The organism is Magnetospirillum sp. 15-1, assembly GCF_900184795.1.
Classification (GTDB): domain Bacteria; phylum Pseudomonadota; class Alphaproteobacteria; order Rhodospirillales; family Magnetospirillaceae; genus Phaeospirillum.
Genome location: NZ_FXXN01000013.1, coordinates 1 through 57,671, shown reverse-complemented (window position 1 = coordinate 57,671; position 57,671 = coordinate 1). Strand labels below are relative to the sequence as shown.

General features: G+C 64.4%; 37 protein-coding genes, 1 tRNA gene, 4 pseudogenes and 1 riboswitch (1 of these 43 running past the window's edge). Of the genes and pseudogenes, 28 read left to right on the top strand and 14 right to left on the bottom strand.

Annotated features, from left to right (window positions below; genetic code table 11):
* Together CP958_RS01690 and CP958_RS01685 are read right to left on the bottom strand one after the other, a co-directional pair.
* Positions 1-777 (bottom strand): IS630 family transposase gene (locus tag CP958_RS01690; protein ID WP_141400391.1). Its coding sequence is split into 2 segments (ribosomal slippage): positions 1-437 and positions 439-777, totalling 945 coding nucleotides; it reaches 169 nt to the left of the window's first position; the frame shifts between segments, so codons are not numbered across the junction.
* Positions 778-872: 95 nt separating this feature from the next.
* Entirely contained in the window at positions 873-2,195 is a 1,323-nt protein-coding gene (locus CP958_RS01685) for a GGDEF domain-containing response regulator (RefSeq protein ID WP_242442686.1), read from the bottom strand.
* Between the two features lie 182 nt (positions 2,196-2,377).
* Here CP958_RS01685 and CP958_RS01680 point away from each other — a divergent pair, with 182 nt between their 5' ends.
* Genes CP958_RS01680 through CP958_RS01665 form a run of 4 tightly spaced genes read left to right on the top strand, consistent with a single transcriptional unit; the run spans position 2,378 to position 6,027 of the window.
* Complete coding sequence (locus tag CP958_RS01680) at positions 2,378-3,007, top strand: penicillin-binding protein activator LpoB (RefSeq protein WP_096700284.1); 630 nt, start codon at positions 2,378-2,380, stop codon at positions 3,005-3,007.
* A gap of 10 nt (positions 3,008-3,017) precedes the next feature.
* Complete coding sequence (locus CP958_RS01675; RefSeq protein ID WP_096700283.1) at positions 3,018-4,424, top strand: hypothetical protein; 1,407 nt, start codon at positions 3,018-3,020, stop codon at positions 4,422-4,424.
* A complete protein-coding gene (locus CP958_RS01670) occupies positions 4,421-4,888 on the top strand; it encodes a hypothetical protein (protein WP_096700282.1) in 468 nt (155 codons plus the stop codon). Before CP958_RS01675 ends, CP958_RS01670 begins: the two co-directional genes overlap by 4 nt.
* A complete protein-coding gene (locus tag CP958_RS01665) occupies positions 4,885-6,027 on the top strand; it encodes a hypothetical protein (protein ID WP_096700281.1) in 1,143 nt (380 codons plus the stop codon). The genes CP958_RS01670 and CP958_RS01665 overlap by 4 nt, the downstream gene beginning before the upstream one ends.
* Before the next feature lie 47 nt (positions 6,028-6,074).
* On the opposite strand, the gene cbpB is transcribed toward CP958_RS01665, so the two are convergent.
* Positions 6,075-7,454 carry a peptide-modifying radical SAM enzyme CbpB gene (gene cbpB, locus CP958_RS01660; RefSeq protein ID WP_096700280.1) on the bottom strand — a complete coding sequence of 460 codons (1,380 nt, stop codon included), beginning with the start codon at positions 7,452-7,454 and terminating at the stop codon, positions 6,075-6,077.
* Positions 7,451-7,567: a modified peptide precursor CbpA gene (gene cbpA / locus CP958_RS01655; RefSeq protein ID WP_096700279.1), complete on the bottom strand. Its 117-nt coding sequence runs from the start codon at positions 7,565-7,567 to the stop codon at positions 7,451-7,453. Before cbpA ends, cbpB begins: the two co-directional genes overlap by 4 nt.
* Before the next feature lie 106 nt (positions 7,568-7,673).
* Positions 7,674-7,804, bottom strand: a riboswitch (cobalamin riboswitch).
* 116 nt (positions 7,805-7,920) lie between these two features.
* Here cbpA and argC point away from each other — a divergent pair.
* Genes argC through CP958_RS01630 form a run of 5 tightly spaced genes read left to right on the top strand, consistent with a single transcriptional unit; the run spans position 7,921 to position 15,116 of the window.
* Positions 7,921-8,964: an N-acetyl-gamma-glutamyl-phosphate reductase gene (argC, locus tag CP958_RS01650; protein ID WP_170958803.1), complete on the top strand. Its 1,044-nt coding sequence runs from the start codon at positions 7,921-7,923 to the stop codon at positions 8,962-8,964.
* A gap of 8 nt (positions 8,965-8,972) precedes the next feature.
* On the top strand, positions 8,973-9,491 hold the full coding sequence (locus CP958_RS01645; protein ID WP_096700277.1) for a gamma carbonic anhydrase family protein: 519 nt from the start codon (positions 8,973-8,975) through the stop codon (positions 9,489-9,491).
* A gap of 20 nt (positions 9,492-9,511) precedes the next feature.
* On the top strand, positions 9,512-11,044 hold the full coding sequence (locus CP958_RS01640; protein ID WP_096700276.1) for a hypothetical protein: 1,533 nt from the start codon (positions 9,512-9,514) through the stop codon (positions 11,042-11,044).
* Positions 11,041-12,450 (top strand): hypothetical protein, encoded by a 1,410-nt coding sequence (locus CP958_RS01635; RefSeq protein ID WP_096700275.1) that lies wholly within the window; start codon positions 11,041-11,043, stop codon positions 12,448-12,450. The genes CP958_RS01640 and CP958_RS01635 overlap by 4 nt, the downstream gene beginning before the upstream one ends.
* An 8-nt stretch (positions 12,451-12,458) precedes the next feature.
* Positions 12,459-15,116, top strand: a complete 2,658-nt coding sequence (locus CP958_RS01630) for an AsmA family protein (RefSeq protein WP_242442685.1) — start codon at positions 12,459-12,461, stop codon at positions 15,114-15,116.
* 132 nt (positions 15,117-15,248) lie between these two features.
* Here the strand turns inward: CP958_RS01630 and CP958_RS01625 are convergent, their stop codons facing one another.
* Positions 15,249-16,607 (bottom strand): TrpB-like pyridoxal phosphate-dependent enzyme, encoded by a 1,359-nt coding sequence (locus CP958_RS01625; protein WP_096700273.1) that lies wholly within the window; start codon positions 16,605-16,607, stop codon positions 15,249-15,251.
* A gap of 173 nt (positions 16,608-16,780) precedes the next feature.
* Between CP958_RS01625 and CP958_RS01620 the strand changes: the two genes are divergently transcribed.
* From CP958_RS01620 to CP958_RS01590, 6 genes and pseudogenes are all read left to right on the top strand, one after another.
* A tRNA-Lys gene (locus CP958_RS01620) sits at positions 16,781-16,856 on the top strand.
* 527 nt (positions 16,857-17,383) lie between these two features.
* Positions 17,384-17,994 (top strand): annotated as a pseudogene (locus CP958_RS01610) (IS5 family transposase); the annotation flags it as partial.
* Between the two features lie 246 nt (positions 17,995-18,240).
* A complete protein-coding gene (locus CP958_RS01605; protein ID WP_242442684.1) occupies positions 18,241-19,020 on the top strand; it encodes an ABC transporter permease in 780 nt (259 codons plus the stop codon).
* Between the two features lie 11 nt (positions 19,021-19,031).
* Complete coding sequence (gene asnB, locus CP958_RS01600) at positions 19,032-20,996, top strand: asparagine synthase (glutamine-hydrolyzing) (protein ID WP_096700270.1); 1,965 nt, start codon at positions 19,032-19,034, stop codon at positions 20,994-20,996.
* Positions 20,993-22,345: an ABC transporter ATP-binding protein gene (locus CP958_RS01595; protein ID WP_096700269.1), complete on the top strand. Its 1,353-nt coding sequence runs from the start codon at positions 20,993-20,995 to the stop codon at positions 22,343-22,345. Before asnB ends, CP958_RS01595 begins: the two co-directional genes overlap by 4 nt.
* The gene (locus CP958_RS01590) at positions 22,342-27,045 is read left to right on the top strand and encodes a class I SAM-dependent methyltransferase (RefSeq protein ID WP_096700268.1); all 4,704 of its coding nucleotides are present in this window, start codon (positions 22,342-22,344) and stop codon (positions 27,043-27,045) included. The genes CP958_RS01595 and CP958_RS01590 overlap by 4 nt, the downstream gene beginning before the upstream one ends.
* A 2-nt stretch (positions 27,046-27,047) precedes the next feature.
* Here the strand turns inward: CP958_RS01590 and CP958_RS01585 are convergent, their stop codons facing one another.
* A complete protein-coding gene (locus tag CP958_RS01585; protein WP_141400390.1) occupies positions 27,048-30,668 on the bottom strand; it encodes a glycosyltransferase in 3,621 nt (1,206 codons plus the stop codon).
* Between the two features lie 267 nt (positions 30,669-30,935).
* Here CP958_RS01585 and CP958_RS01580 point away from each other — a divergent pair, with 267 nt between their 5' ends.
* Genes CP958_RS01580 through CP958_RS01570 form a run of 3 tightly spaced genes read left to right on the top strand, consistent with a single transcriptional unit; the run spans position 30,936 to position 34,381 of the window.
* Entirely contained in the window at positions 30,936-31,646 is a 711-nt protein-coding gene (locus tag CP958_RS01580) for a methyltransferase domain-containing protein (RefSeq protein ID WP_197706331.1), read from the top strand.
* A gap of 50 nt (positions 31,647-31,696) precedes the next feature.
* Positions 31,697-32,557, top strand: a complete 861-nt coding sequence (locus tag CP958_RS01575) for a glycosyltransferase family 2 protein (RefSeq protein WP_096700320.1) — start codon at positions 31,697-31,699, stop codon at positions 32,555-32,557.
* A 21-nt stretch (positions 32,558-32,578) separates the two neighbouring features.
* Positions 32,579-34,381, top strand: coding sequence for an acyltransferase (locus CP958_RS01570; RefSeq protein ID WP_096700265.1), 1,803 nt, complete (start codon positions 32,579-32,581; stop codon positions 34,379-34,381).
* Here CP958_RS01570 and CP958_RS01565 read toward each other — a convergent pair.
* A complete protein-coding gene (locus CP958_RS01565; protein ID WP_096700264.1) occupies positions 34,368-35,957 on the bottom strand; it encodes an FAD-dependent monooxygenase in 1,590 nt (529 codons plus the stop codon). The genes CP958_RS01570 and CP958_RS01565 overlap by 14 nt on opposite strands.
* Before the next feature lie 2 nt (positions 35,958-35,959).
* Positions 35,960-37,261 carry an NAD(P)-dependent oxidoreductase gene (locus CP958_RS01560; protein WP_170958801.1) on the bottom strand — a complete coding sequence of 434 codons (1,302 nt, stop codon included), beginning with the start codon at positions 37,259-37,261 and terminating at the stop codon, positions 35,960-35,962.
* Between the two features lie 195 nt (positions 37,262-37,456).
* Between CP958_RS01560 and CP958_RS01555 the strand changes: the two genes are divergently transcribed.
* From CP958_RS01555 to CP958_RS01530, 6 genes are all read left to right on the top strand, one after another.
* Positions 37,457-38,590: an acyltransferase gene (locus CP958_RS01555; RefSeq protein ID WP_096700262.1), complete on the top strand. Its 1,134-nt coding sequence runs from the start codon at positions 37,457-37,459 to the stop codon at positions 38,588-38,590.
* Positions 38,591-38,639: 49 nt separating this feature from the next.
* Entirely contained in the window at positions 38,640-40,766 is a 2,127-nt protein-coding gene (locus CP958_RS01550) for a hypothetical protein (RefSeq protein ID WP_141400389.1), read from the top strand.
* A 35-nt stretch (positions 40,767-40,801) separates the two neighbouring features.
* Complete coding sequence (locus tag CP958_RS01545) at positions 40,802-41,320, top strand: hypothetical protein (RefSeq protein ID WP_141400388.1); 519 nt, start codon at positions 40,802-40,804, stop codon at positions 41,318-41,320.
* A gap of 27 nt (positions 41,321-41,347) precedes the next feature.
* Entirely contained in the window at positions 41,348-42,124 is a 777-nt protein-coding gene (rfbF, locus tag CP958_RS01540) for a glucose-1-phosphate cytidylyltransferase (protein ID WP_096700259.1), read from the top strand.
* Between the two features lie 42 nt (positions 42,125-42,166).
* The gene (locus CP958_RS01535) at positions 42,167-44,944 is read left to right on the top strand and encodes a sulfotransferase family 2 domain-containing protein (protein WP_096700258.1); all 2,778 of its coding nucleotides are present in this window, start codon (positions 42,167-42,169) and stop codon (positions 44,942-44,944) included.
* A gap of 121 nt (positions 44,945-45,065) precedes the next feature.
* Positions 45,066-47,840, top strand: a complete 2,775-nt coding sequence (locus CP958_RS01530) for a hypothetical protein (protein WP_141400387.1) — start codon at positions 45,066-45,068, stop codon at positions 47,838-47,840.
* 78 nt (positions 47,841-47,918) lie between these two features.
* Here CP958_RS01530 and CP958_RS01525 read toward each other — a convergent pair whose 3' ends face one another.
* Positions 47,919-48,920 (bottom strand): glycosyltransferase family 2 protein, encoded by a 1,002-nt coding sequence (locus CP958_RS01525; protein ID WP_170958800.1) that lies wholly within the window; start codon positions 48,918-48,920, stop codon positions 47,919-47,921.
* A gap of 135 nt (positions 48,921-49,055) precedes the next feature.
* On the opposite strand from CP958_RS01525, the gene rfbH reads away from it, so the two are divergent.
* Genes rfbH through CP958_RS01510 form a run of 3 tightly spaced genes read left to right on the top strand, consistent with a single transcriptional unit; the run spans position 49,056 to position 51,890 of the window.
* Positions 49,056-50,381 carry a lipopolysaccharide biosynthesis protein RfbH gene (gene rfbH / locus CP958_RS01520; protein WP_096700255.1) on the top strand — a complete coding sequence of 442 codons (1,326 nt, stop codon included), beginning with the start codon at positions 49,056-49,058 and terminating at the stop codon, positions 50,379-50,381.
* An 11-nt stretch (positions 50,382-50,392) separates the two neighbouring features.
* Positions 50,393-50,935 carry a dTDP-4-dehydrorhamnose 3,5-epimerase gene (gene rfbC, locus CP958_RS01515; protein WP_096700254.1) on the top strand — a complete coding sequence of 181 codons (543 nt, stop codon included), beginning with the start codon at positions 50,393-50,395 and terminating at the stop codon, positions 50,933-50,935.
* Between the two features lie 7 nt (positions 50,936-50,942).
* The gene (locus tag CP958_RS01510; RefSeq protein WP_096700253.1) at positions 50,943-51,890 is read left to right on the top strand and encodes an NAD(P)-dependent oxidoreductase; all 948 of its coding nucleotides are present in this window, start codon (positions 50,943-50,945) and stop codon (positions 51,888-51,890) included.
* Here CP958_RS01510 and CP958_RS01505 read toward each other — a convergent pair.
* The 5 genes and pseudogenes from CP958_RS01505 to CP958_RS01485 form a co-directional block, all read right to left on the bottom strand.
* Positions 51,868-52,608: an SDR family NAD(P)-dependent oxidoreductase gene (locus CP958_RS01505; protein WP_096700252.1), complete on the bottom strand. Its 741-nt coding sequence runs from the start codon at positions 52,606-52,608 to the stop codon at positions 51,868-51,870. The genes CP958_RS01510 and CP958_RS01505 overlap by 23 nt on opposite strands.
* A complete protein-coding gene (locus tag CP958_RS01500; RefSeq protein ID WP_141400385.1) occupies positions 52,605-53,921 on the bottom strand; it encodes an FAD-binding oxidoreductase in 1,317 nt (438 codons plus the stop codon). The genes CP958_RS01505 and CP958_RS01500 overlap by 4 nt, the downstream gene beginning before the upstream one ends.
* A 23-nt stretch (positions 53,922-53,944) precedes the next feature.
* Complete coding sequence (locus CP958_RS01495; protein WP_096700250.1) at positions 53,945-54,982, bottom strand: NAD(P)-dependent oxidoreductase; 1,038 nt, start codon at positions 54,980-54,982, stop codon at positions 53,945-53,947.
* Positions 54,983-55,062: 80 nt separating this feature from the next.
* Positions 55,063-55,998, bottom strand: a pseudogene (locus tag CP958_RS01490) (glycosyltransferase family 2 protein); the annotation flags it as partial.
* 19 nt (positions 55,999-56,017) lie between these two features.
* A pseudogene (locus tag CP958_RS01485) lies at positions 56,018-56,781 on the bottom strand (IS5 family transposase).
* 441 nt (positions 56,782-57,222) lie between these two features.
* On the opposite strand from CP958_RS01485, the pseudogene CP958_RS01480 reads away from it, so the two are divergent.
* A pseudogene (locus CP958_RS01480) lies at positions 57,223-57,671 on the top strand (transposase); the annotation flags it as partial.

Genomic DNA, 57,671 nt, shown 5'->3' with positions numbered 1-57,671 from the left:
GGACTGTAGGGCGGCAGGAAAAGCAGATGGGCACCGGCCTTGCGGATGGCTTGGCGTGCCGACTTTCCTTTGTGGCTTCCCAGATTATCGAGGATGACGACGTCACCGGGTTCCAGGGCCGGTGCCAAGGATTGCTCCACCCAGGCGGTGAAGGTCGCCCCATTGATGGGGCCGTCGAGGACCAGGGGAGCGATGATCCGGTCATGGCGCAGGCCCGCCAGGAAGGTCAGGGTTTTCCAGTGGCCGTGAGGAACCTTGGCGAGCAGGGTTTCTCCTCGAGGACACCACCCGTGTAGGCGCGTCATGTTGGTCTTGACCCAGGTCTCATCGATAAAGACCAGGCGCGAGGGATCAAGCTTGTGTTGATGGGTTTTCCAGCGATGGCGCAGCCGCGCTACCCTCGGCCCATCCTGTTCCTTGGCCATCAGCGTTTTTTTTGAAGCTCAAGCCCAAACCACGGACGAAGCGCCAGACGGTGTCGTGGGTGACGACAATCCCCCGCTCGGCCAGTTCCGCCGTCAGGGCCCGCATGGTCAGGTCCTTCTTCTCGGCCAGCCGGGATTGTATCCAATCGGCGGTCTCTCCGCTCAGAAGTGGGCGGCGATGCCCGCCCATCTTGCCGGGCTGAAGACCGCGCCCGGATCGCCACTTCTGGCCGATCCGAACCGCCGTAGCCACCGAAACCCCAAAGCGCTTCGCTGCCGAGCGTGTCGTCTCGCCTGAATTCAAGGCTGCGGCTATCCGCTGCCGAAGGTCTAGCGAAAGAGGTCCTGCCATTGCTGCTGGCCTCCTATCCAGCCAGCAGTTTGAATCACATTCTCGGCCCCAGGGGAATCCCAATTCCGATTCCGCTTAACTCAGACTGACTCTAGCTACTCGGCGGGTTCCACCCGGTTGCGGCCCATGGCCTTGGCACGGTAAAGGGCGGCGTCGGCGCGGCCCAGGCAGGCTTCCAGCCCCTCGCCCGCCCCCACCTTGCACTCGGCGACGCCGAAGCTGGCGCTCATGGTGAGGGGCTCGCCGCCGCTCACCGGCACCTGCAGCCCGGCCAGGCGGATACGCAGGCGCTCGGCCACCACCAGGGCGGGGTTCAGTGCGGTTTCGGGCAGGGCGATGGCGAATTCCTCGCCGCCCATGCGTCCGATGATGTCCTGATCGCGCAGCAGATCGCGGGCCATGACCACGAAGGCCTTCAGCGCCTCGTCGCCGGCGGCATGGCCGCGCGCATCGTTGATGTGCTTGAAATGGTCCAGATCGATCATCAGCAGCGACATGGGGCGGCCGTAACGGCCGGCCCGCTGGATTTCCGCCGCCGTGCTCTGCATGAAGTAGCGCCGATTGTAGGCTTCGGTAAGGAAATCCGTGGTGGCCAGTTGCACCAGTTCCTTCTGGACGCAGGCCCGCTCCAACGCCAGCCCGACCCGGCGGGCCAATTCGCGCACCAGTTCCCGCTCGGAGGTGGAGAAGGCCTCGTCACCCTCGGCGGGCGGCGTCTCGGTCCAGCATATCTCGATGCGCCCCGCCGGACGGCTGCCGGCGAAGACCTGAGCCTCCAGGCGATAGGCCGTCTCCACGAAGCCGGGCGTCTGGACGATGCCGCTGGGCAGCAGGCCGGGCAGGCAACTGAGGCGGACACAAATGGTTTCCGGCTTGAGCCAGGCCGAGGGCGCCCTGCCCACCACCTGCTCCAGCGCCACCTGCAACGGCAGCTCGGGCGATTCCAGGATGCGCGACACGCCGTACATGCAGTCGATCTGCCGCATGCGGCGTTCCAGCTGACGATTGGCCTCCAGCGCCGCGTCGCGGGCCTCGCGCACCAGGATCTCGGCGCGCTTCCTGTGAATGGCATAGCGGAACGACCGCGACAGGGAGGCGGCGTCGAGCTTGGCCTTGAGCAGGTAATCCTGGGCGCCCTGTTCCAGCGCCATCAGCGCCTGCTGGTCGTCATCGTGGTTGGTGAGCACCACCACCGCCAGCTCCGGCGCGGCGCCGCAGAAGCGGCGCACCGTCTCGTCCCCCACCGAATCCGGCAGGGTCAGGTCGAGGAAGATCACGTGGTAGCGCTTGCGCTGGATGAATTCCAGCGCCGAGGCCAGGGAGACGGCGTGGTCGACCTTGACGTTGGGAAGCTTTTCGAGTTCGGCGAGAGTCAACAGGGCCTGGGTCGGCGAATCCTCGACCAGCAGTGCGAACATGGTTTCCGACAAGGTAAGGCCATCCCCTCGAGCATCGGACTCTCTCGGGTCCGTTCCGACAATACTAGCTGCCCGCGCCGGTTTACGAAAGCGTGATGCGTGGTATCCATGAATGCCATATCATCGCCCCAATTCCGCGTGATTCTATTCAACGGTTCCCTGAGCCTTTAAGGACTTCCGCCATGCGCCGCCTGCCCGCCCTTGCTTCCGTCCTGTTCGCCGGACTGGCCCTTTCCGCCTGCCAGAGCGTGGACAACACCGCCGGAAGCCCCAGCGTCTACATCGATCCCGGCAGCGTCGGGCCGGTCAAGGGCGTCGGCATCGAGTCCCAGGACGTCATCGGCATGACCGATCAGATGATGCGCGACATGCTGTCCCAGCCCCGGCTGGCCAATGCCCAGGTGCCGCCCAGCGTCATCATCGATTCCGAGTACTTCTACAACGAGAGCTCGTCGCGCCTGAACAAGAACTCCATCACCGACCGGCTGCGGGTCGGCCTCAACCGCGCCGCCGCCGGCCGCATGCAGTTCGTCGGACGCAACTACGCCGACATGGTGACCAAGGAACGCGAACTGAAGCGCCAGGGCGTGGTGGACAAAGCCACCCTGCCCAATGCCCGCGCCCCCAAGGGCGGCGATTATCGCCTGGGCGGCCGCATCACCTCGCTGGATTCCCGCGACCCCAAGAGCGGCATGATGCAGCGCTACAACCAGATCGTCTTCGAGATGGTCGACCTGGAGACCTCGGAAATCGTCTGGAGCGGCATCTACGAGTTCGCCAAGGCCGCCCAGGACGACATCATCTATCGCTAGGATCACCCCCATGGCCGCCCGGCCTTTCTGGTTGAGCAGCTTGATCATCGCCGGACTGGTGTCGGGCTGCGTGACCACGCGCGAGCAGGAGACCAGCCCGGCGCCGTCGGTGGTCCACGCCTATCTGGACGACAAGCCGACCGAGCTGCGCCGCCATTTCTTCATCGCCCAGGCCCAGGGTGACCGCAACCGGGTGCTCAACGACATGCGCCTGGGGCTGGCCAGCTTTGCCCTGGGCCACGACCGCCTGGCCGAACAGTTGCTCGACGACGCGCTGTCGGGCATCGAGGCCGTCTACGCCGACAACGAGGAGGCCCGCCGGGCGCGCGGCCTGTGGGTCAAGGAAGCCATCAAGGACTTCAAGGGCGAGCCCTACGAACGGGTCATGGCCTATTACTATCGCGGCCTGCTGTACATGAAGGCCGGCGATTACGAGAATGCGCGGGCCAGCTTCAAGGGCGGCCTGCTGCAGGATGCCTTCGCCGAGGAGGAGCAGTACCGCGCCGATTTCGCCCTGATGCCGTTCCTGCAGGGCTGGGCCGCCCATTGCTCGGGCAACACGTCCCTGGCCGCCGAGGACTTCAAGGAGTTCCGCGCCATCAACAAGGATGCCCCCCTGCCCCGCGACAAGGACAATGTACTGGTGCTGGTGGAGACCGGCACCGCCCCGGTCAAGATTTCCGACGGGCCGCGCCTCAGGATCAAGCGCAGCGGCAGCACCGAGACGGCCCGCATCAGTTGGCCCGATCCCGACCACCCCAAGGACCCTGCCGACGCCAATGCCGTCCTGCTGGAGGACATCTTCCGTCAGGCCTCGACCCGGGGCGGCCGGCCGTTCGATTCCATCCTGGAAGGCAAGGCCGACTTCAAGGACACCGCCGATACGGTGGGCAACGTCGCCCTGGTCGGCGCGGTGCTGGCCGCCAAGGTGGCGACCGAGAGCGGCCCCCGGCGGCGCGAGACCAAGGAGCAGCGCGAAGCCCGCGAGCGGACCCAGGCCGGCGCCGCCATGGTGGGGGCCGGCCTCGCGGTGATCGGCGGGCTGTCCAAGCTGTTCGCCCACTCCATCGAGTCCCAGGCGGACACCCGCTATTGGGACAATCTTTCCGACCGGGTCCAGGGCCTGACCCTGGCCCTGCCCGACAAGGTCACCACGCTGTCCGTGGCGTTCCAGTCGCCGGGCGGCTCGTCGCTGGAAACGGTGGACGTCCCCATCCGGCGTGCCGGCAAGTGCGGTCTGGTCTGGGCACGGCACGGCTCGGCCGTTCCGCGCAATCCCCGCGCCCCCAACAGCGTTCCCCCCGACGTGATGGCCTCGCCCATCGTCATTCCCGCCGTGGAAGCCAGACCCGCGCCACAGGAAGCGAAAGCCCCTGCGGCGGACACGAATACCAAGTCCAAGGAGTCATCGCCATGAAGCGCCTGCTCGTTCCCGCCTTCGGCCTGCTGCTGCTCGGCGGCTGCGCCTCCCTGGACCCGGCCCCCCATTGCGACATGTCCCGCGTCGCCAGCCAGCGCGATCTGGTGGCCGGACCCGCCATGGTCGAGGACGAGAAATCGCCCTTGAAGGAAATGCCCATGAACTCGGTGAACATCACCGACCCCAACATCATCCGGAAGCTCTACGTGCGCTCCATCGCCGCACGGCGCACCGAGACGGGGACGGTGGAGGTGGTGGCCCAGGTGGTCAACTGCACCGACTTCCCGCAATCCGCCGAGGCCCGGACCCAGTTCTACGCCGCCGACGGAGCGGCGTCCGAGCCGGTCAGCGCCTGGCGCCGGATGCAATTCGCGCCGCGCACCTCCAACACCTACCGCGAGCTGTCGCTGGGCGACAAGACCGTGGACGGCTACATGATCGAGATGAGGGAAGGCAAATGATCACGCGCCTGCTGGCCGTTTCGGCCCTCGCCCTGCTGGTCCCGGTCATGGCCGAGGCCCAGACCGTCGGCGCCAAGGTGCCGCCCTACCAGCCGCCGGCCAAGGTGGCGCCCCCCGTCCGCGACGGCGGCGAGGCGCTCGACGCGGCCGCGGTCAGGCCCAACCCGTTCAAGCCCCAGGAAGACGTCATCGCGCGCTTCAAGGACGCCTATACTCAGGGCGGCCGGCCGCGCCTGGCCTTCTGGTGGAACCGGCAACTGTCGGATACCCTGGCCCAGTGGTATTCCGAGACCCGCACCGTCACCGCCGACAAGAGCCGCAACTCCACCGAGGGCGACCTCACCCTCAAGCAGTCGGGCGGTCGCCAGAGCGTCACCGAGACCCAACGCCGCGCCGGCGATCCGGCCGAGCGCCCGGCGCGCGGCGAGACCTGGGAATGGGAATTCCAGGACGGCTTCCTTGCCCCCTTCCTGCAGGCCGACGCCAGCGTGGTCGACCGCACCATGATCACCCGCATCATGGGAGCCGGCGCCGAGGAGATCGATCCCAAGACGGTGGAGGTCATGGCCATGCAGACCATGGCCGATGTGATGGTCGAGGTGCTGGTGGCCGATTCCACCCAGTCGAGCACCGGCTACGAGTTGCGCGCCCGCATCCTCGACGTCAAGTCGGGACGCATCCTGGCGGTGGTCAACAGCCGCTCGCTGAAAGAATGGCAGAAGACCGACAAGACGACGGCGTCGGCACGCGGCTTCGACCTGCCCGACGAGGATGACGACAGCTTCGGCCCCGAACGCGCCGACCAGCGCTACAAGGCCACCTCCAGCGGCTTCGAGCGCAAGCGCAAGCCGCCCAAGCTGGCGGTCATCGCCCACAACCTCGCCACCAACGTGATGAGCGCCATGCTGCCGCGCCTGGAGGGCGGAGCCATGCCGGCCACCAGGACCGACCCGACGATGCCGACGCCCCTCGCTCCGGCCCAGCCCGCCGGTCCGGCCGCCAAGCCGGTGCCCAACCAGAGCGCCGTACCGCTGCCCGACGTGGAGGCCAAGCCCCTGCCCGCCCCGGAAAAGGCGACCAAGGTGGAGGCAGGACCGGCGGGGGAAGAACCGCCCATGCCCAAGCCGACACGGGAGTAAAATAAACAGTCCCCCTCTCCTGGCGGACGGGAGAGGGGGACTTGCGTCTAGCAGCCGAAGGCGAAGGCGGTTTCGGTGCCGTCGTCCCAGCCGTCCCACATATAGTCCTCGGCGATGCCGTCGGCGATCAGGCGGAAGGCGTACTGGGCCTGATCCAGATAGAAGCCGCAATAGGCGCCGATCTGCTCCATGCCGCCATTGGCCTCGTGCGCCTCGGCCGGACAGGGCGAGCCGCAGAAATGCCGTACCGGACAGGTGGAGCAGGCCTTGATGTCCTCGACCTTGCGGCCCGTCACCAGCTTGAAGGCCGGGCTTTCCAGCACGTCCTCCACCTTGTCGGTGAACAGATTGCCGCCGGCGAAGGCCGGCAGGCCGATGAACTCCGAGCACGGGAACAGCGAGCCGTCGGGCGCCAGGGCGAAGAACGAGCGACCGCCGCCGCAGGGCGAGATGTCGCACATCAGCCGCCGGGCGGTGGGTGCCAGGATGGAGATCAGGATGTTGACGAAATTGGCCACCACCAGCTTGCGGCCGGTTTCCCGGTAAAGCTGATGGGTGCGGTCGAGCGCCGCCAGATAGGCCTTGGAAACCGCCTCGTCCTCGGCCCACGCCCCCTGTCCGCCCGGCTGGGTGCAGCGGACGACGTTGAGCATGCAGGCCGGAACCTCCTCGGCATGGAGGAATTCCACCATGTCGGTCAACTGCCCCAGATTCTCGCGATTCATGGTGCAGATGACATTGAAGCCGGCATAGCCCTTGAGGCGGCGGATGGCATCCACCGTGGAGTTGAACACGCCGTCGCCGGTCCAGCGCTTGCGGGAACGGTCGGCCACCTCGGCGACGGGAGCGTCGAGCGACAGGCCGATGCCGCAGCCCCGCGAGGTCAGGAACTCCACCGCCCGGTCGTCCAGCAGGGTGGCGTTGGTCTGCACCCCGAAGCGAAAGCGGTCGGAATAGGTGTCGATGGCCTCGAACATGGCGTCACGGTTGAGCAGTGGCTCGGCGCCGTGGAAGATGATCTGCGGCTTGCGGCCCTCGGGCACGGTGCGGGCGAAATATTCGTCCAGCCGGGCCATGGCTTCCAGCAGCTTATCGCGGCTCATATGCTCGCCGGTGCGCCGCATGGTCTGCGGGATGTAGCAGTACGAGCAATCCAGGTTGCAGCGTTCCGTCGGGTTGAAATAGACCGCCGAGGGCTTCAGGTGGAAGCGCAGCATGTCCATTTCGCGGGCGAAATCCTCGCGCTTGGCCCGCCAGTCGCGTTCCAGCGCGCCGTCGTCGAGGACGGTTTCCATCTCGTCCTTGCGCACCAGAGCCCAGAAGGCGTTGTCCGCGTCGATCAGGGCGGTGTAGTCGGCATGGCCGATCTCGAACCGCTGGAGGCCGTCGGGAAGACGGCCCCCAAGGATGGGGGCCGCCAGAGTCACCGCTTCACCTGCTTGTCCATCAGGACGTAATGGGACAGGCCGGTGCCCTCGGCATCGCAGGTCTTGCGGCTGGCGATGACGGTGGGACGGGGCTTGCTTTCAGTCTTGGTCATGGCGATTCCTTCGTATGCCAAAGGGGCTAACGGCCAAGACGCGGATGCGCCTTCGCCGAAACCCTTTACCATCGGATTTCGCCCCTCGTTCAACCATGTCCTACAGGTCTTCTGGCTCTCGGATCAGCCACGGAAACCACGCCTTCCCGGCGTTTCGCCAGTGGCTGGGCCCGAAGGCCCCGTGGTCCGTGTCCCCGATTACAGCGGCGGGACCGCCACGGAATTTCACCGTGTTCCGGGATGCAGGACGAACATGGCTCTACAATGCCGCAATGGAGACGTCAAGTTCGCGCGGTTGTCGCCCGGAAAATGGCCTGCTATCGTCCGCTCCCCATGTTCAAGGAAGTAGGGTCATCATGAAGGACGTTTCCGTCGCCATCCTGGGAGCCAGCGGCTATACCGGCGCCGAGCTTGTGCGCCTGCTGGCGCTGCATCCGGCCTTCAAGATCAAGGTGATGACCGGGGACCGCAAGGCCGGCCAGTCCATGGAATCGGTCTTTCCCCATCTGGGCGGCCTGAAGCTTCCCGATCTGGTCGCCATCGATCAGGTGGACTTCAAGGCCGTGGACGCGGTGTTCTGCTGCCTGCCTCACGGCACCACCCAGGAGGTGATCGCCGCCCTGCCCGCCTCGGTCAGGATCGTCGATCTGTCGGCCGACTTCCGGCTGTTCGACGTGGACACCTATGCTCAGTGGTACGGCCACGAGCACCGGGCTCCCGAATTGCAGAAGCAGGCGGTCTACGGCCTGACCGAACTGGCTCGCGACAAGGTGGCCAAGGCGCGGCTGGTGGCCAATCCCGGCTGCTATCCCACGTCGGTCCAGTTGCCGCTGATCCCGCTGCTCGAGGCCGGGCTGATCGAGGCCGCCGACATCGTCATCGACGCCAAGTCGGGCGTGTCGGGCGCCGGGCGCGCCGCCAAGGAGGCCAATCTCTACACCGAGGTGACCGAGGGCATGCACGCCTATGGCGTCGCCAGCCACCGGCACGCGCCGGAGATCGAGCAGGGACTGGCGCAAGCGGCGGGCACCCCGGTGCTGGTCAGCTTCACCCCCCACCTGATCCCCATGAGCCGGGGCATGCTGTCGACCATCTATGTCAAGACCAGGGGCGGCGCCAAGGCCGCCGACCTGCGCACCCGGCTGGCCAAGGCCTATGAGGGCGAGCCCTTCGTGCGGCTGGCGCCCGAGGGCGTGGTGCCCCACACGCGGCATGTGCGCGGCTCCAACCACTGCGTGATCAACGTGTTCGACGACCGGGTCCCCGGACGGATCATCATCACCTCGGTGATCGACAATCTGGTCAAGGGCGCGTCCGGTCAGGCGCTGCAGAACATGAACCTGATGTTCGGCCTGCCCGAGACCTTGGCGCTCGAACAGCAACCCATGTTCCCGTGAGGACAGCGATGAGCGGTAATATCCTTCCCTTTCAGGGCGTCAGCCCGACCATCGCCCCCGACGTGTTCGTCGCCCCCAATGCCGTGGTGATCGGCGACACGGTGATCGGCGCCGGCACCTCGGTGTGGTTCAACTGCGTCATCCGCGGCGACGTGCACGAGATTCGCATCGGCGAGCGCACCAACATCCAGGACGGCACCGTCGTCCACGTCACCGGCGGCAAGCTGGGCACCTATATCGGTTCGGACATCACCATCGGCCACGGCGCCATCCTGCACGCCTGCACCCTGGAAGACGCCTGCTTCGTCGGCATGGGCGCCGTGGTGCTGGACGGCGTGGTGGTGGAATCGGGCGCCATGGTGGCGGCGGGCGCGGTGGTGACGCCGGGCAAGCGCGTCCAGAGGGGCGAGTTGTGGGGCGGCAATCCGGCCAGGATGCTGCGCCGCCTCAGCGACGAGGAAATCGCCTTCTTCCCGGTCTCGGCCGGGAAGTATGTGGAACTGGCGGCCAAGTACTTCAAACCCTAAGCCTCGGAGGAGGCGGCGGCATGGCGAAAAAGGACAAACGCTCCAAGGGCGGTCTGATGACCACGCTGGCCCGGCCGCTGGCCGCCTTCGGACGGCTGATGGGGGGACGGTCCGCCGCCGCCGAGGAGGAGGAGATCGTCCTGCCCGCCGAGGCGGGCTCCTCGTCCCTGGTGGATGATTCCTTCACCCTGGCCCTGGAAGGCCTGCTGGCCGAGGATGACGGCCAGTACCAGACCAAGCTGCACCTGATCTCCCTGGTGGAGTTCCACGAGGCGGTGGGCGACAAGTGGAGCCGCATCGCCGAGAAGGTGATGCTGATCGCCGAGGGCGTCATCAATCTTCATCTGGGCGCCGGCAACGTCTTCGGCCGCAAGGGCTCGGACCTGTTCGTGCTGGTGTTCCGCAACACGCCGGCCGCCGAGGCGCGGCGCCGCGCCGTGCGCATCGCCCAGGAGCTGGGAACGCGGCTGGTGGGCAGCCAGTTCGCCGGCCACGACCGCCCCCTGGCCCTGGCGGCGGAGATTTCCTTAGGCGACGCCCTGACCGGGGACGGCGAACTGAACCTGGAAGCCCTGGCCGCCGCCGTGACCGAAACGCGGGCGGTGATCGCCGAGCAGGCTCCGGCCCGCGGCCCCATCGCCCCGGCCGACGATGCCGCCCCGCGGCGCGCCGTCGACCCTAAATGGGCCGCCATGGAACGGGCCGCGCGGGAAAACCGCGACCCGAACTGGCAGCCCGTCTCCGTGGAGCGCGCTCCGGCCGATATGGCGCCCGGACTGGACGCCACCCCGCCCCTGCCGGGCGATGCGGCCCTGTCCCTGGTCTGGCGGCCCACCTGGATGGAGGAGGGCGAGGTGATCGGCGCCTACCGCGCCCAGGTGCTGCGCGTCGACCAGCCGGGAGAGCCGGCCTACGAGGGCTCGCGCGCCTATCCCACCGCCGACGGAGAATCCATCCCCAAGCTCGACCGCTTCGTGGCCGGCGCGGCGGTGCGCGGCATCAAGGCGGCGATGGCCGACAGCGGTTCCGCCCGCATGGTGGTGCCGCTGCACTGGGGCTCGCTGGGCACCACGGCCCGCATGTCGGTCCTGGGTCCCTTCGCCGACATCCCCGAGGCGATCCGCACCCAAAACCTGATCATCGACCTGTTCGGCCTGCCGGCCAATCTGGCCCCGGTATCCCTGTCCGAGGCCGTCACCGCCATCCGTCCCCTGTGCCGCGAGATCATGATCCGCGTGCCGCTGACCGATCCGGCATTGAACCGCGCCGCCCTGGCCGGGGTTTCCATGGTCACCATCGATCTCGCCGAACTGCCCAACGCCGACAAGACCGATGACGAGCACCTGCTGGCCGCCCTGGAACGGCTGCGGCGCGAGGCGCGGGCCGCCGGTCTCGCGGTCTGTGTCTGGGGCGTCAGACGACGCCGGGTGGTGGTCGGCACCGTGCTGGGCGGTTTCGCCATGATGAACGGGCCGGGCCTGATGAAGGACCTGCCCCGCCCGGCCAAGGTCCTTCCCGCTCCCCGGTCGCGTTTCGCCGCCGGGCCGTCGTGACCGGCGGCAAAACCCGTTCGTCCCTGTCCACCCTGGCGATCATCGTCGTCATCGGCTGTGCCATGGGCTGGGCCATATTCCAGTGGCCGTGGGCCACGGACGCGGCCGGTGCCGCCCTGCTTGTCTATATCGCGCTGGAATGGTCCTCCATGTCCCAGGGCGGGCGCCGCATGCTGGCCGCCGCCCTGGCGGCCGCCGCGACCGCCGTCGTTTTCCTGCCCCAGGCCCTTCCGGTGCTGCGCCACGGTCTGGCCGAGTCCACCTTCATCATCGGGCTGTTCACCACGCTGGGCATGTTGCGGGACAGCGCCCAGAGTTCCCGGCTGATCCGCCGCTGCGGCGAGCAGATGGTGCACCAGCGTCCCGGCCACCGCTATGCCGCGCTCAGCCTGGGCAGCCACCTGATTTCCCTGGTGCTCAATTTCGGCGTGCTGCCCCTGTTGGGGATCATGATCACCAAGGGCAACACCCTGAAGGCGGCCGGCGGCGACGAAACCGTCAAGGATATCCGCAAGCGCCGCATGATGACCGCCGTCCTGCGCGGCTTCGCCATGATGACCGTGTGGTCGCCGCTGGCCGTGTCGTTCACGGTGATCCAGCAGGTGGTGCCGGATCTGGTGTGGTGGCACCTTCTGCCCCTGCAGGTCGTCCTATCCTTTATCCTGATGGGCTGGGGCTGGGCGCTGGACCGCATGGACTTCCCCCCCCATGCCAGCCGCCTGGCCCCCCACCGCCACCAGACCGACTTCGGACCCATCCTGAGCCTGAGCCTGCTGGTGACGGCCGTGGTGACCGGCGCCGTCGCCCTGGCCGAACTGCTGGGCGTCCGTCTGGTGGTGGGCGCCATGATCGTCGTGCCGCTTTCGGCCCTGGTCTGGCTGTATACCCAGCAATCGGGAACGGCCCCCCGCCGGCTGGCGCTGACCGCCCGGCTGTTCCTCCGCCGCCTGGGCGCCAGCCTACCCGGCTACCGCTCCGAGGTGGCCATGCTGGGCGGTGCCATGTTCCTGGGCACCGTGGTGGCGGCCTTCGTCACTCCCGAGGATACCGCGCGGGCCATCGCCCTGATCCCCCTGCCGCCCATCGTGCTGGCCGTGCTGCTGGCCTGGAGCGTGATGGTGGCGGCCCATCTGGGCATCTCGCAGCTGGTCACCATCACCCTGCTGGGCAATGCGCTGGGCAGCCTTTCGGCGGCCGGCATCGATCCGCTGGTCATGGCCAGCGGCATGCTGGGCGCCTGGGCGCTGTCCATCTGCACCACCCCGGTGGGCGCGGCGGTGATGTCGGTGGCGCGGGTGGCCGACGTGCCGGTCAAAGTCGTATCGCGCACCTGGAACCGCCGCTTCGTTCTGGTCGGAGCCCTGCTTCTGGGAGTATGGATGGTGATCCTGTCCCTGATCCTGTGAGGCCATCCTTGTCCCGCCTGCCGGTCAGCAAACCCGTCGCCATCACCGCCGCCGCCGTCGCCGCGGCCGGGCTGGCGCTTGTCCTGGCCGCTCCCGTCCTGATGGACGGCAACACCTGGCGTGGCCCCATCGAGGCGCAGGCTTCCGCCCTGCTCGGCCGCAAGGTCACCGTGGCCGGTCCCATCACCCTTCGCATTCTGCCCTCCCCCGCCGTGACCCTGGCGGCGGTGGCGGTGGAGAACACCGCCGCCCTGGACCGGGTGCGCCTGGGCCTGCCGCTCGGCGCCCTGCTGGCCGGCCGGCCCGAACTGTCGGACATCGTCATCGAAGGCGGCCGGGTCGGCCCCCTGGACGGCCTGACCCTGCGCGCCTCGGCCAGGGGAGAGAGCTTCAGCCTCAGCGGCAGCGGCCGGCTGTGGGGCAGGCCCGCCACCCTGGAGGCGGGCGGACGCCGCCCGAGCGGCGGCGAGATGGCGCCGCTGAAGGCCGCCTTGGCCCTGCCCTCCCTGGAAAGCACCGCCGGCTTCGAAGGCCGCTTCGGCAAGGGCGGCCTCGACGGCAAGGTCGAGGTGTCGCTGGCCTCCCTGTCCCGCGCCGCCGGATCGGGACAATTGCCCGACGCCCCCCTGTCCGCCCAGGCCGAATTGCGCCTGTCGCCCGACGAAGTGGTGATCTCCGACCTTGGCGTGATCCTGGGCGAGTCCACCGTCACCGGCAGCGTGGTGGCCAGCCTGACCGGCGCCCCCGCCTTGATGGACGTCACCCTGAGGGCCGACAGCTTCGATCTGGACGCGCGGCGTCCCGCCCCGGCCCAGCCCCAGACCCAGACCCAGACCCAGACCCAGACCCAGACCAAGGCTGCCGTGCCCGTCACGGTATCCGCCTCCGCCGCGTCGACGGCGCAGCAGCCGGTGCCGGCCGCCGCCCAGCCCTTCGAACTGCCGCACGATCTGGCCGCCAATCTGGACGTCGGCATCGGACGCCTGATATGGCGGGGCGAGACGGTCGGCAACATCCAGCTCAACGCCCTGCTCGACGGCCAGCGCCTGACCCTGTCCCAGGCCTCGGCCAAGCTGCCGGGCGGCGGATCGGTCAAGCTGACCGGCGCCCTGGTCACCCCCGAGGGCCGCCCGCGCTTCGAGGGCGATCTCAAGGCCGAAAGCCGCAACCTGCCGGCCCTGCGCTCCTGGCTGGGCCTGGGCGGCGGGGCAGCGCCCGCCAAGGGCAAGCTGGAGGGCAAGGTGCGGCTGGCCGACGACCGGCTGTCGCTCAATGCCCTGACCCTGGATTTGGACGAGCGCCGCATCACCGGCATGGTCAGCGCCGGACTGGCATGGCCGTTGCCGCTCAAGGCGGAACTCGGCCTGCCCGGACTGGCCTTGGGCTTCGACGGCAGCTTCGGGGCCGGCAAGGTGGAGGGCGGCGTGTCCCTGCGCGCCGCCGGCTTCGCCCAGGCCATCCGCGCCGTCAGCCCCGGTTATCGTCCGCGCGGCAACGGCGAACTGGCGGTCAGCGCCCGCCTCGACGGCAGGGACGGCCAGATCGCCTTCAACGACCTGCAGGCGCGGGCCGGCGAGGCGACCGTCAGCGGCAAGGCCAGCCTGTCCCTGGAGGGGCAGCCCAAGCTGACCGCCAGCCTGTCGGGCAATGCCATCGCCCTGGACCCGTTCCTGCCCGCCAAGGACAGGGCCGAGGCCGAGGAGCCCAAGCCGCGCCGCCGCACCGGTTACGCCGCCCCGCCCCCGCCGCCCGTCGTTCCGGCCGCCGTCTCCTCCGGCACCTCGTCGTGGTCGCGCACGCCTGTCGACCTGGGTTGGCTGCAGGCGCTGGACGCCGATCTCAGCCTGGACGCCAAGGCCATCAGCGTGTCCGGCTGGCGCCTCGATGAACCGCGTGTCCATGTGGGACTCGCCAAGGGCGTGGCCGATCTCGACCGCATCTCGGGCCGCCTGCTTGGTGGCGATCTGGCCGCCGCCGCCCGGGTGGCCGCCAATGCCCTGACCCTGTCGGCCACCCTGAAGGGCGCCGACCTCGCCCAGGTCAAGCCCGCCTCGGGCGGATTGCGGCTGGAGAAGGGGCGCATGGGGGCCGATCTGCGCCTTGCCGCCGCCGGCACCTCGCCCGCCGCCCTGGTGGCGTCCCTGGCCGGCAACGGCCGGGTGGAGGTGGCAGATGGCGAGGTCAGCGGCTTCGACCTCGCCGCCATGGATGCCCGTATGCGCAACATGGAAAATCTGGGCAGTCTGTTGGGTCTGGTCCAGGCCGGGCTGTCGGGGGGAAGCTCGCGCTTTTCCAGCCTGTCGGGCACCTTCGCCGCCGATAAGGGGCTGGTCGCCAGCCGCGACCTTGCCCTGGTGGCCGAGGGTGGCGGCGCCACCGGCATCGCCACCGTCGACCTGCCGCGTGAGACCATTTCGTCCAAGATCGCCTTCAAGCTGGCCGCCCCCGACGCCCCGGCGCTGGGGCTGCGGCTGGAGGGGCCGCTGGCCTCGCCGGTCAAGGCCGTCGACATCAACGACCTGCAGCGCTGGCTGGTGCAGAAGGGCCTGGGCAAGGCCCTGAATCCCAAGGGCGCCGGGGATACCCCCGACGCCCCCAGGAAACTCAAGGCCGGCGACGCGCTGCGCGGCCTGTTCTCCGCCTTCGGCAAGAAGAAGGCGGAGTAATTTCAACCCTCTCCAATGGGCTGCCGCCCACACCCGCTTGGGGCCGAGGGCCCCAAACCCCATTCATGAAATCAAAGGGGGGTTTGGGGCATCGCCTCAAATGGGTTCGGGCGATAGCCCGATGAATGGGAATCACCCCACGTTGGGCAGTTCCGCCAGGGCCGCTTCCAGATCGGCCTGGGCGTAGGTGTTGTCCTTCAGCTTGCCGGCGAAGAAGTCGGTATAGGCCTGCATGTCGAAATGGCCATGACCCGACAGGTTGAACAGGATGGTCTCGGCCTTGCCCTCCGCCTTGCAACGCAGCGCCTCGTCGATGGCGCCCTTCACCGCGTGCGAGGATTCCGGGGCCGGCACGATGCCCTCGGCGCGGGCGAACTGCACGGCCGCCGCGAAGCACTCGGTCTGGTGATAGGCGCGCGCCTCCATCAGGCCCAGTTCCTTGACGTGGCTGACCATGGGGGCCATGCCGTGGTAGCGCAGGCCGCCGGCATGCGAGCCCGGCGGCATGAAGGTGGCGCCCAGCGTGTGCATCTTAACCAGCGGGGTCAGCTTGCCGGTATCGCCGAAATCATAGGCATAAAGGCCCTTGGTCAGCGTCGGGCACGAGGCGGGCTCGACGCCGATGACGCGGGTCTTGCCGCCCTTGAGGTTCTCGCGGATATAGGGGAAGGCCAGCCCGGCGAAATTGGAGCCGCCGCCGGTGCAGGCGATGACCACATCAGGATGATCGTCGGCCATCTCCATCTGCATCATGGCTTCCTCGCCGATGATGGTCTGGTGCAGGCAGACGTGGTTCAAGACGCTGCCCAGCGCGTACTTGGTGTCGTCGCGGCTGGCCGCCACTTCCACCGCCTCGGAGATGGCGATGCCCAGCGAGCCGTTGGAATTGGGGTCCTTCTCCAGGATGGACCGCCCGGCATGGGTCAGGTTGGACGGGCTGGCGATGCACTTGGCGCCATAGGTCTCCATCAGCGCCCGGCGATAGGGCTTCTGCTCGTAGGAGACCTTGACCATGAACACCTCGACCTCCAGGCCGAACAGCGAGCCGGCGAAGGCCAGCGACGAGCCCCACTGGCCGGCGCCGGTCTCGGTGGCAAGGCGCTTGACGCCCTCCTGCTTGTTGTAGAAGGCCTGGGGCACCGAGGTGTTGGGCTTGTGGCTGCCGGCCGGGCTGACGCCCTCGTACTTGAAATAGATCCTGGCCGGCGTCCCCAGCGCCTTCTCCAGGCGCCGCGCCCGGATCAAGGGCGCCGGGCGCCACAGGCGATAGACTTCGCGCACCGGCTCGGGAATCTCCACCCAGCGTTCCTGCGTTACTTCCTGAGCGATCACCGCCATGGGGAAGATGGGCGCCAGATCGTCGGGACCGATGGGCTGGCCGGTGCCGGGATGCAAGGGCGGCGGGGCCGGCACGGCCAAGTCGGCATTGAGGTTGTACCAGGCCTTGGGCAGGCGGTCCTCGGACAGCAGGTACTTGGTGCTCTCGGTCATGACGGCGTTCCCTCTCCCCTTTCGGGATGTGATATTGCGGGAATGGTTTTACGCCTGGAACGCGCCGTTGCAAAGAGTGCGCGAGGAAGTGAATTTTCCGCTTGCGCAGGTCCGTCGTTCGACCTATAAAGCGGCCCTCCGGCGGGGGCTGCGGCCGAAACCGGAGACACTGAGGGCGTATAGCTCAGTTGGTAGAGCAGCTGACTCTTAATCAGCTGGCCGTAGGTTCGAGTCCTACTGCGCCCACCAAATTTACTAGGCGCCTCAACGCCTTAGCGAAGGCCCGGTCGAAAGACCGGGCCTTCTGCTTTTTCAGTCCCCCGCTATCCCCCATTTTGCTCCCCGGTGCTTCCCAGGAACCCCTCTCCTGCGCAACGGTCATGGTACGTTACGGCTATCCTGTTAAACTCGATTTAAAGGAAGCAACGAGGTCAGACATGGAACTGCTGTCCAAGTACGTCAAGGATGCTCGCTTCCTCGACAACGGCATGTTCAGGTTCACACAACCGGCTTCCCTGAACGATGCTGACGACGCACGGCCAGGACACAGGGAGGACAGGTTGCGTCTTCCAATCTCTACACCGCCGCCGACAAGTCCGGCGTGTTCCTCCTTCCGCTTCCGATCGAAGCGGCCGATTTTGACCGGGAATGGACCATAGTCCAGGGCGGTATCGAGGAGGCGCGCGAAAGCTGGATGGAGTTAGAGTTCAACTCGGCTGACGGCTGCTTCGTCTTACGCCCTCAGAACAACAAGCCCCATTGGTGGCACGGTTGGGCGATGGCGAGATCTTCCCGAGCGGTTCGGGCCGTATGACACGGTAAAGCGGCGCTATTACCGTTGGATCGAGCAAGGGGTGTTCGACCGGATATTTGAGGCTGTTTCGGTCAATCCGGACCTTGAATGGCTGATGATCGATGCGACGGTCATCCGAGCCAACGCGCAAGCAGCCGGGGCGCGGCAAAAAAGGGGGCCCAGGCTCTCGGGCGCTCCCGAGGCGGATTCGGAACAAAGCTCCACGCCGTAGTCGATGCGCTCGGACTGCCTGTGCGCTTCGAGCTTGGCCCCGGCCAGCAAAACGACATGGCCCCTGCCTGCGACCTGATCCGAGGATTGAAGGCGGGCCAAGTCCTCGCCGACCGCGCCTATGACGCGGACAGCCTCCATGACCTCATCCTCGACCAAGGTGGCGAGCCGGTTATTCCACCCCGCCGCCATCGCAACTACCAGCACGCCTATGATCGGATCGCCTACAAACACCGCTGGGGCATTGAAGGCTTCTTCGCAAAGCTCAAGCAGTGGCGGCGCATCGCAACTCGCTACGACAAGATCGCCGCCAACTTCTTGGGCTTCATCAAGCTCGCCAGCATCATGTTCTGGCTCAGATAATTAAATTGTCACTACAGCCTAGAATAAAGATCGGCACGGATAACATGCCTCCAAGTTCCTGCCCCCCCCTTAACCCGTGGCAGAACAATTTTTCGGACGTATCCGCCGGGTTTCATTGCAGTTGAAGCGAAGCCGTGGGGCGGATAACATCCGCTCACCTGCAACAAGCGGATTTCTGATAAAATGGTTCGGCACTCAGCCAAGGATAGAAAGTGGCACCACTCACCACCGCAAGAAGTTGCCCTGGTGCTTATCCGCCATTTCCGTCTGATCGTCCGGCTGGCCCGACGCCAGATTGAAGAGCAGCATCGAAGCTCGCTTTTGGGAATGCTATGGTCTTTGCTGACCCCGATCATCATGCTGGCCATCTACACCTTCGTCTTCACCGTAGTATTTCACGCGCGGTGGGAGGTGGACATTCCCGACCGCCCGGCCTTCGCCATGGTGCTGTATGTGGGCATCATCGTGGTCTCCATGGTCACCGAGTGCCTGACGCGGGCGCCAACCCTGCTGCTGAACAACCAGACCTACGTAAAAAATGTGGTCTTTCCCATCGAGATATTGCCCTGGGTGCAGATTTGCGTGGCGATCGCCAACGCCGGCTTCGCCCTGGTGGCGCTGACTGCCGCCCATCTGCTGACGCGGGGCGCACTACCGTTGACCGCATTGTGGCTGCCGGTGCTGCTGGCCCCCATGCTGTTGATGGTGGTCGGCGGGGGCTGGCTGCTGGCATCCATGGGCGTGTTCTTGCGCGACATCGGTCAGGTGGTGACCTTTTTCACCACCATGCTGCTGTTCGTGTCGCCGGTATTCTATCCCATTACCGCGCTGCCGCCCCGCTTGCAGGGCCTGATCTACCTGAACCCCGCGACCTTCCCCATCGAGCAGGCGCGCGCCGCTTTCCTGTTCGGTCAGCGGCCCGACTTCGTGGGACTGGCCATCTATACAGTCGTCGCATGGCTGGTGGCGTGGGGGGGATTACTGTGGTTCCAGAACACTCGCCGCGGCTTCGCCGACGTCATGTGAGGATCTGAGCCATGTGCGGCATCACCGGCTGGTTATCGTGGGGCCACCCGCCCGCCCCTGAGATTGTTGCGGCCATGAACGACCGCATCATCCATCGCGGTCCCAATGCGGGCGCAGTCGCGTCCCTGGGACCCGTGGTTCTGGGCCATCGCCGGCTGTCGGTCATCGACCTCTCAGACGCCGCCAATCAACCCATGACCGACAGCGACGGGCGGCTGACCATCGCGTTCAATGGCGAAATCTATAATTTCCGTGAATTGCGCGACCGTCTGGCGGTGCTGGGACACACCTTCCGCACCCAGAGCGACACCGAGGTGCTACTGGCCGCCTATCGGCAATGGGATTTGGACTTCCTGGAACACCTGAACGGCATGTTCGCCTTCGCCCTGTGGGATGCGCAGCACCGGCGGCTGGTGCTGGCCCGCGACCGGCTGGGGGAAAAGCCGCTATTCTACACCAGCGATGGCCAGGGCGGTCTGGTCTTCGCCTCCGAGATCAAGGCGCTACGGGCACACCCGGCTGTGGGCGCCCAGGTGGACCCGCGTGCCCTGGGCCAGTTCCTGTCGTTGAATTACACGCTCACCGATTCCTGCCTGCTGGCCGGCGTTTCCAAGCTGCCGCCCGCCCATTACATGGTGGTGGAAGCAGGAACCGCCCCGCGCATCTTCCGCTATTGGGATCTGGCCGCCCATTTCCGCGACAAGGGCCGTCATACCAGCGAGCGGCGCGCCACCGAGGAATTGCTGGCCCTGCTGGACGATTCCGTGCGGTTGCGCATGGTCTCGGATGTGCCATTGGGGGCTTTCCTGTCGGGCGGCATCGATTCGTCCAGTATCGTCGCCGCCATGGCGCGCCACAACCGGGCCGATCTGGTCCACACCTTCAGCATCGGCTTTTCCGAAGCCAGTTTCAGCGAGGTTCCCAAGGCCCGCGCCATGGCCGCCACGCTGGGCGTATCCCACCACGACCGCATCGTGGATGTGGACATGGCCCGCGACCTGCAGCGCATCGTCCATTTCGGCGACGAGCCCATGGCCGATTCCTCGCTGATCCCGATCTACTATCTGGCCGCCTTCGCCCGCGAAAAGGTGACCGTGGCCCTGTCCGGCGACGGCGGCGACGAAATCCTGGCGGGCTATGAAACCTATGCCGCCGACCGCATCCGCCATTTGAGCGGCTGGGTTCCCGCCATGTTCAGCCGCACCGCACTGCGCATGATGGACCGGCTGTGGCGGCCCAGCCTGGGCAAGGTCAGCCTGGACTACAAGCTTCGCCGTTTCCTCAAGGGCCACGCCTTGCCGCCCGATCAGGCGCATTATTTCTGGCGCGGCATTTTCGACGATGACGAGAAGGCCGCCCTGATCGCCGCCGACCGCAGCCAAGCCGTGCTGGCCGACAATCCCTATGACGGATTCGCCGCCCATGCGGACGAACTGGCCGGTTGCCATTACCTGGACCGCGCCATGTATGTGGACATCAAGACCTGGCTGCCCGAGGACATCCTGGTCAAAGTGGACCGCGCCACCATGGCCCATGCGCTAGAATCCCGTGCCCCCTTCCTTGACCACCGATTGGTAGAATTCGCCGCGTCGCTGCCGGTGGAATGGAAGATGAAGGGGTTCCGCAAAAAGCATTTGCTCAAGGAAAGCCAGCGTGGCCGCCTGCCCGATGCGACGCTGGATCAACGCAAGGAAGGCTTCAACGCGCCGGTGTCCCATTGGCTGCTGGGTGGGCTGAAGGAATTGTCGGCGGATATTACCCATGGCGCCGTCTTGGGTCAGTGGGTCCGCCCCGAGGCAGTGGACCGGCTGTGGGCCGACCACCATTCCGGGCGCCGCGACAACGGCCTGCGGTTGTTCGGTCTGACCTGCCTGGGCCTGTGGCTTGAAGAAGTCCGCCACCCGGCCACCGTTGCCAATACCCCGGTGCCCCTACTAAACCAAGCGTCACCCGATTGCAGAGCCCAACCTTCATGACCTCCGAGATCGTTATTTCCGGCAAGAATTTGGGAAAGTGCTATGCCATCTTCCCCAATCCCTTTGCACGTCTGAAGCAAATGCTGGTCAGGGGGCGACGTCGCTATTTCAAGGAATACTGGGCACTGGAGGGTGTGGATATCGAGGTCCGACGGGGCGATGCGGTGGGGATCATCGGGCGCAACGGGTCGGGGAAATCCACCCTGCTTCAAATCATCGCCGGCCTGCTGACCCCCACCACGGGCGAGGTGGAGATCAACGGCCACATCGCCGCCATGCTGCGTCTGGGCGCCGGCTTCAACCCCGAATTCACCGGACGCGAGAACATCGGCTTGGCCGCCTCGGTGCTGGGACTGACCAATGCCCAAGTAAAGGAACGCACCCCGGCCATCATCGAATTCGCCGGCATCGGCGACTTTATCGACCAGCCGGTGCGCACCTATTCCAGCGGCATGCACGCCCGGTTGGCCTTCGCCATCTCGGCCCACGTGGACGCCGATATCCTGATCATCGATGAAGTATTGTCGGTGGGGGACGCCGCCTTCGTACAGAAATGCATGCGTTTCATCCACAAATTCCGCCAACAGCACACCTTGCTGTTCGTGTCCCACGACGTGAACGCGGTGCTGAACTTATGCAACAAGGCACTGTGGATCGATTGCGGCAGCGTGCGCGCCTGGGGCGATGCCAAGGACGTATGCCATCAATATCAGGCATCGCTGACCAACGAACTGGATGACAGCGCCCGCTTCCATATCGGCGGCCACCGCAAGCAGTTGCCTCCGGCGGAGGCCCAGCAGGATTTTCGCGCCGAAAGCCTGCGCGGATCACAGGTGCCGACCCGCATCGAAGTGTTCGATTTCGACCCCGACGCCCCGTGGTTCGGACAGCGCGGCGCCACCATCGAACATGTCGGCCTGCTCGACACCGATGGCAACCGCCCCAGCCTTCTGCATGGCGGCGAAACCCTGGCGCTTGAGGTCACCTGCCGGGCGGAACGCGACCTGGAAAGCCCCATCGTCGGCTTCTATATCAAGGACCGCCTGGGCCAGCCCCTGTTCGGCGACAACACCTATATGGTTTACCGCGACACTCCGGCGCGCCAACGGGCCGGACAAATATTCAAGGCCCGTTTCCGCTTTCAGATGCCCTATCTGGCGGCCGGCGATTACGCGGTGCTGGCCGCCATCGCCGATGGCACCCAGCAAGTTCACGTTCAGCATCACTGGATCGACGAAGCCCTGTTCTTCCGCGTCTCGCACACCCATGTGGCGCGCGGCCTGATCGGGCTTCCCATGCTGGGCATCGACATTATCTCCGACACCGCGACCGAGGCAGCGCACCCATGATGAAGGCCGCCAACCTGTTCGTCCCCGCCATGCTGGAGGAACCCGGCCGGATCGTCGAGCCGACCTCGTGGGTCAGTCACATCCCCTTCGCATTCTGGCTGGTGCGCGCGCTGAGTCCCCGGCTGATCGTGGAATTGGGCACCCATACGGGCAATTCCTATTTCTCCCTGTGCCAGGCGGTGCGCGACAACCAACTCAGCACCGCCTGCTTCGCGGTGGATACCTGGACCGGCGACAGCCATGCCGGCACGTATGGTGAAGAAATCTTCCAGTCGGTCGCCGACCATAACGACGCCCATTTCGGCGCCTTTTCCACCCTGATCCGCAGCACCTTCGACGACGCCTTGGGCCATTTCCGGGACGGCAGCGTCGATTTGCTGCACATCGACGGGTTCCACACCGCCGAGGCGGTGGCCCACGATTTCTCGTCCTGGCTGCCCAAGATCAGCCCGCGCGGCGTGGTCATCATGCATGACATCAACGTGCGCGAACGCGATTTCGGCGCGTGGCGTATCTGGGAGGAATTGCGCGAACGCTATCCGTCGCTGGAGTTCCTGCACGGCCACGGCCTTGGCGTGCTGGCGGTGGGCGGTGAAATTGCGCCCGAGATACGCCGGCTGCTGGATTGCAGCGGCGACACGGAAACCCTGGCGCACGTGCGGAAATTGTTCTCGCGCCTTGGCCAGTCCCTGCTTGAACGCCACACCTCGCAGAATTCCCGCAAGCAGTTGAGTGAGCGCGTCCGTGTGCTGGAGATCGAGGAAAAGCGAAAGCACGCTCACATCGCCGAACTGCATGCCTTCATCGCAAATCTGCGTACCCAGCGCGATGAAAACACCAAACGCATTGGCGAACTGGAAAACGCCGTCGCCACCCTGTCCGCCAACGAAACCGAACTGGCCGATTTGAAGGCAAATCTGGACCGGCTTCGCACGGAAAACGCAGCGCTGGCTGGTCGTTTGCCCGAACTGACGGAAAAATTACGGGAAGCCGAGGACGGTTTCACCCGCAGCCGCGAGACCGTCAAGGCGCTGTCCGCCTCGCTGGTCGAAAAGTCCCGCGTGCTGGCCGAGAGCGAAAGCCGTCTGCGGGCGCACGATCACGACGCGCAGCGCCTGACCCAGCTGGCCGACGCGGTGGCCCAAGCGGAAAATCTCGCCGAAGTTCAGCAACGCCAACTGGCCCAACTGGCCGAATCGCGCAACCAGTTGCTGCAACGGGTGTGCGAACTGGATGACGCCCGCACGGCGGCCGCTCAGCGGGTTGCCGCCTATGCCCAGGCCTTGGCGGTGGCGCGCCAGGACCGCACCCATTTCGAAATGGCGGTCGATCAGTTCGAACACGGCTTCCGCGCCCTGGTGGGCTCGTCACGCTGGCGCATGGGCAACCGGCTGGGCGAATTGAAGCGCGTCCTGAGCCGTCAGCCCAAACAGCCCTTGGCGACGGATTTCCTGGAAACCCTGCTGCGCGACATCCGCCAATGGTGCCAGCACCCGCTGCCCCAGCCCGAAGCCATGACCGCATTTGCGGCACCGGCAGGGGTAACGGCGGCGGCGGCCAATGTGGGCAGCACCGATTGCACCGCGCTTGCCGCCCTGGAAACCGCCCCGCCGGTGACCGTGGTGGTGCCCGTCTATAATGCGCCCGACGACGTGGCCGCATGCCTGGATTCCCTGATCCGCAACACCACAGTTCGCGCCCAATTGCTGATCATCGACGATGCCAGCCCCGACCCGCGTATTGCGCCATTGCTGGCCGCCCATGCCCACCGGCCCAACGTGCGCATCCTGCGCAACTCGGAAAATTTGGGCTTTACCGGCACGGTCAACCGCGCGCTTGGCGAAACCACCGGCGACGTGGTTCTGCTGAACAGCGACACCGAGGTCACGCCGCGCTGGCTGGATAATCTGCGCCTGACCGCCTATTCCCAGGCGGACGTGGGCACGGTGACGGCGGTTTCCGACAATGCCGGCGCGTTCTCGTTCCCCGTCCCCGGCGAGGTCAACACCTATCCCCTGTGCCTGGACCCGGATTCCGCCGGACGGGCGTTGTTCCAGGGGGCGGCGTTCTTCCGCCCCGAAGTGCCCACCGGCAACGGCTTCTGCCTGTACATCAAGCGGCAAGTGGTGGATCGCATCGGCCTGTTCGACCGCGAGGCCTTCCCGCGCGGCTATGGCGAAGAGAATGATTACTGCCTGCGGGCGCTGAATGCCGGCTTCCGCCACCTCATCGACGAATCCGCGCTGGTGTTCCATCGCGAAGGGCGCAGCTTCGGCGAATCGCGCCAGCGTTTGATGGAGGAAGGCGCCAAGGCCCTGCTGGCCCGGTATCCCGAATATCCCTACGTGGTGGCCGACGCCTTCGGCGGCAGCCGCCTGCGCCAGACCCGCGCCCATGTGAGCGAACTGTTCAAAACCGCCGCCACCGCCGGCCAGCGGCCACGGCCGCGCGTGCTGTCCGTATTCCCCCGGGTGGGCGGCGGCATGGAACACAGCGCCCGCGACATCGCCGCCGGCCTGTCGGACTCGTACGAGCATCTGCTGCTGACCTCGGATGGACGGGGGCTGCAAGTGCATTGCGGGTCCACCGGCGCCCTGCTGGAGGAATGCACCCTTCCCGAAACCATGCAAGATTGCCGCGTTCCCAACGGCGCCTTCGCCGGCTTCGTCAGCGGCGTGATCCTGCGCTATGGCGTCGAGCTGGTGCACCTGCACCATCTGTTGCACATGTCGGTCTCGCTGGTGCGGGTGGTGCGCGCCCTGTCGGTGCCCCTGGTGGTCAATGTGCACGACTTCTTCATGGTGTGCCCGACCATCAATCTGCTGGATGCGGAAAACCGCCATTGCGGCGGCGATTGCGCCAACGGCCAAGGCGCATGCCCGGTGCCTTTGCCGGCCTATGCCCGAGTGCCCGGCCTGCGCGGCGGCTGGGTGGCATCGTGGCGGCAACGACTGGCCGAGGTGCTGGAAGCCGCCGCCATCATCGCAGCACCGTCCGCCTCGGTGGTGGAGTTGCACCGCAAGGCGTTCCCCCAGATCGCCGCTGAAAAGTGGGCGGTGATCCCCCATGGCCGCGACCTGCGCCGGGTCCAGGGACTGACCGCCGCGCCGTCGACCGATGGGCCGGTGCGCATTCTGATCCCCGGCATCCTGGTCCGCCATAAGGGCGCCAGCTTCGTGCAGCGCCTGCGGGAATTGGACAAGGCTGGCCGGTTCGAATTCCATTTCGCCGGTTCGGTGCCGGCGGAGCTGGCCCAGACCGGCATCGACCACGGCCCGTATCAGGCCGAACATTTCGCCGATCTGGTGCGCAAAATCCGCCCGTCGGTCATCGGACTGTTCAGCATCTGCCCGGAAACCTGGAGCCACGTCCTGACCGAATCCTGGTCGTGCGGCGTGCCGGTGGTCACCCTGGATTTGGGTGCCCAGGCCGAACGGGTCCGCGCCAATGGCGGCGGCTGGGTTCTGCCCCTCGATCCCGACAAGGCCTATAAGGCCCTGACCGCCATCCTGGCTACCCCCGCCGACCACGCCGCCCGCCTGGACGAAGTGGCGGCCATGCGCCTGCCGTCGCGGGCGGACATGGCAAAGGGCTATGATGCCGCCTTCCGCACCGCCCGCACCGGTGGCCGCGCCTTCGCCGCGCCGTCTGACGCACGCCCATTGCGAGTGGGCATGGTGGTCCAGGCCACGGGCGACGATCCCATCGCCTGCGCCCATCTGCGGCTGCTGCGCCCGCTGGAGCACCCGGCGGTGCGCGACGACCTTGTGCCAATGGTTCATTCCGCCGCCACCCTGGCGGCGGCGGGCGAAAGCGACGTCATGGTCGTGCAGCGCGCGCCCCTGTCGCTGGAGGACACCCGGCACCTGATCGCCATGGCTGCCGACCGCAAGGTGCCGCTGGTCCTGGACGTGGATGACGATCTGACCGCCCTGGGCAAGGATCACCCCGAGCACGCCGCCTATGGCGAAGCCGCCAAGGCCATGGAGGAACTGGCCAAGGCGGCGAACATCATCGTCGCCAGCACGCCCGTCCTGGCCGACACCTTTGGCCGCTGGCCGGACAAGGTGCGGGTGCTTGCCAACGCGCTGGACGAATCCCTGTGGTTCGCGGGCAACCACGCCCCGGCCCGGACCGAACGCGGGCACGTGGCCCTGCTGTATGCCGGCACCGCCACCCACGGCGCCGACCTTGCCCTGCTGCGTCCGGCCCTGGACATGGCGCGACAGGAAACCGGCCTGGACATCCGTCTGTCGGTGATCGGCGGCGAGCCGACCGGCGCCGGCCAGGATTGGTACGAGCGCGTGGACGTTCCGCTGTCCATGGTCAGCTATCCGGCCTTTGCCCGCTGGATGCGCGCCAATGCCGCAGCCTGGGACATTGGTTTGGCCCCACTGGTGGACACGCCGTTCAACCGCGCCAAGAGCGCGCTCAAGTATCTGGAATATTCCGCCCTTGGCCTGGCCGGAGCCTACGCCGCCCTGCCGCCCTACGAAGGTGTGGTGCAGGACGGCGTCAATGGCTTGCTGGTCGGCCCCAGCGCCGAAGCATGGGGAGCTGCCGTCGCCCGCCTTGCCAAGGATGCGGATTTACGCCGCACCATGGCAAACGCGGCCTTCGCCGACGTATCGCGCAGTCACGTGATGCGTGGTCAGTCCCTGCGCCTGCGCGATATCCTGCGGGAAGCGGTATCAGGCTGACGTCAGACCTGCCCCACCACCCGGTCCCAGAAGGCGCGCCGGGTGGTAGACTGGGACGATAGGGTGTGGTGCGACAGCAATTCCTGACGCGCCGCGTCATGCAGGCTGCGGCGCAGACCGGCATCCACAACCAGATTACGAAGAGCGTCGTACCAGCCGTCGTCGGGCACCAGCAGGCCGGTCACGCCGTGGCGCACCACGCCGTTATACGGGGTAAAGTCCGAGCAGGCGACCGCCGCCCCCACCGCCGTATAATCCAAATATTTCAGGTGGCTTTTATAGCGGTTGAAATAGGTGGCCGTCAGCGGGGCGATGCCCACATGCCACGGCCCCTGACTTTTCAGCCATTCGACGAACTGGGGATAGGACGCCGAGGCGCGGGCGGGGGCGTTCAGGCGCCGCAGCCAGGGCGGGGTTGACCGCATCACGCCGATCACGTCGATCTGCAAACGATCCGGCCCGAATTCCGCCGCCAGACGTTCCAGCGCCGGCGCCACCAGCCCAAAGTCCCCTTCATGGGTCACCGTGCCCATATACAGCATGCGCACCGGGCCATGATCGGGCGGCGCCACGGGCGGCTGGTCCAATCCCCACAATTCCACGTCCAGGGCATTGGCGACGAGTTCGACCGAACCGCTCCACCCCCGCAAGCGTTCAGCCAAGGGCGGCGTGGACACGGTCACCACATCGGCGTTGCACACCAGTTGGAAGGCGCCGCCCAACCGGTCGCCATAGCTGGCGTGATCGGCTTCGGCGCTGGAATGGACATCGAACAGGGCATCGTCGATGTCATAGACGATCCTTATGCCATGGCGGCGGCAATGGGCGATGGCCTTGCGCGCCAGTTCGGCCTGACGGATGGCGGTGCGCTGGGTGAACACCACATGGGCGACGAAATTGGGGATTTCGTCTTCATCCACGAAATGCACATCCATGTGGTCTTGCTGGTTGCGCAGGGGCAGCAATCCACGGATATAGCCGCACGGATCGGGCAAATTGCCCAGCATGCCGGCGGCCAGCGGAACATGGGTTTCAAGCACCGCCATCACCGAAATCCGCCCCGGACGGCGCAAATCGCGGACCTCTTGCCGCTGCGTTGCGGGCAGCAGATAGCAATGATAGAACGCCGCCTCCCGCGCCGGCTGGCCCTGCGGCGGCATGGGCGGACGGTTGTGGCGCACAGCATGGGCGACGGCCTCAAAGCGCTCCAACATCCGCTCGGCGCTTTGGTCCCACGCCGCCAGCCATGTCCATTGCCGTCCCGCCAGACGCTCGGGGAACGCCCCTAAAGCCGGAGCCACCACCGGCAACCCGGCGGCCAAGGCGGCACTGAGGGTGTAGCTGTAGGTCTCGGGGCAGCGCGAGGGGAACCACACCACATGGGGCGACAGTTCGGCCAGCAGGGCGGGCAACGCGCTTTCCTCATAGGCTCCGGTGGCGCGGAAATTGGCCTCGTCAGTGCCCGGCATGGGCACCACGGAATGACCGATCAGCACGATGTCCACGGCAGCGCCCCGTTCCCGCGCCAGGGTGGCCAATTCCGCCACCGCCCGGCTGCCCTTGTGGGGCGCCAGCGTTCCCAAAACCGCCACCCGCAACGGCTCGCCCTCGGCCAACGCAGGCACGGCAAGCGGAGCGGCGGGCGGCTCGCCCAGGGTGGCGTGGGGCGCAACGGTCACGTTGCACAGATGGGGGAAGTATTCCTTCAGGCGGACGGCAAGGTCGCGGCTGGGACAGATCACCCGTTCCGCCATTTCCAGCAGCCAAGCGTGCCGGCGGCGCCAGGTGAAGACGTCGGTGGCGGCCATGTGCCAACGCTCGGCCACACAGGCGTTGCACTCGCCATAGGTCCTGTCGCCGCAGAAATTGCCCTGCGCGTCCGTCATCAGCAATTGCGGACAGACCACCGTGTGATCATGCACGGTCACGTCCAGCGGAACGCCCAATTGCAGGATGAAACGGCGCAGTTCGGGGCCGAAGCCCAGCACGTGATGGACATGCACCCGTTGCAGGCCCGCCGAATGAAGGAACTCGGTCAGCAGGCGGGCGTCGGCGCGCAGGTCGCCGCGGAAGCTCAGCCCCTCGCCGTCATTGGCGGCGGCCAGCGTGACCATGGTGCCGCTGCCGCCCCTGCCGCAGGGCGACATCACCATGAAGTGGGCGTCACGGCCGAAGGCGGCAACCAGATCACTGATATGACGCGCGGTTCCGCCGCCCAGGGCATGGCCCACCAGCAGGATCACCGGCTTGCCGGACGCAGCGAAACGCCGCGCGGTCACCGCGCCGCGATAGCCGCAGGCCTTATCCTCGGCCAGGAAATGACGGGCCGCATCCGGCAGTTGGGCAAGGGCCAACGGAGCCGCCGCGCCCCCATCGCCGCAATGGACAAAGGTGTCCAGCGCCAGCCGATGCCGCCACCCGGCCTCGCCGGTCAGGCGCAGCACGTCATCAAGGCCCTCTGGCCGGCCTTGCAGCGACTGCAGGCAATCACGGCGGATATAGGTGCAGGCCCCGGTGAGACCCGCCGGATAATCCAGCCCCGTCCCCTGGTTGGCGGTCTGGCAGGCATGGTCGATGGTCTCCAGGCTTTCGCCACCGGGCAGCACGGCGCACCCATGCCAGGTCGGATATGCGCCCAGCCCCGGGCGGTTCGACAAGGTGGTGGCGCTGCCCACGTCGAACGACACGTAAGCTTGGTTGGCCAGCTTGTCCAACCAACCCGGCGCCACCCGCACCCCATCGTCCAGAATGACGAGGTCGCGCCCTGCGGAAACGGTCAGCACACGCGCAAGCGCACGGCCGGGGGCGACCAGCACCGCAACGTCCGGGCGCTTGATGCCCAACTGCCGCAGATAAGTTGCGGTTTCGGCATCGGACGCCTCGGCAACCAGCATCAGATCGAACGGCACGCGGGTGGGGACCGCGAGCACACTATCGACGCATGCCGCCAGCCGTGCCCGACCAGCCCGCACCAATACCGCCACCTGGACCCGTGAGGGCGCGGGCGTCCTGCTGTGCTCCGTTTCGGCCTTGCCCAGATAATCCTTGATCTGATGATCGGCCCTGATGGGCAGCCCCGCCGGCCAGCCCAGCCGCAGCCAGTGGGCCTGCGGGCTTAGGCCGCCCAGATCACCCACCCGGTCGGCATAGAAGCGCGCGTCGAAATCCCCATTGGGCGCCAAACCGGCATCGGCCCCGAAATTCACGAAATGGCGGAAGGCGCCCCCCGGATAGGTCGCCGCCTCGGGACAATGACCGCAATAGAAGGCAGTGTCGAACAGCGGATGAAACGGCCGGTTCTCGGCGGCGCCGTGAAGCAGGAAATGCCCAAGGGGCGGGGTCCCGGCGGCGGCCACGTCGGGGTTGCAGCCAAGATAATGGGCGACGCTGAAATAAGGCGACGGGTCGATGCCCAGGGCGCAGCCCCGCTCGATCCAATGGATCAGGGCTGGCCGGCCATCGGTCACAGCCTCGGGGCAGCGCTCCATATACCATGAAGGATTGAAAAACAGCGACGACGCCCGGTTCTCGAAGATGCCGTGATACAGGAAGTGGGCAACCGGCTCGACGCCGACGACATCGGTATTCACCTCAAGATAGAACTCAGCGTCCAAGTAGGACACCACGCCCGCTCCCCATTGCGGCGAAGACAAAGACGGCGCCGACGCGCGGCGTCCGTGAAATATCAACCGTCCCAGACCCACAAAACCACTCCCGTACCTTTGGCGCCCACTTACAGGCCAAAGGAACCCCACCCAATTCAACCACCTATAGCCCTCGCCGCCGTACAAAGGCAATAGGGTGGCCAACCCATCTCAGCTATTTCTAGCTTGACATATTTGGCGGACTTTCCTGATATCGCCCCGGAAATGAGCGGAGGTGGTGAAAACGTGTCTGGATCGCAGAAAACACCGCCGCAAGGCATCCAACGCAGCCAAATCGCCGCCATGTATTTGGACGGAAGCGGTATCGAGGTCGGCGCCCTTCACAACCCTTTGGCCGTCCCCAGTCAGGCCAAGGTGCGGTATGTGGACCGCATGCCCAAAGAGCAGTTGTACGAGCAATACCCCGAACTGCGTGCGCTTCCCCTGGTGGACGTGGACATTGTCGATGACGGCGAGCGCCTGACCACCCTGGCGCCGCAATCCCAGGACTTCATCATCGCCAACCATTTCCTGGAGCATTGCCAGGACCCCATCGGCACGCTGAAGAATTTCGTGCGTGTGCTGAAGGTGGGCGGGGTGGTGTATGCCGCTTTGCCGGACATGCGTTTCACGTTCGACGACAATCGGCCGCCGACCACCCTGGACCACATTATCCGCGACCACGAAGAAGGCCCCGGCCAAAGCCGCGAGACCCATTTCGACGAATGGGCGCGCTATGTGGACTCTCATTTCGGGCGCCACTACCCGGACGAAGCCACCATCGCCGCCCGCGCCAAGGTGTTGTCGGACCAGGATTACAGCATCCACTTTCACTGCTGGGGTCCCAGCGGAATGCTGGAATTCCTGCAATACGTGGTCAGCACCATGCCGCTGCAACTGGAAATCTTCGTTCAGTTGAACAAGGAAGCGATCTTTATTCTGCGGCGCATTTCTTAATCGCCAGCCGCCTGAGCGGCCCTGCCCTATTGCTCCACAAGGACGCGTCCATGGTCTCCGTCGTCATTCCTGCCTATAACGAGAACAACGCCATTGCGGCGACCGTGCAACAGGTCGCGGAAACCCTGAAGACGTGCTGCGGCGAGAATTACGAAGTCATCGTCGTGGATGACGGCTCGTCCGACGATACCGGCGCGGTTGCCATGGAGGCCGGCGCCCGGGTGGTCCGTCATCCCCATAATGTCGGCTACGGCAAGGCGTTGAAAAGCGGCATCGGCGCTGCGGAATACGACACCATCGTCATCACCGACGCCGACGGCACCTATCCCATCGACCACATTCCCGTGCTGCTGGAAAAGTTCTCCGAGGGCTTCGACATGGTGGTGGGCGCCCGCACCGGCGACCATTACAAGGAATCGGCGCTGAAATGGCCCATGCGCCTGCTGCTGCGCTTCCTGGTGGAATGGACCGCGGGCCGGCGCATCCCCGACATCAATTCGGGATTGCGGGTGTTTTCCAAATCGGCGGTGACCGGCTATTTCAGCCATCTGTGCGATACGTTCAGCTTCACCACCTCGCTGACGCTGGCCTATATGATGACCGGGCGCTTCGTCACCTATTTGCCCATTCCGTACGCCAAGCGCATCGGCAAGACCAAGGTGCGGCTGTGGCGCGATTCCCTGCGCACGCTGCAATTCATCGTCCAGGCCATCACCTACTACAACCCGCTGAAAATCTATCTGCTGATGGCGCTGCTGTGCTCGCTGATCTCAGTCGTGGCGTTCATGGGCGGTCTAGCGTTCCATTTGGCAACAGCCTTCCTGCTGTGCGTCGGCGCCATGCTGGTGGGCATCCTGGTATTCGCCCTTGGCCTGCTGGCGGACCTGCTGCGCCAGATCATGGCTAAATAAAACTTGCCGGGACGCCCGCTTATGAAGACACGCATAATTTCCTTTCTGGCGGGGCTGACTGGCTGGTGCCGCATGGGCGCGCTTGCCCTGGCCATCACTGCGTCCATTACCTCGGCGTATTGCCTGTATTGGAGCGTCCACACCCTGCGGCACAGCGTTCCCCCAGGAATCGACCTTTGGGTGAAACTGGATATGGATCGCTTGCCGACCCATGTGGACGGCTACATAAACAGGAACTGGGCCGACCCCAGAGTCGCGCGGATGGAAGGAAACGGGGCGTACTATCTGCGCGGCATCCCGGAAGACATCAACTTCTTGAGAATCGATTTCGGCGACTTCCTCAATGCCGGAAAAGGCCCGCCCGTGCAGATACGGGAATTGCGCCTGATGTTCACCGTTGCCTCGTCTGCGGTGGAAAACGCGGGCCTGCCGCTTCACGTCATCGACCTGCTGACGGCACCATCAATCGCGTTCAATTTGGTGGAACACCGCGCCGACGGAACTCATTGGACCAACGGCAACGGCTCTTACGCCATTATCATTCCCCCCTCGCTTTCGGCAGTCCACACCATTGCCTCAAGCGAACGGTATATGATCGCCACCGTTAGAACGGCATTGTTTGCCGTATTATCCGTTATGGTCTTTTTGGCTTCGTTTTCCACAACGATGATACTCACATGGTTCCGTGAAAAGGCGCCGCAGGGATGGCTGGAGCGACTTATCGGCGGCAGTCGAGGCAGCGAAACGCCCGAACTCGATGGCGTGCGGGGAATGGCTGCCCTCATTGTGGTTTTTGGGCACTTCATGATTTTCAGCCGCCCCGTCAATGACTTTATGGGCCCATTCGCGAAGCAGGGGGTTTGGCTATTTTTCATCCTCAGCAGCTATCTACTTGCGACCATTTTGTCATCGCAGCTTAATAGCGGTAATTACAAGGCGGTAATTGCGTCTTATTTCTCGAAGCGAGTCTGCCGCATATTTCCAATGTATATTGCCACTCTCTTCACGCTGCTATGTATTCCGGCATTTGAGAGGTTTATGTTTGCCGCGAGTGGATTCTCCTTTATCGACCACGTAACCTTGCGCTGGCCGAAGGGTGTCTTCTGGTCAATTTCAGCCGAGTTTGAATATTACTTTATCTTACCGCTAATAGTAGTTGCTTGCGGCGCGATGAAAGAGAAACATCGGCCCAAATTAATCATGGCTGTAGTTGCGGCTGCGATCGCAGATGCGGTTTACCTGTACGCAAACATGAACCCAGGCTGGTCACAGCACCCCCATTTTTATGTTTACCTGCCTATATTCCTTTTCGGAACGGCGCTTGGGCTGGGCAAAGTGTGCGTTGATAACGGGGTTCTTCCCCAACCATCCCCTCGGACTGCCCTTCGCTGCCTGCTTACCGGCTTGGTGTTGCTGGCCATTGATTTCCAGCCCATCCGGTCGCTGCTGCAGCCTGTATTGGGAAATCTAGACCAGATATTTGCCCAATCATCGACGGCAGGTGCTGCCTGGGCTTTAATCATGGTCGGCATAGTGTGGGGGCCGCAAAGGTTGTCGGAACCATTTCGCTGGAAGGGACTGCGCTATGTGGGCGTAGTAAGCTACAGCGTATACATGACCCATATCCTTGTGTTTTCCGTCCTGGCACCTCTCACTCTTCCGAGTGTTGGATTTGCCGCGTCGCTAGTCATTTTCATTGCCGGAATTCTGGCCCTAAGCGGTTTGACTTATGTGGTCATTGAGGCGCCATTCATTCGCCTAGCCCATATTGGCGGGCGGACGGCAACGCGAACCAAGGCCAGCCAGCCCCTCACCTGCCCGTAGAGGCCAGTTGCCGTCCCAGCACCTGGCCGATCCGATGGGCATTGGCCATCATGGTGAAGGTGTGGCTTTTTGCCGAAAGCGGCCCCATGACCGACGAGTCGGCGGCCACCACGCCCGGCACGCCCCGCACCGCGCCATGGGCGTCGGCCAGACCGGCTAGGGCCAGCGAGGCGCCGTAGTGGATTTCCGCGCCGGGCTGATACGCCTTGGCCGAACCCGGCAGAACGAACGCCCCAAGACGGCGGAGATCGCGGCCCAGCCCGGCAACCACACGGGCCATGGAAGCCGGGAAATCCGCCCGCCAGCCGCCTTGGATTTCCAGGCGATCCCCCTGCCCGTCACGCCGCAGGCACAGGCGGTTGTCGCTGAAACAGCCCGGCAGATAGACCAGCCCCACCATCAAGGCCGGCAGCAATCCGCGCATCAACTCGGCCCCGCCGCGGCGCGACAACGGCATGTGAGCCATGAATTCCGGCGCGGCCATGGCGTCGCCGCCGTAAAGCAAGCCGAAGGCGTGACCGCCCGCTTTGTCCCCCAGCGGATAGCGCAACGCCAACTGGGCCATGCCGAAAGCCCGCTCGGGCAAAGGCGCGCCCAGTCGGCGGGGCAGCACCGCAGCCAAGGCGAAGGCCGGCGAATTATGGATGGTGATGGGGCGGTCCACCATGTCCAGGGCCGACAGCACCAGCCGGGTGGTGGGCAACGCCCCCGCCGCCAGGACCACCCGGCGGGCCTGGAAGCGCAAAGACTGCCCGTCCGTACCGGTGGCGACCAGTGCGGCACCGCCGGACGTCCCTTCCACCCGCTCCACCAGCGCGCCGTCGCGCAGGCGGAAATTGCCGTGCGTCAGAAGATCGGCAAGGTCGTGCAGGCTGCTGTAAACGGCGCCCTTGGGGCAGCCCCACATGCAGGCATCGTCCAAATCGCAAGGCTGACGCCCGCCATGGGCGGCAGACAGCACCGCCGTGCGGGAACGGCCAAGGCGAAGGCCAAGGCCCGCGCCGCGCTTCCCATAGGCGGCCAGCAAAGCTTCGGCCACCGGCGACAGCGGCAGCGGCGGCAGCAGCGGCAGGCCCTCGCCCAGATAGGCGCCCATGTCGTCATCCAGCGTCCCGCTGATGCCCATGCGCCCGGCCACCGCCTGATAGGATGGTGCCAGATCTGCCAGCGTCATGGGCCAGCCGGCAAGCTCATCCGCGCCGTAAGCCCCCGCCGCAGCCCCCCAGAAATTGGACAGGCCGCCACGGGCCAGGATACCGATGGCCGTGAAATCGCGGGCCTGCAGGCGGTTGCCACGGTGATAATTGCCAAGAAAGTCGCGGTCGGGGATCAGCCGCAATTTGGGCGATACATCCGTCATGTCGCGCAGGCCGCGCAGATCGTCGCCCAGAAGATGGCGCCATGTGTCGGGCGCGCCCCGGCGCAAATCCGCCAGGGCCGGGCGGGTGGGGTCACCCGCCGGTAACAGGCCGCTGGCGGCCTCGACCATCAGAACCGACAGGCCCGCTTCCACCAGCGGACGGGCCACGGACACTCCAGCCGGCCCGCTGCCGACAATGATGACATCCGCGTCCATGGTCAACGCCACCACAGCCGCGTCGCCAACAGGCGAATGGGCATGGACATCCCCTCAACCGCCGCCGTGCGCACCAGGCCAACCAAAGCCGCCGACCTGCCCTGCCCCTCGTAATCATAGCAACCGCCCTGGGCGGGCCGCTCGGTATCCGCCAGCAGGGCGGCCATGTGCAGGCGCAGGCGAGCCCGCTCCACCGCCTTGTTGCCGGTCACAGCCAAGGGGTCCAACAGACGCATGAGGGCGGGCAGGCGCAGCACCGGCCCGGGCAAGGCCAGGGGCATCCGGTCACCGCTTTGCAGAACGGCCCGCACATAGCGCCGCATCATTCCGGCAGAGGGCCGGCGCCCCGCCACATAGGCAAGCAGGCACGCCGCCTCGGCCAGCAGCATGCGGCGCATCGGCATCTCGGCAGCCAAACCGTCCGCCAGCGGACGCAGGCTCAGCCCCAATTCGGCCAGCGCATCGGCACTGGGCACATAGGTGATGCCGGCCAAACCGTAGACCCGTTCCTTATCCACCTTGGGCAGGAACGGGATACGGGAAAGCACGTCCAGCGCCACCAGGACCAGGGACAACGGCAGCGGCACCACCGCCAGCGGCCGGCCATAGACCTTGGCGGCCACCAGCTTGAGGAACCCGCCGAACGTCACCGGCACAGCATCGGCCAGGGGATAGATTTTGCGGCCCGGCTGGTCCAGTTCCGCCATGCGCAACAGCCCCTCGCACAGATCGTCGATGTGCACGGGCTGCACCTCGCGATGGGGCGAGATCATGGGGATCACCGGCGCCAGGGTGGCGATGCGGCACAGGGTTCCCCACATGGCCTTTTTCGGCCCGCCATACACCATGCCGATGCGGGCCGCCAATTCACCCGGACGGGTCAAAAGCGCCTCGATCCGCGCCTTGACCCGGCCATAGCGGTTCAGGGCATCGGGCCGCGCCGACGCGGTCGAAGCGAATACGAACCGATCCGCACCGGCATCCCGTGCCGCCACCAGCAGGCGTTCGGTGGCCTGGGGATTGATGTCGTCGGAATCACCGGCGCCCCCCGTCCAATCATGGGCCAGATGCAGGACCGCCCGCGCCGGTCCCGCCGCGTCGAAGGCCTGAAAGGCAATGGCCGGCGGTTCTTCGCCCAACGACCACCGCACATGGCGCACATGCTGCGAAGCGGCCCCGGCAGTGCGGCCCAGAACGGTCACCGACCACCCCCGCGCCAGAGCGCCCTTAAGCAGCCAGGCGCCGATATATCCGGTGGCTCCGGTGATGACGATGTGCATGGCGATGACTTGGCCCCTTCGCATTCCAATCCACCAGTACATACCCGCGCCAATGCCCACGATCCACCGCGAATATCGGCGGAGCGGCTGGACTGAACGGGTCTGCGATGATAGAAAGCCGCACGGTTTTGCCAACGGCGAGTTGCTCTCAATTTGGGGCATCGTCATTGATGGATACACCAATATTCGCGGCTTTTGTTATTTCGGGGGGAATAGCCGGTGCGGGAACAGCGGGTAGATGCGATCGACGGCCTGCGCGGCTTAGCGGCTCTATTCGTCGCTCTGTTTCATTACCAGGAATGGTTCGTGGGAGCACGAAACGTTCACTGGGGAAATATTTGTACGGATTTGTCTTTCGTATTAAGCGGCTTCATCCTCACGATGAAATATGAGTCCGGGCTCCATTCAAAAGCCATATCATCGACGAAATTCTTGATTAACAGAATATCGCGCCTTTGGCCCCTGCATGCATTTGCACTTTTTCTGTTAGTTGCAGAGGAATACGTTTTCTGGATTTACTACAAGCGGTTTCACATTCTTTCTGCTGCCGATGATGCGACAAATTTCTTCTACAGTTTGGCGATGGTCCATAATTGGGGATTTGTCGTGCTCCCCACCTGGAGCAAACCGTCATGGTCCATATCGACCGAATTCGCGGTAAATATTGTTTGGATACTGGCAATCGTTCGGCTTCGCTGGACCCCAGCAATCGCAAGCGCCGTCGTCATCATCTCGGCAGCCGCACTGGCCTCGCGCTCCCCTACGCTGAACAGCACGGTCATGCAAAGCTGGTGGGGGCCGATCAATCCGGGATTGCTTCGGACGACCTTGGGCTTTGCCTTTGGGTGCCTCGTCTTTTGGGGCCGGCAGCATAGTTTCCAGATCAAACATCCGGGCTGGATTGCAGCGGCGAGTGCGGGGCTCACGGTCCTGGGATTGGTGTTTTACAACTCCATCTCGGCGTTCGGCGCCGACTATGTCTTCGTCCTGCTGCTGTTCCCGGCACTGACCTACTTTGCCGCCGACCCGCGATTGACCTATTCCCGCGTTCTCTCATGCTCGCCCATGCGGTGGCTCGGGCGGATTTCCTATTCCGTCTATCTGCTGCACCTGCCGCTCGCCAATGCCATGGCGCTCAGCATTGTGTGGGGCTGGGGCTATCCCTCGGTTCCCATGCGGGGCTTCATCTGGCTGGCGCTGGTGCTGGGCATGTCCACACTGACCTATCGCTGGATCGAACAGCCCGGCATCAGGCTGATGCGCCTGGGCTTCAAGCGGATGGCAACCACGGTTCCGGCATGGCTGCCCTGGGGGACAAGGCCGGCATTGGCCCGGCCGCAGGAACCGTCCTGACGGGTTTTTACCTTTCCGCAGCCGTCTTCATCGCATGATTGCAGACAGAATGAACGTATCGCCTTCGACGCTCCCTTACCGCCGCTTCGCCCTGTCGTTGCTGGCCCTGGCCGTGCTTGGTCTTGCCCTGATCGGGCTGCAGGTTTCCATCGCCACGTGGCCGGTTCGGATTGCGCTGGAAGCCGATGTGGACATGCCGCGCGCCGCCCAGCGGATGAACGCCTATTACAATTTCGACTACAGCCATCCGGTCACCCGCCCCCTGTCCATGGGCGGAGGCAGCGCGACGCTGACGTTCGAAGGAGTGCCGAAGCAATTGCGTTACCTGCGCCTTGACCTGGGCACCCAGGCGGGCGTGACCGTCACGGTCAAGCAACTTCGTTTCGTGGCCCTGTCCAGTTGGCTGCCCGAGGGCAGGCGCGTCATCAAGACGGTGTCGGCGGCGGAATTTTCGAAGTGGCGCGCGAACGATTTGATGGTGCAGAATCCCGGCCTCTTCCTCGTCACTGGCCGCGATCCTCATCTTTGGATCGTCCATGATTTCGAACTCTCAGCCGGCCTTCCCGATTCCGGTCCGCCCACCGTGCAGACCATCCTGTTCTGGCTGTTGGTGCCCGCGACGGCGGCGGCCGCGCTGATCGCTCTGTCCGCACTGGTGCCGCTGCTGCGCCAAGGACGCCGGTCGGCAGGAAATGTCGCCCTGATGGGCGTTGCGGCAAGCTGCGCCGCGGCAACGTTCCTGACCAGCTTTCCCGGCCACTGGAACTTCGACGAATATTTTTCGCTCAGCGAACTTTACCGCCACGCGCTCAGCGATATCCAGCCGCCCCTGCATTCGGTGGCCTGGCATGCGCTTATCCGCCTTACCGCCGCATTGGGCGCGCCGCCTATATGGCAATTGGCGTCCATGCTGGTGGTGCAGACCCTGATCACCTGGGCGGCGCTTGGCTACATCGCCCTGCAATTCCGCAGCCGGCTGCTGGGCGCGGCCATGCTGGTCACCCTGACCGTATTGCCCAGCACGGCGGCCTATATGGGCCATATCGGCAAGGACACCCAGCACGCCGTCGCCCTGATCGTCGGACTGGCGCTGATCCTGGCCGCACGCAAGCACCGGTCGCGGGCGGCATTGGGCGCGGCCCTGGCTGCGCTGTGGTACAGTTGGGCCATCCGCTCCAACGCCCCGCCATCGGTTATGCCGCTGCTGTTCGCCTGGGGTGCCGTGGCGGTGTCGTGGCGCTTCCCGGAGGCTCCACGCCGCAAGGCGCTGGGCATGTCCGCCGCATTGGCCGCAGGCCTTTCGGTCGTTTTGCTGGCGGTAACCAGTCTGTTCAACAGTGCCGCCATCGACCGGCAATGCTGCGCCGGCCATGCCGGCTATCTGACGCCCTTGCATGATCTGATGGGCATGTCCCATCAATTGAAGACCATGCTGGTGCCCGAATATCTGGTGTCCGATCCGCCCTACACGCTTGACGACATCGAGCGTTATTACCTGCCCAGCAACAACCTTAATCTGGCCAAAATGAAGACCATCGCGCCCCCCCTTCAGGGGCCGCTGATGCACGATTGGCTTACGGCCATCGCCACCTATCCCGGAACGTGGATCGAGCACCGGGTGGTCGTGCTGCTGCAGTTCCTGGGATTGTCCAACGAACCCAATCCGCTGGCCGTTTTCCTGGGCTCGTATTTCCCGCCGGCGGGGCGCGAGATTCCATCCGGTCCCGCCTTCGCCACGCTGATGCAGGGACTCGACGACGTTCCACCGGCTTTGGACGCATTGCGCGCCAAGGTGATCAACACTCTGATCTCACTGCGCAACACCGTGTTCTTCCGCCCCTGGCTGTTCGCGGCCCTGTCGCTGGCGCTGCTGCCGCTGTTACGCCTGCCCACACGCAACCGCCTGTTCAGCGGCACGCTGATGGCGGGGTCGGCACTGTATTTCGCGCCATACCTGTTGCTGGTGAACACTTCCAGTTTCCGCTATGTGCTGTGCTGCTGCATCGCGGTGATCGTGGCCGGCGCCATGGCCGTGGATGACGCCATTGCCGCCGGCCCCGAAGTGGATGGCGCCGCCCGCAAGGCCGCCTTACGCCGGGCCATGGGCGCCGCAATTATTCTGTTGCTGGTGGGGGCGGCGCTCAACGCGTTCATCCCGCCACTTTACATGTACTGACGGAGGGGCAATTGAACATCATTCGCCGTCCCGCCATGACCGTCGTCATCGCGTTGATAATTGCCGATCTGGGCCTACTGGCCCTTGGCCGCATGGACATTTCCCTGCCGATTGCCGCCAACGTGCCGGCAACGCCGCCGCCCGCCGGAGTCACACCGGCGCCGCGCCCGGCAACCGTGGAACCGCCGCTGGTGCAGCCGGGCGAGGCGAGGACCGCCAAAGGACTTACTGGCTGGGTGGATGTGGTCAATGTGGGAGCCGGCGTGGCATCGGTAATCGGCTGGGCGGTGGATCACCAAAGCAAGGGACCAGCGGCAGCCGTGGCCGCCTATGCCGATGGCCGGCGGCTGGCCTGGGCCCGTCCGGCGCTTCGACGCCAAGACGTGGCGGACGCGCTGCATGTTCCCTCCATGGCCGAAAGCGGATATATCCTGGAGCTGACCTTGCCACAGCCAGGAGGATTGCAGCCGGTGGTTCACATCGTCGCATTCGATGGCACCGGCGGTCACGCCGAGCTTTCCTACAGCGCGGCCTATCCATTCAAGGCCAAATAGGCGCCTGCGTTTATCAGGAGGGGTAAAGTGAAAGTTGTCATCCTGGCCGGAGGCCTTGGAACCCGCCTGGGCGAAGAGACCGTCAATATACCTAAGCCGATGGTCGAGATCGGCGGGCGCCCGATCCTGTGGCACATCATGAAGATCTATTCCAGCTTCGGCTTCAACGAGTTCGTGGTTGCCCTGGGCTATAAGGCCGAAGTGGTGAAGCGGTATTTCATGAACTACCACCTCATCACGTCGGACTGCACGGTGGATGTGGGCGCCGGCACCATGCACCTGTTGGATTCCCCCCAGCAAAAGCGCGACGATTGGGTGATCCACCTGATCGACACTGGGCTGAACACCCAGACCGGCGGCCGCCTGAAGCGGCTTGAGCCCCTGCTGCGGGACGAACCGTTCATGCTGACCTATGGCGACGGCGTGTCCAATGTGCACATCCCGTCGCTGATCGAACGCCATCATCAGGCGGGCCGCATGGCCACCATCACCGCCGTGCGCCCGCCGGCCCGCTTCGGCGGCGTGCTGTTCGACGGCAACATGGTTTCCGAATTCACCGAAAAGCCCCAGGCCGGCGAAGGCTGGGTCAATGGCGGCTTCATGGTCATGACCCCCGACATCTTCCAGTTCATCGACGGCGACGACGACCCGCTGGAGGTCAAGCTGCTGGAAACCCTTGCCAACAACCGCCAGCTTGCCGCCTACAAGCATGACGATTTTTGGCAGTGCATGGACACCGTGCGGGACAAGCAGTTCCTTGAACGTCTGTGGAATTCGCCCAATCCCCCGTGGAGGAAATGGTAGGCACTGCATACCCAGGCCCCTCTTTGGAAGCAGCCCCATACCATGTTTGACGTTCTTCCGTTACGGCCCGAACCGGCGGGTCTGGTCTATTTCAATCATATTCCGAAGACCGCCGGCACGTCGTTCCATTTCGTCCTGGACAATCTGTATCCGGGCCGGCATTGCCCGGCCCGCCACTGGTCCACGCTGATGTCCATCGGTGCGGAAGAACGTGCCCGCTTCGCCGCGTTCTCGGGCCATTACGACCCGTTATTCCTGGCTGCGTTCCCGCGCCGCCCCACCCATTTCCTGGCTTTCTTGCGCGAACCAACCGAACGGATCGTTTCGGAATACCGCTATAATCTGCAACGCAACACCTCGATCCACCATCTAGCGGTAACCATGACGCTGGAGGAATACGGGACGTGGTTCGGTGGACCGCTGCGCAACCGCCAAGCCCACGACATCCTGGCCGCAATCAGCGGCAAGCCGGTGGACGTGAACGACCGCGATCTGGGGCGCAAGGCCGCCGCCGCGCTGAAACATTATAATTTCATCGGCGTCACCGAAGCCTTCGACGAAGGCGTCGAGATGCTGCTGACCCAAATGGGCCTGCCCGCGCCCAAGGCCGTGCCGCGCGTCAACACCACCGAACATGGCCGCGCCGGCCCCAGTGCCGAGGTCGAGGCCTTATGCCGGGAATGGTCGCCCTGCGATTACGAAGTCTACGACGCCTCCCGCGCCCTTTACGAACTGCGCGCCAACCGCTGGCGCCAAAGCCGCGCCGCCCAGATGCTGCCCGACCCCCGTCTGCTGGGGCAGCGCCGTTCCGACCTTGGGATCGCCCCCGACGACTTGCTGATCGGCTATGGCTGGCACCCGCCAAGCCACGATGGCCGGCGTCTGGTACGGTGGATCGGGCCCGGACATAAAGCCTCGCTTTACCTGCCGCTGAAACGGAGGGACGGACAGTTCGTGCATCTGGCCGTGGCCCGCTGGCTGCATCGCGGCATCCTTGCCGGTCTGCGCATTTGGGCCGATGGGCAGCCGCTGGAGCTGAGCGTGACCGATCACGACGGCCTTAGCGTGGTTTCGGCCCGCCTGCCGGCACGGGATGGCGAGGCCCCTACTTTGCTGGAATTGGATGCCGTCGAGGCCCGCAAGGAAGGAGCCTTCCGCCGCGAGGTGATGGACGATCTGGGCACCAGCGACCTGGCGCGCGCCTTGTCCATGGCTTGGCTGCGGGTGAACCATTGCGCCCCCGATGCCGGACGCCCGCCACAGGACGTCGCCCGCGACTCGCAAGCCAATGTGCCGGTGGTGGCCGACATCTGGATGGGGGGGGCGACCCCGGCCATTCCCGTGGCCGAAGAAGGCATCATCCCCGGAATGCTGGACTCGGTCGAAGTCACCGCCGATGGCCGATTCGCCCGCATCACCGGCTGGTGCAGCCCATTGGGCCGGGACGATGGCCGCGCCATCGTCGCCCTGCTGGACGACGACCTGCAACCCATCGCCTGGACGGCGACCGGCCGCCCGCGCCCCGATGTGGCGGAAGCCATTGGCCATCCGGGATTGGCGGAGTGCGGCTGGGACGTATTTCTGCCCGCGGAGAGCCTGGGCGATCGGCCATACCTGCTGACCACGGCCCGCCTGGAACCCGATGGCGGTCTGTTGGTCCGGTTGAGCGGTAGCTCCGGTGTTCTTCCGGCCCGCACCATCAGCGCACCAGCCAATGGTGCAACGCCCGCGATGATGGGATGTGAGGCAAATGCCCTGACGGCCTGGGTCACCGCCAGCGCCGATTCCGACGGTATCCTGGTGGAAGGCCGCGTGGCCCCAGAACCGGGCCGCCAGTTCGGCGAGGTCGCAATATTCGATCAGAACGGTGCTAGGCTGGCCGATGCGGGAACCGGACTTTCCGACGATGGCGCGCTGGTGATCGCCGCTTTCCTGCCGAACGAGCGGCTGCCAGCCAGTGGTTTGTCCGTGCTGTCATGCCGGATGCGCGACAGACTCCCACCCTGGTTCACCACCGAGGGCTGGTGGCAGCAAGTGGGCACGAATATCCCATTGTGGTGTGGCGGCGATGGAGCCGGCGGCATCATCGACTCGGTGGCTCTTTGCGGCGAGCATTGGGTTGTCAGCGGCCGGGTGACGGCCTCCCGTCCCGATCTGTGTCTGCTGTCGGTCGAGGTCACGCCACCCAAGGGCAAGGCCCGGATAGTCGCCACCAAAGTGGTCCCGGTCGAGACGGCGGCCAACGCGCCGTTGACAACACACCTCGCTCATTGGCGCTTTGCCCTCCATCCCGCCATTCTTGACTTCGGCGCCAATCGCATCGAAGTCCGTGCCGCGCTTGCCGGCGGCGCGGAAAGCTCGCTGGCCGGTGGCCGCACGCTTTTGTGGCAACCCAATTTGAAATTCGTCAATGCTACGGGTCGGATGAAAGGAAATCTCGACCATTGCCGGCCCGCTGGCAGCGGTTATCAAGTCGGCGGCTGGACCATGGACATGCGCCAATTGCGGCCGGCGAAATCGGTGATTATCACATGCGAGCGTGCCGGCGACATGCCCGGGGCCATGGCCTCGCCCGATGCAAGCAACAGCTTTACCGCGCTCGGCGAACAGCGGATGGTCGCCATGACCTCCACCGGCGCCCCGCGCCCCGATCTGGGTGCCGATGCACGCTATGGAGATTCCGGTTGCGGCTTCGTGGCGTTTTTCGAGAGCACCTCGCTATTGCCCGGTACCAACCTGCTGCGCGCGTTCGCCGTAGATGAATTGCAGTGCGCGTGGGCGCTGGAGGGCTATCTCCTGCTGGATACGCCCGTGGGGTAACTCTCCCAGGATTGAGCAGATGTGACCTATGGTTTAGAATCTCCGCCCAAGTGCGGGATGGAAGGATGCAAGGGGGATGACGAGCGCGGGTGACACCCTAGGCGCCAGGACGGAACGGCTGTTGGCAATCGCCATCGTGGTGCTGGCCGCCCTTTTCGTCATGCTGGGCGCGCAGGTGCTGGGCGACAAGCTTCCCGTCAGTCAAGGCGCCGTGCGCGTCGACATGACCGTGAGCGACGGCCAATGGGTCGAGCTTTTCATCAACAACGTCAGGGATACACCGCAACGGCAGCGTCTCCTGCCTGGCGCCCGGCACCTTTACGAGTTCCGCGGGCTCAACAACGACCTGACCTTCTTGCGCCTGGACCCCGGTGAGGCACCAGGGACGGAAATCATCCTTCATTCCATACAGGTGGTGGATGAATCGGGCGTGGTGCGGGAGTTCAGTCCGCAGCAATTGATGACTCAGTGGGGCACGCACAATATTTCCGGCAGAGAAATCCGCGACGGTGCGCTCCACATGGTTGCGGTCAATAATGATCCAATTCTAGAGACCTGGGAAAAGGTGACCCTGCGCCGCAACGCACCCGCTTTCGTGGGGACGCTGAACGAAGGATTCCGCACGCCGCGCTTCACGCTGCAGATATTGCTGTTCGGCTTTGTGGCGATGTTCGCTGTCTCAGCCCTGGATGGCCGGCGGCGCGGTCATGTGGCGGTCGGGGTGCTCGCCGTGGCCGCTGTCCTGATCATCATCAACACAGTAACCCAGTCATATCAGCCCCTTTCCGCGGTTCACACGGCGGTGGGACGCGGCAGTTTCTTGGGGCTCTCGCTCGACGCACAAAGAATCGCGGCATTGCTGGCCTTGCTCGCATCATTTGCCATCGGTGCCGGAGGGGGCCTTTACCTCCGATACCGGACAAACCGAAGCAACACCCCCGCCGACACCGGAACGGACGACCACCACTGGCGCAAACGCGACACCCTGTTCATGGGCGCAGTGGCGGCCATCATGGCGGCCACGCTTTTCCCTGACGTGCGGGGATTGCTTAACACGACCATTGGCACTCAATTTACGCCCGATTGGGACGGCAATAATATCTTCACGTGGGAATACCTGATCCATTCGGGAAACATTCCGCTGAAGGACTTCTGGTATCCCTACGCTGGCCACGCCATGTTCCAGAGCGACGCGCCCTGGGGTTTCCTGTTGCGCGTACTGCACCGGGTCGTGATCTTCACCTTGTTCCTGTGGGGATTTCACGCCATCGCCGGGCAACGGATGTTGCTGACGCTTTTTGTCGCGATCTTGCTGGTTGTCGCGGACGGCGCCAATCTGGTGTGGGCAAGTTGGCGCTATATCACCCCGCTGGCCATCGCGGCCACCTACATCGCCATCGACCGCCGAAAACCTATCATTCAGGCTGGACATTGGGCGTTCTGGACATCGCTGTTATGGACGCTGATCACCGAACCGCTTCAGATTGTCAGCGCCGCCCCAGCCGTGGCGGCAGTGCTGCTGCTGGACGTCATTGACACCCGGCCAAGCCCGAAACGTCTTGCCGCACAGTTGACCCGTGAATTCGCCGTTCCGGCAGGCTCGTTGCTCGTCATGCTGATATGGTGGGCGGCCCAGGGCCAGCTTGCCGGATACATAGACTTCCACCTGAAGGTCAGCGACCAGGGCATTGTCATGGCGATGCCCAGCGATCTATGGGCTGATCTATCCCATCCCCTTTCCATCCGGTTTGCCCTGGTGATGACCCCATTCGTTTCCCTAGCCATCGGCCTTGCCGAGAGGTTGCGCGGCGATCAAGAAACACAAAGGCGGTCCAATTTTCTGCTGGCGCTGGGTCTTGCCGGGTTCATGGTTCTGCAAAAACACATCGTCCGGTCCATGGATTGGCAGATGTTCGTATTCGTGGCGTTAGCCATTCTTGCCTATTCCATTCTTTGGCTGAATCGGCGCCGTCCACTTGTGGAACTTGTCGTGCTTGGCCTGATCGCCGGCGGCTTCACCAGCGTCATCCTCCGGTCCAATATCGCCACGCCATATTGCAATCAACTTATGGATGCTCAACGGCGTGTCGGAGAAGGCGCCGCCATCACGCTGGGTCAAGACCGGGAGTTGGTTAATCGCGCCAATGCCATTCATTACACGCCCGAACAGTTTAAAGCCTTCAAGTCGGAGCAATTGGTACGCACGTGGTTTAAAGAACGGTTTGGCGAGGTTTTTCCCCTGGTCTATGTACTGGGAGACAGCCCCATTACATATGCTGTGCTGCAGCAGACTAATACGCCGTACCATGTTCACGACCTGAGTGCGGCGCCAATCTACGAACAACGGAAAAACGTTGCTTGGCTAGAGAAAAACAAGCCTTCCTTCGTTTTGTGGAATCCGGACACGCTGGTGTTCGAAATGATGAAAAATTACATTCGTGTGCCACTGATCTATACGGCGGTGGCAAGCGAATACGTCCCGGAAGCAAGCGTTGGCAGATTCAAGATACTGCGCCGGCGAGCGCCTGATGAACCTCCGGCCATGGCGTTCTGGCAAGACCATCTTGGGTCGCGCGCAGACGTCGGACACATCGCCCGAATCTCAAGCCTTTCGCGCTTCGCGCCGTGTGCGGCCGAACCGTGCCGCGAGTTCCTCCACATCACCCTTGCCTCTCCCCAAAAAGGAAAGGTGGCGATACCGCTACACATTGGTGAACGTGGGTTTGAAATCGCTTTCGACGCGGTCTCGTCACAATCGGAATATTTCGTCAGCGCCAGCCGTATCTGGTTCTGGGCTCTAGGCCGCCGTTTCGGCCAGCCCATCGAAGTCGATACACCGCCGGGAGCCACGGTGGCCGTCGAACGTCGGGCAGAGCGCGACGACATTCTCTACTGACGGAAACACCAGCCGGCCTGTCACAGGCCGGCTGGTGCATTTTCCAAAGGCTGCGATCCTGAATGCAGGAACACGCTATCATTCGTGATTGAGCCGGCTTTTCGCCTGATCGATCACGAACACATTCCGCTGCAACCCATCCTTATAAATCCGGGCCACATACATGGCGATACTGCTGAGCGCTATCAGTATGGCAGACATGTTGGCGGCAATAAGCGCCGGAAGTGAAATGGCGCCCCCAAACAAACAATAAAGCGCCGCAAAAAAATCAAACAAGCCGATAGGACCAGCCAAATAAACGGAAAGCCTCAACGGAAATGTAGATGAACTTAGAATTCCCGCGATAGCAAATTTAGTCATCCGCACAAGACTAAATTTACTAGTCCCTGCAATCCTGGGATGGCGTCGATAGGGAATCCCAATCCGACGATAGCCGCTGTAGGCAATTTCAGCCCGGATGAACGGATGCGTAGAACGGCTTTGCAAAATATTTTGCCGCACAGAACGAGAAAAACAAGAAAACTCAGCCATATCGACAATAAAATCGTAATCAGCGATAAATTTTGTAATCCGGTAAAAGGCTTTTCTTGCGGCCTGGATTATCGGTGGCTCGGGGCGATCGACACGCTCGCCATAAACAACATCATACCCATTCTTCCACTCATTCAAAAACTGCTCGATCATTTCAGGCGGGTCTTCGCCATCCGTATCGATAAAGATCGTGATATCCCCGGAAGCATTGCGCAGACCACTTAACATGGAAGCCTGATAACCAAAATTACGAGATAGAGTTACCACCTGCACATAGGAGTGCACGTTACAAATGGCCAACACTTTTTCCAAGCTTCCGTCGGTCGAGCAATTATTTGTAAATATCAGCTCAAATCTATATCTATCTGAAAGATGTTTGACGACGGCATGCAGGCGTTCAAAAAAAAGATCAATACAATCTTCTTCATTGTAAAATGGAGAAATTATGGACACTAACTCCTTTTCATACTCCGCTGCAGCTATTTTTTGCATCTGAGCACCCATCCCGTTTTTTGCATCTGAGCACCCATCCCAGCGAAATTTTCTCATGCTATAACCCAATCCCCTAACACGGTAAACGCCGAATCGGCCTTCTGCACCCTCAGATTTCATGATACAAGCACGCACCCTAAGAAGGGGGCGAATCACTGGCGATTAAGCCGTAAAATGGGGGCAGGCAAGCCAATGCCGAATAAAGTCGACAGCCTGAGGCAAGAAATTCTTGGTCTTTGCGAGCGATATTTCGAGGCTAAGGGCACCCCTGATTTTGTTCCCGGACAAACCTATATTCCGTGCGCCGGCAAAGTTCTTGGCGCCGATGATTTGCGGCATCTGGTCGATGCTTCGTTGGATATGTGGCTAACGACTGGACGTTATTGCGATCAATTCGAAAAAGAAGTAGCCAAAATTTTTGGATTATACCACGCCCGCCTTACGGTCTCAGGTTCGGCGGCAAATTTGTTGGCGTTTTCGGCGCTGACCTCCTGGAAGCTGCACGAACGCCGCATCGAGCCCGGTTCCGAGGTCATCACCGTGGCCGCAGGCTTCCCCACCACCGTGTCCCCCATCGTCCAGAACCGCTGCGTCCCGGTATTCGTGGATGTGGATCTGGAAACCTTCAACGTGGATGTGGAGCGGCTGGCCCAGGCGGTCACCCCCAAGACGCGGGCCATCATGATTGCCCACACCTTGGGCAACCCATTTAACTTGGCCGCCGTCACCGAAGTGGCCAAGCAGCACGGGCTGTACGTGGTCGAAGATTGCTGCGATGCCTTCGGCGCGCAGTATGACGGAAAGCCGGTCGGCACGTGGGGCGACATCGCCACGCTCAGCTTCTACCCCGCCCACCACATCACCATGGGTGAAGGCGGCGCGGTGCTGACCAACAACAAGGCCTTGATCACCATGGCCGAGTCCTTCCGGGACTGGGGCCGGGATTGCTGGTGCCCGCCCGGATTGTCCGATAGCTGCAAAAAGCGTTTCGGCTGGCATTTGGGCGAACTGCCTTATGGCTATGACCATAAGTTCACGTTCGCGCACCTTGGCTACAACATGAAGGCCACCGACATGCAGGCGGCAATCGGCGTCAGCCAATTGCGCAAGGTCAACGGCTTCATCCTGCGCCGCCGCGAGAATTTCGATCTCCTGACGAAGGCCTTCCTGGCCGAGGGACTGGACGAACATTTCATCCTGCCCAAGGCCACGCCCAACAGCGAACCCAGCTGGTTCGGCTTCCTGTTGACCATCCGCGACGGCAGCCCGCTGAAGCGCCGCGACGTGGTGTCCTATCTGGAAGAACACAAGGTCGGCACCCGCCTGCTGTTCGGCGGCAACCTGACCCGGCAACCGGCCTTCAAGGAAGTGGAATACCGGGTCGTGGGATCGTTGGACAATACGGATAAGATCATGAACGACAGCTTCTGGATCGGCGTCTGGCCCGGCATCGGCAATGCCCAGCGGGCTTACATGGTGGAGACCTTCCGCACCATGGTCCGTGAACTGGCCGGCTGACGGTAAAGGCCATGTTCGACATCCGAGAAACCGGCCTGCCGGGCTGCCTTGAGATCAAGCCCGTCATACGCAAGGACGAGCGGGGCTTCTTCATCAAGACGTTCCACGCGGAAAAGTTCTCGGAACTGGGACTATCGACGGAGATCCGCGAACAATATTATTCAAGCTCCAAGCTTGGCGTGATACGGGGTCTGCACTTCCAGATCCCGCCTCACGATCATGACAAGCTGGTCTATTGCCTACGCGGATCGGTGCTGGACGCGGTTGTGGATTTGCGCCGTTCGTCCCCCACCTTCGGGCGCCATGTGACGCTTCAGCTTGATGCCGAGGCCGGCAACATGCTGTACATCCCGAAAGGATTTGCGCACGGCTTCTGCGCCACGTCCGAAGACTCCATCATGGTGTACAACGTGACCAGCGTGTACGCGCCCGACCATGACATGGGCATATTGTGGAATTCGGCGGGGGTCAACTGGCAGAACGCCGCACCTATCGTCTCGGACCGCGACGCAGCCTTGCCGCCCATGGCTGACTTCAACAGCCCGTTCGCGTGAGGCGGCCATGAAAGTCCTGTTAACCGGCGCCAGTTCCTTTACCGGGTGCTGGTTCGCGCGTGCTTTACTGGATGCTGGTCACGAGGTAGTGGCGACCTTCCAATCAAAGCATGACGAATACAGCGACGGACGCCGTGCCCGCATCGCCACCATCCCAAACCAGTGCCACAAGGTTTTTGCCGTTTCCTTCGGAGACGACAATTTTCTGTCCCTGTTGCGCGATGACGGTTTCGACGTGCTTTGCGCCCATGGCGCAGTGGTCGGTGATTACCGCAGCCCGGCCTATGATGTGGCGGCGGCATTGGCCGCCAACACCCGCAACATCAAGGTGGTCTTTGACATTCTGGCCGCCCGCACCGGCACGCGGGTGATTCTGACCGGAAGCAATTTCGAACCAGGCGAAGGCGCGGGCTCGGTCCCGTTAGAGGCCTTCAATCCCTATGGCCTGGCGAAAAGCCTGACCGCTGAAACCTTCCGGTTTTACGCGCGGCAGGCCGGCATGACCCTGGGCAAGTTCGTCATTTCCAACCCCGTCGGCCCCCATGAGGAAGCCCGCTTCACCAATTACCTGATGCGGAATTGGTGGCGGCAAGACGCACCCATGGTTGGCACGCCACGCTATGTGCGCGACAACATTCCGGTGGATTTGCTGGCGCGGGCCTATGGCCATTTCCTGTCGGCCCTGCCCACCGATGGCGGCTTCCACCACATGTCGCCCAGCGGCTATGTGGAGACCCAGGGGGCCTTCGCCGAACGGGTGGCGCGGGAAATGCGCCCGCGTCTGGGGCTTCCCTGCCAATTGTCCTTTGCCGATCAGCGGGATTTCCCCGAACCGCTGATCAGGATCAATACGGATTCTTGGGTGCGCTGGTGCCCGGATTGGGACGAGACCGCGTCATGGGACGCCTACGCTGCCTATTACCGCGCCGTGCTTACGGGATCGGCAGCCGGATAAACGGGCGCTCGGGGATCGCCTTCAGCACGCTCATGATGCCCCACCAGAACCAGGGCACGTAGGCAACCAAGCGGCGCCCCGCGATCAGACGCCCAATGGCCGCCGCCGCATATTCGGGCGAACAGGTCAGCAGCGCGGGCGCGCGGCCAAACGACATGCGGGTGTCCATCATCCCCAGCTTGACGGTCAACACCGAGCTGCCGGCTGCGGCCATTTCAGCGCGCAGACCCTGGGCATAGGCATTCAGCGCCGCCTTGGCCGCCCCATAGATGAAGTTGGTGCGCCGCCCCCGGTCGCCCGCCACCGAACTGACGAACGCCACGGTGCAGCCGGGTTTCGCCAGCAAGCCGTCCAGCATGGGCGCCAAAAGCCGCACGATGCCGCCGTAATTGATGGCGAGCAGACGGTCAGCCGCGTCTGCATCGCGCCATGCGTCTTCCGTGCCGTCGATTGCGCCGACCACGAAGATGGTGATCTCGGGCAATTCGCCCGCAGCCAATTCCGCACCCGTGCGGGCGCACGATGCAGAGTCGGCGGCATCCCAATCCACCACCCGGCACTCACAGCCGTGGCGGATGGTCAGATCGGCGGCGATTACCCCAAGTTCCACGGCATCGCGCCCGGCCAACAGTAACCGCCGCCCCTCGCGCCCATACACATCCGCTAGGGCTTGACCCAGGCGAGAGGTGGCGCCGGCGATCAGAACGGGCCCGCTCATGCCAGCCTCCTCAGGTTCAGGCGGCGTTCCATGTCGGAGCGCAGGCGGGCCTGGGGATCAAGGTTTTGGACCACCGACAGCCATTCGTCGCGGCGGGGATACATGGCATCCAGCACATCGGGGCGCAGGCGCCCGTCCTTAGCCAGATAAACCCGTCCGCCGGCAGCGGCCACCCATTCGTCGAACAGGTCCAGGACGGCGTGGGCCTGGGCTCGGCTGGCCGCCAGATCGAAGCTGCAGGCCAAACCGGCCATGGGGAAGGACAGCGGCGCGGGGTTGCCCGGCCCCATGCGCTTGAACGAGGTCAGCATGGACACCAGCCGGCAGCGCTGCAATTCCTCGATCATGCGCACGATCAGCGCGGCGGCGCCGTGGTCGGGCAGCACGAACTGGTATTCCAGAAAGCCACGGGGGCCATACAGCCGGTTCCAATTATCCGCCTTGTCCAGGGGATAGAAATAATCGGCCAGCTTCACCGTGGCAGGGGCGGCGCTGCGGGAATAAAGGGCATAAAGCGCCGTGTTGAAAGCCGGCCCCATCAACGGCAGCACGCCGGACGGCAGTCCGCACGGCAGATGACGCCGGTTCAGCGCAGGGGCGATGCGGGGGCCGCTATCCGCCGCGTGCTCGCCCAGCATGACGATTCCCCGACCCAGCCGCCGGCCACGCGCCCCGGCATCCAGCCAGACCACCGAGTAATAACCGTCCGCGTGCTCGTCCAGCACACGCAGGGTTTCGTCCAGATCGGCGGTGGCGATGTTGCGAGCGACCACGTTGGCGCCGGCCACCGGCATCAATTGCAGGCTGGCCTCCAGCACCACGCCGGTCATGCCCATGCCGCCGACGGTGGCCCAAAACACGTCAGGCCGCACGGTGGGCGAACAGTCCACTTCCTCGCCGCCGCCGGTCAACAGGCGCAGATTGGTGACGTGGTTGCCGAAGCTGCCGGCCACATGATGGTTCTTGCCGTGCACATCGCAGGCGATGGAGCCGCCCACACTTACCCGCGCAGTGCCGGGCGTGACGGACAGGAACCAGCCCGCCGGAACCGCCACCGCCAGAATGTCGCCCAGGGTCACCCCGGCCTGACAGCGCACCAATCCGGTTGCGGCATCGAATTCCAGGAATTTGTCCAGCCGCTGGGTCAGCAGCACCGCACCCGACGAATTGCACGCCGCATCGCCATAGGCCAAGCCCGCCCCGCGCGCCACCACAGGGCCAGCCGCCACCATGGGGGCGACCTCGCGCTGACGCTCGGGACGCCGAACGACGCAGGACCGAGCGGATGGGAACCGGCCCCATCCCTCCAGCATCCCACGCCCCTCGGGCAGGTCGATCACTGGGCCCAGCGCAACTGTTCGTCCACCAGCTTGTCACCAAGCAAGGCCCGCAGCTTGCGCAGGCGGATATAAAGCGGACTGTTGAGGTCATCGCTGGAACCGATGCCCTGAGTGTCCAGCCATTCGGACAGTTCGCGGCAGCCATCGTCCAGGGTCCAGCGCGGGGCGAAACCGGGAAGCAACTTGGCCGCCTTGGAGAAATCCACCCGATAAGACCGCGAATCCGGCCCGGACTGATTGGCGATCACCACCTTGCTGCCCGGCACGGCGCGGCCCACCGCCTCGGCGATGTCCTTGACCTGATAGTTCATGTCGCTGCGGCCCACATTGAAGGCCTGGCAATGCACCGCCTCGCGCGGGGCGCGCACGGCGCACATGGCCGCCTGGGAAATGTCCTCGATATGGACGATGGGGCGCCACGGAGTACCATCGGACAACACGCGGATTTCGCCGGTGGCACGGGCCACCGCCATCAGATTGTTCAGCACCAGATCCAGCCGGGTGCGCGGGCTGACGCCAAACGCGGTGGCGTTGCGCATGAAAACCGGCGAGAAAGTGTCGTCGGCCAACTCGCGAAGCGCCTGCTCGGACTCCACCTTCGACACCGCATAGGCCGAGACGGGGTTGAATTCCGCGGTTTCGTCCAGCGGGCGGCTGGTATCGCTGGCACCGTAAATGCTGCACGACGACGCCATGACGAAGCGGCGTACCCCGGCCTCTTTCGCCAGGCGGGCCAGGGTGATGGTGCTTTTCAGATTGATGTCGTAGGTCAGGTCGGGCGACAACTCGCCCATGGGGTCGTTGGACAGGGCCGCCCAATGCATCACCGCGTCCATGCCGCGCAGATGATCCACGGTCACGTCGCGCATGTCGCAGACGATCTCGGCATCGGGGGCCATGACGCCGCCGGCCTTGGTCAGGCAATCCTTGAAGTATCCGGTATCCAGACCAATGACTTCCAGCCCGGCCTGCTTGAACACCTTGACTGCGACAGGGCCAATATAGCCCTGGTGACCGGTCATCAGAACGCGCATTCCTACTTCCCCTGGATACAAGCGATACCGCTAATGGTTTACACTGGCCGCCCAATTCCATGCAAAGGAAAAGGGCGGCTTTACGGCGCACCGATCCCATGGATGGCGCGGGCCCGCACAGCCCCCGGCCGCCACACCAGCAGGGCGGCCACGGCGCACATGCCCAGCCGTCTGCGGACCTGCCGCCTGCGCCGCAATGCCCCGCCCAGGCCGGCGAAACCGGCCAGCAGGCCCGGCACCGCGCCGGGAACCGGCCAGACCCGGATCAGCAGGTAAAGTACGGCGGCCACGTGCAGCGGCACCACCAACGGAAGCAGCGGCAGCGGCATGGTTTTCGCCAGCAGCCACAGCCGGTTGCGGTAGGAATGGAACAGGGTGAACCGGCTTTGGCGCCCGGTGATGGCCGACGCGTCGTGGTGAACGATGGCGTGGCGCACCTGCACGCACCGTTCGCCCGCCAGCCGCAGGCGGAAGCCCAAATCCACGTCTTCCAGGTAACAGAAATAGGCCTCGTCGAAACCGCCCTCTGCCTCGAACAGGTCGCGGCGGTACAGGGCGGCGGCGGCACAGGGGGCGAAGATTTCGGTATCAGCGGCGGGCAGCAGTTCCACCGGCTGGCCGTGCCCGCCCCGCCAGGGCAGGCCATAGATGGACATGACGTCGCCAAAGCCGTCGATCAGCCGCCCGTCATCGCCCAGCAATTGGGTCGAACCGAACACGCCCACCCCCGCATGGCGTTCGCTGGCGCGGCACAATTGGTCCAGCCAATCGGGCCGGGGCCGGGCGTCGGGGTTGAGGGTGGCGATCCACGGCGCCGTGCATCCGCGCGCGCCCAAATTGTTGCCGGCGGCAAAGCCCAGATTGGCGCCCGCGCATATCAGGCGGAACCGGTCATCGGGGAGTGTCAGATTGTCGGCGGAACCGTCGGTGGAGGCGTTGTCCACGATCACGGCCTCAAAATCAGCCATGGTTTGGGCGGCAAGCGCGGACAGCGTGCGCCCGATCAGGTCGCCGCCATTGTAGGCCGTAGACTCATTACGCGGCGCACCAAATGCGCAGGGCGACGAGCTTTACGGCGGCGAGGAAATTCCGTGGGTCTTTGTCATAGCGGGTGGCGATCCCCCGGAAGTGTTTGATCTTGTTGAAGAAGCGTTCGACCAGATTGCGCTGGCGATAGACCCAGGCGGAAAAGGCGAAGGTGCCCTTGCGGTTGGACCTGACCGGGATGTTGGCCCAGGTCTTGTTCTTCTCGGCCAAGGCCCGAATGGCGTTGCTGTCATAGCCCTTGTCGGCCAGCAGGGTTGAGCCGTCGCCCAAGGCTCCATCGAGCAAGGCTTCGGCCTCGACGCTGTCGTGGACCTGCCCGGCGGTCAGGCGCAGGGTGACGGGACGGCCTTCCGCATCGACGAGCGCGTGGATTTTGCTGGTGAGCCCCCCACGGGAACGTCCCATGCTGCCATCGTCGAGAGCCCCTTTTTTCCCGTGGCCCCGTGTTGGTGAACGCGGACACAGGTCGAGTCGATCATGATGATGTCGCCATCGTAAGCCTTGGAGATTTCCTCCAGAAGCCGGTCCCAGACGCCCGCCTTGCGCCAGCGGACGAACCGGTTGTAGCAGGTGGTCGATGGGCCGTAGCGCTCGGGAACTTCCGCCCAAGGCGAGCCCGTGCGGAACCGCCACAGGATACCGTTCAGGACCCGACGGTCATCAACCCGAGGCACGCCGCGAGGCTTGTTCGGAAGCAAGGGCTCGATGATCGACCATTCGTGATCCGTCAACTCGTACCGCCGCCGTGCCATCAATGCCCTCCGTGCCAGAGGGAATCGTTGAATCACGACGCGCGACGAAGGGGAAGCCTGTTTATGAGTTTACGGCCTAATGCGGCGCTCGTTCTCCCGCGACAACATGCTGCTTAACCAATTTCCGGTGCGCCCGAACATGGCACTGCATTCGGGCTGGGTCTCGACCAAACCAACGGCACGGCATTCCTCGTAGATCGCTCTTAATGTTTTCATGCTCTGCATCCTTTCTCTGCGGATGCAGTATTTATCGGAATTCATTGTGACTTCGGTGCATGTCCAATCATTCGGGATCCAACGTCTTCGCTACGCTCGCCGTTGGTCCCGCACCAACCGCGATGCGACCGGGCTACGCCCTCGGATTGCGACGCAATCCGTGACCTGCCTTGGAAATCTTCCTCCAGTTTGAAGTAGAGTCCGGCCCATCAGAGGACGGACGACATGAAGCGCAGCAGGTTCAGTGAAGAACAAATCATCGGCATCCTGAAGGAGCAGGAGGCCGGGGCGGGGACGGCGGATGTGTGCCGCCGGCACGGCATTTCGAGCGCCACTTTCTACAAATGGAAGGCCAAGTATGGCGGCCTGGAGGTGTCGGAGGCGCGGCGGCTGAAGGCGCTTGAGGATGAGACCCGAAGGGCAGCGCAGCAAACGCCCGGCTGAAGAAGCTGCTGGCGGAATCCATGCTGAACGAGGCCGCGCTCCGCGATCTTCTGGGAAAAAAATGGTAGGGCCCGCCGCCAAGCGGGAAGCTGTCGCCCATCTGCGGAATGCTTTCGAGATGAGCGAGCGTCGGGCCTGCTCGGTCATCGCAGCGGATCGCACCATGATCCGCTACCGCTCGATMSCGTACGTACCCGTAGTAGTGCCTTGCGCGACCGCCGGCGCGGGCT

Coding starts and splice junctions, on each gene's coding strand:
- CP958_RS01645 (WP_096700277.1), top strand. CDS start 8,973: ATGAGCGGTAATATCCTTCCCTTTCAGGGCGTCAGCCCGACCATCGCC.
- CP958_RS01590 (WP_096700268.1), top strand. CDS start 22,342: ATGATGAAGGCCGCCAACCTGTTCGTCCCCGCCATGCTGGAGGAACCC.
- CP958_RS01675 (WP_096700283.1), top strand. CDS start 3,018: ATGGCCGCCCGGCCTTTCTGGTTGAGCAGCTTGATCATCGCCGGACTG.
- CP958_RS01665 (WP_096700281.1), top strand. CDS start 4,885: ATGATCACGCGCCTGCTGGCCGTTTCGGCCCTCGCCCTGCTGGTCCCG.
- CP958_RS01550 (WP_141400389.1), top strand. CDS start 38,640: ATGAACGTATCGCCTTCGACGCTCCCTTACCGCCGCTTCGCCCTGTCG.
- CP958_RS01680 (WP_096700284.1), top strand. CDS start 2,378: ATGCGCCGCCTGCCCGCCCTTGCTTCCGTCCTGTTCGCCGGACTGGCC.
- CP958_RS01560 (WP_170958801.1), bottom strand. CDS start 37,261: ATGCGAAGGGGCCAAGTCATCGCCATGCACATCGTCATCACCGGAGCC.
- CP958_RS01575 (WP_096700320.1), top strand. CDS start 31,697: ATGGTCTCCGTCGTCATTCCTGCCTATAACGAGAACAACGCCATTGCG.
- CP958_RS01640 (WP_096700276.1), top strand. CDS start 9,512: ATGGCGAAAAAGGACAAACGCTCCAAGGGCGGTCTGATGACCACGCTG.
- asnB (WP_096700270.1), top strand. CDS start 19,032: ATGTGCGGCATCACCGGCTGGTTATCGTGGGGCCACCCGCCCGCCCCT.
- CP958_RS01595 (WP_096700269.1), top strand. CDS start 20,993: ATGACCTCCGAGATCGTTATTTCCGGCAAGAATTTGGGAAAGTGCTAT.
- CP958_RS01685 (WP_242442686.1), bottom strand. CDS start 2,195: ATGTTCGCACTGCTGGTCGAGGATTCGCCGACCCAGGCCCTGTTGACT.
- CP958_RS01545 (WP_141400388.1), top strand. CDS start 40,802: ATGACCGTCGTCATCGCGTTGATAATTGCCGATCTGGGCCTACTGGCC.
- CP958_RS01500 (WP_141400385.1), bottom strand. CDS start 53,921: ATGCTGGAGGGATGGGGCCGGTTCCCATCCGCTCGGTCCTGCGTCGTT.
- CP958_RS01505 (WP_096700252.1), bottom strand. CDS start 52,608: ATGAGCGGGCCCGTTCTGATCGCCGGCGCCACCTCTCGCCTGGGTCAA.
- CP958_RS01525 (WP_170958800.1), bottom strand. CDS start 48,920: ATGAGAAAATTTCGCTGGGATGGGTGCTCAGATGCAAAAAACGGGATG.
- CP958_RS01495 (WP_096700250.1), bottom strand. CDS start 54,982: ATGCGCGTTCTGATGACCGGTCACCAGGGCTATATTGGCCCTGTCGCA.
- CP958_RS01565 (WP_096700264.1), bottom strand. CDS start 35,957: ATGGACGCGGATGTCATCATTGTCGGCAGCGGGCCGGCTGGAGTGTCC.
- rfbH (WP_096700255.1), top strand. CDS start 49,056: ATGCCGAATAAAGTCGACAGCCTGAGGCAAGAAATTCTTGGTCTTTGC.
- cbpA (WP_096700279.1), bottom strand. CDS start 7,567: ATGACCAAGACTGAAAGCAAGCCCCGTCCCACCGTCATCGCCAGCCGC.
- CP958_RS01535 (WP_096700258.1), top strand. CDS start 42,167: ATGTTTGACGTTCTTCCGTTACGGCCCGAACCGGCGGGTCTGGTCTAT.
- CP958_RS01570 (WP_096700265.1), top strand. CDS start 32,579: ATGAAGACACGCATAATTTCCTTTCTGGCGGGGCTGACTGGCTGGTGC.
- CP958_RS01510 (WP_096700253.1), top strand. CDS start 50,943: ATGAAAGTCCTGTTAACCGGCGCCAGTTCCTTTACCGGGTGCTGGTTC.
- CP958_RS01625 (WP_096700273.1), bottom strand. CDS start 16,607: ATGACCGAGAGCACCAAGTACCTGCTGTCCGAGGACCGCCTGCCCAAG.
- rfbC (WP_096700254.1), top strand. CDS start 50,393: ATGTTCGACATCCGAGAAACCGGCCTGCCGGGCTGCCTTGAGATCAAG.
- CP958_RS01670 (WP_096700282.1), top strand. CDS start 4,421: ATGAAGCGCCTGCTCGTTCCCGCCTTCGGCCTGCTGCTGCTCGGCGGC.